General features: G+C 68.5%; 52 protein-coding genes, 2 tRNA genes and 1 pseudogene (1 of these 55 cut by a window edge). 23 read left to right on the top strand and 32 right to left on the bottom strand.

Annotated elements, in window-relative coordinates; genetic code table 11:
- Window positions 1-226, top strand: partial view of a pentapeptide repeat-containing protein gene (locus BM228_RS20155; RefSeq protein WP_092043421.1) — the end only. It extends 1,115 nt beyond the left edge of the window; only the last 226 of its 1,341 coding nucleotides appear in the window; its start codon lies beyond the left edge, outside the window; it ends in the stop codon at window positions 224-226.
- Between the two features lie 6 nt (window positions 227-232).
- Here BM228_RS20155 and BM228_RS20150 read toward each other — a convergent pair whose 3' ends face one another.
- A complete protein-coding gene (locus BM228_RS20150; RefSeq protein WP_092043419.1) occupies window positions 233-709 on the bottom strand; it encodes a MarR family winged helix-turn-helix transcriptional regulator in 477 nt (158 codons plus the stop codon).
- Between the two features lie 114 nt (window positions 710-823).
- Window positions 824-2,281, bottom strand: coding sequence for an L-seryl-tRNA(Sec) selenium transferase (gene selA, locus BM228_RS20145; protein WP_092043418.1), 1,458 nt, complete (start codon window positions 2,279-2,281; stop codon window positions 824-826).
- A gap of 158 nt (window positions 2,282-2,439) precedes the next feature.
- Between selA and BM228_RS20140 the strand changes: the two genes are divergently transcribed.
- The 3 genes from BM228_RS20140 (at window position 2,440) to BM228_RS20130 (ending at window position 5,926) form a co-directional block, all read left to right on the top strand.
- On the top strand, window positions 2,440-3,870 hold the full coding sequence (locus BM228_RS20140; protein WP_092043495.1) for a mannose-1-phosphate guanylyltransferase/mannose-6-phosphate isomerase: 1,431 nt from the start codon (window positions 2,440-2,442) through the stop codon (window positions 3,868-3,870).
- Window positions 3,871-4,006: 136 nt separating this feature from the next.
- The gene (locus BM228_RS20135) at window positions 4,007-5,020 is read left to right on the top strand and encodes an SDR family oxidoreductase (RefSeq protein ID WP_092043416.1); all 1,014 of its coding nucleotides are present in this window, start codon (window positions 4,007-4,009) and stop codon (window positions 5,018-5,020) included.
- On the top strand, window positions 5,021-5,926 hold the full coding sequence (locus tag BM228_RS20130; RefSeq protein WP_092043414.1) for an alpha/beta fold hydrolase: 906 nt from the start codon (window positions 5,021-5,023) through the stop codon (window positions 5,924-5,926).
- Here the strand turns inward: BM228_RS20130 and BM228_RS20125 are convergent.
- The 9 genes from BM228_RS20125 to BM228_RS20085 all read right to left on the bottom strand — a co-directional run bounded on the left by BM228_RS20125 (window position 5,923) and on the right by BM228_RS20085 (window position 14,748).
- Window positions 5,923-6,183, bottom strand: a complete 261-nt coding sequence (locus tag BM228_RS20125; RefSeq protein ID WP_092043413.1) for a hypothetical protein — start codon at window positions 6,181-6,183, stop codon at window positions 5,923-5,925. The two genes, BM228_RS20130 and BM228_RS20125, sit on opposite strands and share 4 nt — an antisense overlap.
- Window positions 6,176-7,063, bottom strand: a complete 888-nt coding sequence (locus BM228_RS20120; RefSeq protein WP_139234134.1) for an acyltransferase — start codon at window positions 7,061-7,063, stop codon at window positions 6,176-6,178. The genes BM228_RS20125 and BM228_RS20120 overlap by 8 nt, the downstream gene beginning before the upstream one ends.
- A gap of 259 nt (window positions 7,064-7,322) precedes the next feature.
- A tRNA-Val gene (locus BM228_RS20115) sits at window positions 7,323-7,398 on the bottom strand.
- 49 nt (window positions 7,399-7,447) lie between these two features.
- Window positions 7,448-8,170, bottom strand: a complete 723-nt coding sequence (locus BM228_RS20110; RefSeq protein ID WP_092043410.1) for an aspartate/glutamate racemase family protein — start codon at window positions 8,168-8,170, stop codon at window positions 7,448-7,450.
- A gap of 71 nt (window positions 8,171-8,241) precedes the next feature.
- Window positions 8,242-10,668, bottom strand: coding sequence for an endopeptidase La (gene lon / locus BM228_RS20105; protein WP_092043408.1), 2,427 nt, complete (start codon window positions 10,666-10,668; stop codon window positions 8,242-8,244).
- A gap of 248 nt (window positions 10,669-10,916) precedes the next feature.
- The gene (clpX, locus tag BM228_RS20100; protein ID WP_007567156.1) at window positions 10,917-12,188 is read right to left on the bottom strand and encodes an ATP-dependent Clp protease ATP-binding subunit ClpX; all 1,272 of its coding nucleotides are present in this window, start codon (window positions 12,186-12,188) and stop codon (window positions 10,917-10,919) included.
- A 184-nt stretch (window positions 12,189-12,372) separates the two neighbouring features.
- Complete coding sequence (locus BM228_RS20095) at window positions 12,373-12,999, bottom strand: ATP-dependent Clp protease proteolytic subunit (RefSeq protein ID WP_007567155.1); 627 nt, start codon at window positions 12,997-12,999, stop codon at window positions 12,373-12,375.
- A gap of 125 nt (window positions 13,000-13,124) precedes the next feature.
- Window positions 13,125-14,522, bottom strand: a complete 1,398-nt coding sequence (tig, locus tag BM228_RS20090; RefSeq protein ID WP_092043406.1) for a trigger factor — start codon at window positions 14,520-14,522, stop codon at window positions 13,125-13,127.
- Window positions 14,523-14,663: 141 nt separating this feature from the next.
- Window positions 14,664-14,748, bottom strand: a tRNA-Leu gene (locus BM228_RS20085).
- A gap of 160 nt (window positions 14,749-14,908) precedes the next feature.
- Here BM228_RS20085 and BM228_RS20080 point away from each other — a divergent pair.
- The gene (locus BM228_RS20080) at window positions 14,909-16,420 is read left to right on the top strand and encodes a multicopper oxidase family protein (RefSeq protein WP_092043405.1); all 1,512 of its coding nucleotides are present in this window, start codon (window positions 14,909-14,911) and stop codon (window positions 16,418-16,420) included.
- Here the strand turns inward: BM228_RS20080 and BM228_RS20075 are convergent.
- Window positions 16,413-17,918, bottom strand: a complete 1,506-nt coding sequence (locus BM228_RS20075; protein ID WP_208612065.1) for an NAD(P)H-hydrate dehydratase — start codon at window positions 17,916-17,918, stop codon at window positions 16,413-16,415. The genes BM228_RS20080 and BM228_RS20075 overlap by 8 nt on opposite strands.
- Before the next feature lie 194 nt (window positions 17,919-18,112).
- On the opposite strand from BM228_RS20075, the gene BM228_RS20070 reads away from it, so the two are divergent.
- Window positions 18,113-18,451, top strand: a complete 339-nt coding sequence (locus BM228_RS20070; RefSeq protein WP_003600526.1) for a P-II family nitrogen regulator — start codon at window positions 18,113-18,115, stop codon at window positions 18,449-18,451.
- A 35-nt stretch (window positions 18,452-18,486) separates the two neighbouring features.
- Here the strand turns inward: BM228_RS20070 and BM228_RS33925 are convergent, their stop codons facing one another.
- A complete protein-coding gene (locus BM228_RS33925) occupies window positions 18,487-18,669 on the bottom strand; it encodes a hypothetical protein (protein WP_139234133.1) in 183 nt (60 codons plus the stop codon).
- Between the two features lie 196 nt (window positions 18,670-18,865).
- On the opposite strand from BM228_RS33925, the gene BM228_RS20065 reads away from it, so the two are divergent.
- Entirely contained in the window at window positions 18,866-19,048 is a 183-nt protein-coding gene (locus BM228_RS20065) for a DUF2735 domain-containing protein (protein ID WP_244537232.1), read from the top strand.
- A gap of 72 nt (window positions 19,049-19,120) precedes the next feature.
- On the opposite strand, the gene BM228_RS20060 is transcribed toward BM228_RS20065, so the two are convergent.
- On the bottom strand, window positions 19,121-20,155 hold the full coding sequence (locus BM228_RS20060; RefSeq protein ID WP_092043403.1) for a glutamine synthetase beta-grasp domain-containing protein: 1,035 nt from the start codon (window positions 20,153-20,155) through the stop codon (window positions 19,121-19,123).
- Between the two features lie 339 nt (window positions 20,156-20,494).
- On the opposite strand from BM228_RS20060, the gene glnA reads away from it, so the two are divergent.
- The gene (gene glnA / locus BM228_RS20055; RefSeq protein ID WP_092043402.1) at window positions 20,495-21,904 is read left to right on the top strand and encodes a type I glutamate--ammonia ligase; all 1,410 of its coding nucleotides are present in this window, start codon (window positions 20,495-20,497) and stop codon (window positions 21,902-21,904) included.
- Between the two features lie 266 nt (window positions 21,905-22,170).
- Here the strand turns inward: glnA and BM228_RS20050 are convergent, their stop codons facing one another.
- Window positions 22,171-23,091, bottom strand: a complete 921-nt coding sequence (locus BM228_RS20050) for a class I SAM-dependent methyltransferase (protein ID WP_092043400.1) — start codon at window positions 23,089-23,091, stop codon at window positions 22,171-22,173.
- A gap of 307 nt (window positions 23,092-23,398) precedes the next feature.
- Here BM228_RS20050 and BM228_RS20045 point away from each other — a divergent pair, with 307 nt between their 5' ends.
- On the top strand, window positions 23,399-24,037 hold the full coding sequence (locus BM228_RS20045) for a VOC family protein (RefSeq protein WP_092043398.1): 639 nt from the start codon (window positions 23,399-23,401) through the stop codon (window positions 24,035-24,037).
- A 153-nt stretch (window positions 24,038-24,190) separates the two neighbouring features.
- Here BM228_RS20045 and BM228_RS20040 read toward each other — a convergent pair whose 3' ends face one another.
- Complete coding sequence (locus tag BM228_RS20040) at window positions 24,191-24,814, bottom strand: ribonuclease D (RefSeq protein ID WP_092043396.1); 624 nt, start codon at window positions 24,812-24,814, stop codon at window positions 24,191-24,193.
- 78 nt (window positions 24,815-24,892) lie between these two features.
- Here BM228_RS20040 and BM228_RS20035 point away from each other — a divergent pair, with 78 nt between their 5' ends.
- Window positions 24,893-25,321, top strand: a complete 429-nt coding sequence (locus BM228_RS20035) for a cupin domain-containing protein (RefSeq protein WP_092043395.1) — start codon at window positions 24,893-24,895, stop codon at window positions 25,319-25,321.
- Between the two features lie 18 nt (window positions 25,322-25,339).
- Here BM228_RS20035 and BM228_RS20030 read toward each other — a convergent pair whose 3' ends face one another.
- Window positions 25,340-26,305 (bottom strand): 2-hydroxyacid dehydrogenase, encoded by a 966-nt coding sequence (locus tag BM228_RS20030; RefSeq protein ID WP_244537231.1) that lies wholly within the window; start codon window positions 26,303-26,305, stop codon window positions 25,340-25,342.
- Between the two features lie 48 nt (window positions 26,306-26,353).
- On the bottom strand, window positions 26,354-27,268 hold the full coding sequence (yddG, locus tag BM228_RS20025; protein ID WP_092043391.1) for an aromatic amino acid exporter YddG: 915 nt from the start codon (window positions 27,266-27,268) through the stop codon (window positions 26,354-26,356).
- A gap of 97 nt (window positions 27,269-27,365) precedes the next feature.
- Here yddG and BM228_RS20020 point away from each other — a divergent pair, with 97 nt between their 5' ends.
- Window positions 27,366-28,592, top strand: a complete 1,227-nt coding sequence (locus BM228_RS20020) for a glycerophosphodiester phosphodiesterase family protein (RefSeq protein ID WP_092043390.1) — start codon at window positions 27,366-27,368, stop codon at window positions 28,590-28,592.
- A 205-nt stretch (window positions 28,593-28,797) separates the two neighbouring features.
- Here BM228_RS20020 and BM228_RS20015 read toward each other — a convergent pair whose 3' ends face one another.
- The 4 genes from BM228_RS20015 to BM228_RS20000 form a co-directional block, all read right to left on the bottom strand.
- Window positions 28,798-29,037, bottom strand: a complete 240-nt coding sequence (locus BM228_RS20015; protein ID WP_092043388.1) for a hypothetical protein — start codon at window positions 29,035-29,037, stop codon at window positions 28,798-28,800.
- Window positions 29,038-29,059: 22 nt separating this feature from the next.
- Window positions 29,060-29,509, bottom strand: coding sequence for a hypothetical protein (locus BM228_RS20010; RefSeq protein WP_092043386.1), 450 nt, complete (start codon window positions 29,507-29,509; stop codon window positions 29,060-29,062).
- Between the two features lie 409 nt (window positions 29,510-29,918).
- Entirely contained in the window at window positions 29,919-30,647 is a 729-nt protein-coding gene (gene phbB, locus BM228_RS20005) for an acetoacetyl-CoA reductase (protein ID WP_092043384.1), read from the bottom strand.
- A gap of 117 nt (window positions 30,648-30,764) precedes the next feature.
- Window positions 30,765-31,949, bottom strand: coding sequence for an acetyl-CoA C-acetyltransferase (locus tag BM228_RS20000; protein ID WP_092043382.1), 1,185 nt, complete (start codon window positions 31,947-31,949; stop codon window positions 30,765-30,767).
- A gap of 331 nt (window positions 31,950-32,280) precedes the next feature.
- Between BM228_RS20000 and phaR the strand changes: the two genes are divergently transcribed.
- Together phaR and BM228_RS35455 are read left to right on the top strand one after the other, a co-directional pair.
- Entirely contained in the window at window positions 32,281-32,880 is a 600-nt protein-coding gene (gene phaR / locus BM228_RS19995) for a polyhydroxyalkanoate synthesis repressor PhaR (protein ID WP_092043381.1), read from the top strand.
- A 289-nt stretch (window positions 32,881-33,169) separates the two neighbouring features.
- The gene (locus BM228_RS35455) at window positions 33,170-33,316 is read left to right on the top strand and encodes a hypothetical protein (protein ID WP_244537230.1); all 147 of its coding nucleotides are present in this window, start codon (window positions 33,170-33,172) and stop codon (window positions 33,314-33,316) included.
- Window positions 33,317-33,624: 308 nt separating this feature from the next.
- Here BM228_RS35455 and rpmF read toward each other — a convergent pair whose 3' ends face one another.
- Window positions 33,625-33,813, bottom strand: a complete 189-nt coding sequence (gene rpmF / locus BM228_RS19985) for a 50S ribosomal protein L32 (protein WP_003601373.1) — start codon at window positions 33,811-33,813, stop codon at window positions 33,625-33,627.
- A gap of 226 nt (window positions 33,814-34,039) precedes the next feature.
- On the opposite strand from rpmF, the gene BM228_RS19980 reads away from it, so the two are divergent.
- A complete protein-coding gene (locus tag BM228_RS19980; RefSeq protein WP_092043377.1) occupies window positions 34,040-34,399 on the top strand; it encodes a ComEA family DNA-binding protein in 360 nt (119 codons plus the stop codon).
- 293 nt (window positions 34,400-34,692) lie between these two features.
- Here BM228_RS19980 and BM228_RS34765 read toward each other — a convergent pair whose 3' ends face one another.
- Together BM228_RS34765 and BM228_RS19970 are read right to left on the bottom strand one after the other, a co-directional pair.
- Window positions 34,693-35,322 carry a hypothetical protein gene (locus BM228_RS34765; protein WP_092043376.1) on the bottom strand — a complete coding sequence of 210 codons (630 nt, stop codon included), beginning with the start codon at window positions 35,320-35,322 and terminating at the stop codon, window positions 34,693-34,695.
- Window positions 35,319-35,621, bottom strand: coding sequence for a hypothetical protein (locus BM228_RS19970; RefSeq protein WP_092043374.1), 303 nt, complete (start codon window positions 35,619-35,621; stop codon window positions 35,319-35,321). The genes BM228_RS34765 and BM228_RS19970 overlap by 4 nt, the downstream gene beginning before the upstream one ends.
- 107 nt (window positions 35,622-35,728) lie before the next feature.
- Here BM228_RS19970 and BM228_RS19965 point away from each other — a divergent pair, with 107 nt between their 5' ends.
- Complete coding sequence (locus BM228_RS19965) at window positions 35,729-38,605, top strand: phosphoenolpyruvate carboxylase (protein ID WP_092043373.1); 2,877 nt, start codon at window positions 35,729-35,731, stop codon at window positions 38,603-38,605.
- Window positions 38,606-39,105: 500 nt separating this feature from the next.
- Here BM228_RS19965 and BM228_RS19960 read toward each other — a convergent pair whose 3' ends face one another.
- The 6 genes from BM228_RS19960 to BM228_RS19935 form a co-directional block, all read right to left on the bottom strand.
- On the bottom strand, window positions 39,106-40,554 hold the full coding sequence (locus BM228_RS19960) for an FAD-binding oxidoreductase (RefSeq protein WP_244537229.1): 1,449 nt from the start codon (window positions 40,552-40,554) through the stop codon (window positions 39,106-39,108).
- 45 nt (window positions 40,555-40,599) lie between these two features.
- Complete coding sequence (locus BM228_RS19955) at window positions 40,600-41,082, bottom strand: nucleoside deaminase (RefSeq protein WP_092043371.1); 483 nt, start codon at window positions 41,080-41,082, stop codon at window positions 40,600-40,602.
- A gap of 520 nt (window positions 41,083-41,602) precedes the next feature.
- A complete protein-coding gene (locus BM228_RS19950) occupies window positions 41,603-42,052 on the bottom strand; it encodes an NfeD family protein (protein WP_092043370.1) in 450 nt (149 codons plus the stop codon).
- Window positions 42,053-42,055: 3 nt separating this feature from the next.
- Window positions 42,056-43,030, bottom strand: a complete 975-nt coding sequence (locus BM228_RS19945) for an SPFH domain-containing protein (RefSeq protein ID WP_092043368.1) — start codon at window positions 43,028-43,030, stop codon at window positions 42,056-42,058.
- Window positions 43,031-43,070: 40 nt separating this feature from the next.
- Window positions 43,071-43,811, bottom strand: a complete 741-nt coding sequence (locus BM228_RS19940; RefSeq protein WP_092043367.1) for a molybdopterin-dependent oxidoreductase — start codon at window positions 43,809-43,811, stop codon at window positions 43,071-43,073.
- Window positions 43,808-44,506 (bottom strand): cytochrome b/b6 domain-containing protein, encoded by a 699-nt coding sequence (locus BM228_RS19935; protein WP_092043365.1) that lies wholly within the window; start codon window positions 44,504-44,506, stop codon window positions 43,808-43,810. The genes BM228_RS19940 and BM228_RS19935 overlap by 4 nt, the downstream gene beginning before the upstream one ends.
- A gap of 185 nt (window positions 44,507-44,691) precedes the next feature.
- Here BM228_RS19935 and BM228_RS19930 point away from each other — a divergent pair, with 185 nt between their 5' ends.
- The 4 genes from BM228_RS19930 (at window position 44,692) to BM228_RS19915 (ending at window position 49,475) form a co-directional block, all read left to right on the top strand.
- The gene (locus tag BM228_RS19930; RefSeq protein ID WP_092043364.1) at window positions 44,692-45,786 is read left to right on the top strand and encodes a glycosyltransferase family 4 protein; all 1,095 of its coding nucleotides are present in this window, start codon (window positions 44,692-44,694) and stop codon (window positions 45,784-45,786) included.
- A 364-nt stretch (window positions 45,787-46,150) separates the two neighbouring features.
- Window positions 46,151-47,245, top strand: a complete 1,095-nt coding sequence (locus BM228_RS19925) for a glycosyltransferase family 2 protein (protein ID WP_092043362.1) — start codon at window positions 46,151-46,153, stop codon at window positions 47,243-47,245.
- Window positions 47,242-48,285, top strand: coding sequence for a glycosyltransferase (locus BM228_RS19920; protein ID WP_092043360.1), 1,044 nt, complete (start codon window positions 47,242-47,244; stop codon window positions 48,283-48,285). Before BM228_RS19925 ends, BM228_RS19920 begins: the two co-directional genes overlap by 4 nt.
- 257 nt (window positions 48,286-48,542) lie before the next feature.
- Window positions 48,543-49,475, top strand: coding sequence for a MerR family transcriptional regulator (locus BM228_RS19915; RefSeq protein ID WP_092043358.1), 933 nt, complete (start codon window positions 48,543-48,545; stop codon window positions 49,473-49,475).
- Window positions 49,476-49,558: 83 nt separating this feature from the next.
- Here the strand turns inward: BM228_RS19915 and BM228_RS19910 are convergent, their stop codons facing one another.
- Window positions 49,559-49,741, bottom strand: a complete 183-nt coding sequence (locus tag BM228_RS19910) for a hypothetical protein (protein ID WP_092043356.1) — start codon at window positions 49,739-49,741, stop codon at window positions 49,559-49,561.
- 178 nt (window positions 49,742-49,919) lie between these two features.
- On the opposite strand from BM228_RS19910, the gene BM228_RS19905 reads away from it, so the two are divergent.
- The 4 genes and pseudogenes from BM228_RS19905 to BM228_RS35450 all read left to right on the top strand — a co-directional run.
- Window positions 49,920-51,230 carry an efflux RND transporter periplasmic adaptor subunit gene (locus BM228_RS19905; RefSeq protein WP_092043354.1) on the top strand — a complete coding sequence of 437 codons (1,311 nt, stop codon included), beginning with the start codon at window positions 49,920-49,922 and terminating at the stop codon, window positions 51,228-51,230.
- Window positions 51,231-51,240: 10 nt separating this feature from the next.
- The gene (locus BM228_RS19900; RefSeq protein WP_092043353.1) at window positions 51,241-54,381 is read left to right on the top strand and encodes an efflux RND transporter permease subunit; all 3,141 of its coding nucleotides are present in this window, start codon (window positions 51,241-51,243) and stop codon (window positions 54,379-54,381) included.
- Between the two features lie 86 nt (window positions 54,382-54,467).
- The gene (locus BM228_RS19895) at window positions 54,468-55,025 is read left to right on the top strand and encodes a DUF4337 domain-containing protein (protein ID WP_092043351.1); all 558 of its coding nucleotides are present in this window, start codon (window positions 54,468-54,470) and stop codon (window positions 55,023-55,025) included.
- Window positions 55,026-55,274: 249 nt separating this feature from the next.
- Window positions 55,275-55,435: pseudogene (locus BM228_RS35450) on the top strand (IS110 family transposase); the annotation flags it as partial.

The following is a 55,435-nucleotide window of genomic DNA, read 5'->3' as shown; positions in this document are numbered from 1 at the left end:
CACCGGCGGCCTCTACGTGACGGAGGGCCCCGAGGCGGGCCCGACCTACAATCCCATCGACCTGATGAGCTACAGCGCGCTCAACATGATGACCGCCAACCCGCCGGAGATCGGCCTCAAGCCGACCGGGCGAGTGACCAACCTACTGGTCGGCCTGGAGGGCGCGGTCGGCATCATTCTGATGGGGCTCTACGGCTTCGTGCTGGGCAACCGGCTGCGCCGGTGAAATCCGTCAGTCGGTCCCGCTGCCGTTCAGCCGCTCGATCAGGATTCCGAGATCCTTGCGCAGGGCCTGGATCTCCGGCTCGCTGAGTTCCAGCTGGCACATCACGCTCTCGCGCACCGTGACGGCGTCCGCCCGCAGGGCCGCGCCCTGCGGCGTCAGCGCGATCTCGACCTCGCGCTCGTCCGACTGACGCCGGGTCCGGACCAGAAACCCCGCGCTCTCCAGCCGCTTCAGCACCGGCGTAAGCGTGCCGGAATCGAGCCGCAGTCGACGCCCGATCTCCGAGACCGTCACGCCGTCCTGCTCCCACAGCACCAGCAGAACCAGATATTGCGGATAGGTCAGGCCGAGCCGTTCCAGCAGCGGCCGGTAAGACTTCGTCATCCGGTGCGCGGCAGCGTAGAGCGCGTAGCACAGCTGGTTATCGAGCAGGAGCGGATCCGTCACCTGCTCCGTCTCGACCGTGTCTACTGAATACGACATGTTGCTCGCCCATCGCGGTCCGGGTGCCGCTCGTCTCGCACCGCGACCGCGGGTTGGTCATCCTAGCATAACACGCTCGATAGGCGTGCAAGCGCTTGCTCGACCCACGCTTTCTCAACAAGCGCGGCGCCCCGGCGCTCCGTCATTTGGCGATGACAAGTGCGATAGGCTGTCCAGGAAGCCAGCTTCGTCCTCCAGCGTACGCAAGTCGAGCACGATCGCGTCGTCGCTGATGCGGCCGATCACGGGCACCGGCAATCCGCGCAGGCGTTCGGCCAGGCGCTTGCAGCGGCCCCCGGCGCCGCGGCGCCCGCCCTCCCCATCCGGCGTCAGCACCACGGCGGCGCTGGGCAGGGTCTCCACCGGCAGCGCGCCGGAGCCGATCTGGCTGATGCACTCCGCCACCGAGACCGTGGCCCAGCCGGACAGATGCTCCGCGATTGCCGGGACGAGGGCGTGGGCCTGCGCGTCGATCGCCGCCTGCGGGCGGGTGAGCAGGCGCAGGGTCGGCAGTTCCTCGGCCAGCTGCTCGGGGTGGAGATAGAGCCGCAGCACCGCCTCCAGGGCCGCGTAGGTCATCTTGTCGACCCGCAGCGCCCGCTTCAGCGGGTTCTTGCGCACCCGGGCGATCAGGTCCTTGCGCCCGGCCACGATCCCGCACTGGACCGCGCCGAGCAACTTGTCGCCGCTGAAGGTCACGACATCCGCCCGCGCCAGGGCCGCCCGAACGGTGGGCTCGGGCGGCAGGCCGTAGGCGGCGAGGTCGACCAGGCTACCGCTGCCGAGATCCTCCGCCAGGGGGACGCCGTGCTCCTGGCAGAGGGCGTGGAGCGCCATCGGCTCCGCCTCGGCGGTGAAGCCGGTGATCGCGTAATTGCTCGGATGCACCTTCATGACGAGGCCGGTGCGGGGCCCGAGCGCCTCGGCGAAGTCGCGCAGATGGGTGCGGTTGGTGGTGCCGACCTCCCGCAGCCGGCAGCCGGCCCGGGCCATCACGTCGGGCACGCGGAACGAGCCGCCGATCTCCACAAGCTCGCCGCGCGAGACCACCACCTCCCTGCGCATGGCGAGCGCGTTCAGCACCAGCAGGACCGCGGCGGCGTTGTTGTTGACGACGACCGCAGCCTCGGCCCCGGTCAGGCGGCAGATCAGTCCTTCCACATGGTCGTCGCGCTCGCCCCGGGCGCCGGTGGCGAGATCGAATTCGAGGTTGCTCGCCTGGACCATCACGGCGGCCACGGCCTCGGCGGCCGAGCGCGGCAGGAGCGCGCGGCCGAGATTGGTGTGCAGAACCGTGCCGGTGAGGTTGAAGACCGGCTGAAGGGACGGACGCCGTTCCGCCGCGAGTTTTTTGGCCACCGCAGACCGGATCGCCGCCTCGTCCGGCACCGGGCCGCCCTGCACGCGGATCTCGGCGAGGATGGTGCGCACCGCCTCCGTGACGGCCGTGCGCCCATAGGTGGTGAGGACTTCTTCTGATGCCCCGCCGACGAGACGTTCCACCGAAGGAATCCGGCGTGGGGCCTGCGTGGCGTCGTCGAGAGTCGGGCGTGCGGGCGCTGAGTCTGTCATGTGCCGCTGAGAGATAACGATCGCCGCGCCCGGGACCAGCCCGGCGCGGCGCGCGCGATCCCCGCAGGATTGGCACCGGAGCGGCCTAAGTTTAAGGGCTCCCGGTGAATGAAGCGGCCGGCCCCGCATCCATCGCCGACCCGCGGGAGACGCCGCCCATGTCCCGATCCGACATCGTCATCCATCCCATGATCCTGTGCGGTGGCACGGGGACGCGTCTGTGGCCGGCGTCGCGGGAGAGCATGCCCAAGCAGTTCGCCCGGCTGGTGGACGCGAAAACCTCGACCTTCCAGGCCAGCCTGGAGCGCGTCGCCGACGCGTCCGTGTTCGCCAAGCCCACCGTGATCGCCTCGGCCGAGGCCCGGTTCATCGTCGCCGAGCAGTGCGGCCAGTGCGGGATCGCCGCCGACATCGTGCTCGAACCGCAAGGGCGCGACAGCGCCGCCGCGGTGGCGGTGGCGGCGCTGCACGCCGCCGCGATCGACCCGCAGGCCGTGGTGCTGATCATGGCCGCCGACCACGTCGTGCCGGACACGCAGGCCTTCGTCGACGCCGTCAAGGCCGCCGCCATCGGCGCGCGGGCCGGCTACACCATGACGCTCGGCATCGAGCCGACCCGCCCGGCCTCGGATTACGGCTACATCCGGCGCGGCGCCCCGATCCCCGAGGCGCAGGGCGCCGCGCGGGTGGAAAAGTTCGTGGAGAAGCCGGATCGGGCCGGCGCCGAGGCGCTGATCGCGGACGGGGCTTTGTGGAACTCGGGCTACTTCCTGTTCCGCGCCGACCTGATGCTGGCCGAGCTCGAAGCCTTCGTACCCGACGTCCTCGACGCCGCCCGCGCCGCCCTCGATGCGGCCGTGACGGACCTCGACTTCGTCCGGCTCGACGGCGAGGCCTTCGCCCGGGCGCCGAAGACATCGATCGACTACGCGGTGATGGAGCGGACGGCGCGGGCCGGGGTTCTGCCGGTGTCGTTCCCGTGGTCGGATGTCGGGACCTGGGACGCGGTCTGGCAGGTGCTGGACCACGATGCCGAGGGCAACGCGGTGCGGGGCCGGGTGTCGCTGATCGGCACGAAGAACAGCCTGGTGCACAGCCAGGGCGAGGGCCTGACCGCGGTGGTGGGTCTGGAGGATGTCGTCGTGGTCTCGACGCCGGACGCGGTGCTGGTGGCGTCGAAAGCGCGCTCGGGGGAGGTCAAGCAGCTGGTCAACGCCCTGCGGGCGTCCGGCGAGCCGGAGGCGGACGCGCATCTGCGGATGTACCGGCCGTGGGGGTGGTACCAGCGGATCGACATCGGCGAGCGCTTCCAGGTGAAGCGGATCCAGGTCGTGCCGGGGGGACGTCTGTCGCTGCAGAAGCACTACCACCGGGCGGAGCACTGGGTGGTGGTGCGCGGCACCGCGGAGGTGACGGTGGACGAGCGGGTGGTGCTCGTCCACGAGAACGAGGCGGTGTATCTGCCGATCGGGTCGATGCACCGGCTGAACAATCCCGGCAAGATCCCGCTGGAGCTGATCGAGGTCCAGGTCGGCTCGTACACCGGCGAGGACGACATCATCCGCGTCGAGGATATCTACGGGCGCTGAGATCCCCCGACGGCGCCTGCGACGTGATCGCCCCCCGCCGCTTCGGAACCATGCGGGCTGCCGGGCGACTAACCCTCTGAGCGTGAATGCGCCGGCCCCGTGGCCGGTCGCCCGATCGCGGATGTGGGGAAGACCGATGAAGCATAAGCCGCTCAGCGAGCAGGTCGTGGTGATCACCGGCGCATCGTCCGGGATCGGCCTCGCGACCGCCCGGATGGCGGCGGAGCGCGGCGCCCGGGTCGTGCTGGCCGCGCGCAGCGGCGATGCTCTGGCCAAGATCCAGGCCGAGATCGAAGGCGTCGGCGGCAAGGCGCTCCATGTGGTCGCCGATGTCGGCAACCGCGCCGACGTCCAGGCGGTTGCCGACCGGGCGATCGCCACGTTCGGTGGCTTCGACACCTGGGTCAATGTCGCGGGCGCCTCGATCTACGGCCGCCTGCGTGAAATCAGCGATGAAGACCATCAGCGCCTGATTCAGACCAATCTCTGGGGCACGATCTACGGGTCGCTCGTCGCCGTGGAACACCTGCACGAGCAGGGTGGCGCGCTGATCAATGTCGGCAGCATCGCCTCCGACCTCGCCTTCCCATTCCAGGGCATGTACGCGGCCTCGAAGCACGCGGTGAAAGGCTTCACCGAGGCCCTGCGCATGGAGCTGATGGTCGAGGATGCGCCGATCTCGGTGACGCTGGTCAAGCCGGCCTCGATCGACACGCCCCTGCCGCAGCGCGCCCGCAACTACATGGACCGGGAGCCGAGCCTGCCGCCGCCGATCTACCCCCCCGAGGAGGTCGCCAACGCGATCCTGCACGCTGCCGTGCATCCGCAGCGCGACATCTTCGTCGGTGGCGCCGGCAAGGCCTTCGTCGCCGGCAAGGAATTCGCCCCGGGCGCCTACGATCACATGGGCCCGGCGATCATCGCGATGCAGAAGCGCGGGATCCCGCCCCGCGACCCGGCGGGCGCCCTGCACGCGCCGGTCCCGGCCGGCGTCACCCGCGGCGACCCGCCCGTCTACGTGATGCGCACCAGCGCCTATACCCGGGCGAGCCTCCACCCGCTGGCGACGGCGGCCGGGCTCCTCGGGGTCGGCACAGTGGCGGCCCTGACCCTGATTGGGACCGCTCCGGCCCGCAGGAAGCGCCTGTAATTGGCCCTCGCTGCGCGCTCCCTCCCGGGGCCGGCCCATCCGACACCGGGTGAGCAGGCCGATCCCCGCATCGTTCCGCGCCGGTTCGTCCATCTGCCGGACGACCGGACCATCGCGTATGCCGAGACGGGCTCTGGCCCGGATCTCGTGGCGATCCACGGCACGCTGATGTGCCTGGAAGATCAATGGCTCGGGCCGGTGCCGGCCTTGGCCGAGCATTTCCGGGTGGTCGCCGTCGACCGCCCCGGCCATGGGTTCAGCCTGCGGCCGCGCGGGCGCGCCGCCGACATCTGGGATCAGGCCGCGTGTATCCGGGAAGCGATCCAACAGCTCGGCCTGGAGCGGCCGGTGATCCTCGGCCACTCGTTCGGCGGTGCGGTCGCGCTGGCCTACGGGATGCTCTACCCGGACGAGATCGCCGGGATCGTCTCCCTGGCACCGGTCTGCTTCCCGGAACTGCGCCTGGAGCATCTGCTGTTCGGGCCGCGGGCGCTGCCGCTGGGCGGCGATGTCCTGACCCGGATCTTGCACGCGTCGAGCGATCCGGCTCTGCTGCCGCTGCTCTGGAACGCGATGTTCCTGCCCCAGACGATGCCGCAGCGCTTCCGCCAGAACTTCCCGTTCGCCCTCGCGGGCCGTGCCGCGCAGATCACCGCCGAGGGCGAGGATGCCGGCTGGCTCTGGCCGGCGCTCACCCGCAGCGCAATGCGCTATTCCAGCCTCCGGGTCCCCACCCGCATCCTGTGCGGCGGCGCCGACATCGTAGTGAATTCCTACCTCCACGGGGCCGCGGCCGCCCGGATGATCCCGACGGCGACGCTGGAGATGCTGCCCGGGGCCGGCCACATGTTCCCCCATCTCCACACCGACGCGGTCGTAAGGGCGGCCCTGTCGATCGGGCGCTAGTCGTCTCCGCACGGATCCGGAGGCGGCCCGGGCAGCCAGCGCTCGTCGATATCGGTGGCGTTGCGATCGGCGAGCGGCTGCGTCTCGTCGCCCTCGGCGAAGATCACCACGTCCCCCGGCCCGACATCGCGGCTCGCGTAGAAATCCCAGCGCCGATGGATCACCCGCGGGCCGCCGAAAATGCGGACCGCGTTCCAGTAGCGGTCGTCCCGGAAGCCGACATAGTGAACCGACGGGGCGGAGGGGCGCTCACCCAAGCCACAGGACCTTGCGGGCTTCGGCAAGCAGGACCGCGTGCTGCACCGAGGCCGGTCCCTCATCGGGGATCGCGCTGCTCGCCTCACCGATCAACCGCCGGAATTTCTTGCGGTCCAAGCCGCGCCAGCTTTGACAGGCGAGGACCGCCGCCAGCACGGTCTGGACAGCCTCCGTCCGGTAGTTCGCCTCGGCCAGGGCGAGCCGACCCTCTGCCCCCCGGGCCGAGCCATCGGCCGGTCGCGGCCTCTCGCGTGACAGGACGGGATCGGACCCGTCATCGGGGAGCAGGTTGATGTCCCAGCTGACGTTCTCGCGCACGACCCGGGCGGGCGACCCGTAGGCCAGGGTGTTGCCCGGGATCACGCCGCTGACGATCGACTGGGCCCCGATGATCGCGCCGTCGCCGATATGCGCGCCCTTGAACACGCTGACATTGCGGCCGAGCCAGACCCGGTGGCCGACATGGATCGGCCGGGACGGGTTGATCCGCCGGCCGGAATCCAGATCGATGATCGAATGGGCGTCACTCACCCAGAAATTGACGCCCTCCGAGATCAGGCAATTGTGCCCAATCGTGATCGGCTTCGTCTCATGGACGTAGACCTGGCCCTCGTTGGCAAACGCGCTGTGATGCCCGATCAAGAGCTTGGAATGCGGGCAGACATAGATCTGCACGGAGGCCAAGCGCACGCCGTGCCCGATATGGACGGTAGAGCTCGGCCCGCAGGTGAGCGACATCCGCTCGAACGCGTTGGCCCCATCCCCGATCAGCACATGGCTGCCGTCACCGTTGATGGTGATCGTCCCATCGGACTTGTCCAAAAAATCCTGCGCGATCTGGATCTTGTTGTTGCCGTTGTTCAGCAGACGCACAGGCACACCATATCTCCGGGCACATCACGCAGACGTGGGTATGTAGTGTGAGGGCAGCGCGGATCGACCGCTGACATCTAGGCTAGGGCTGACGCGCGCGCCGCCTACCGGATCCAGATGCGCGCTTGCCGATGACCGGCTCGCCCTTCCGCGAACCGACGGGATTCTTTCCCACGATGCGCGACACCACCCGAGGCACGCGGGAAATATTGGCGGTGAGGGAACCGCCCGAACGTGAAGACCCGACCCAGACCTTGGTCAGTCCTGGTGGGCGGTGAGGGACTCGAACCCCCGACCCTCTCCGTGTAAAGGAGACGCTCTACCAACTGAGCTAACCGCCCGGCGGCCGACCGTTACGGCATGGGGTCGGTGTGAGGCAAGAGGGCTCCGTCAGGGCTCGGCCAGCCGGCGGGCGAGCGTGGGCGCGAGGCCGATGCTCTCCATGGGGTTCGGGCGCGCCGTCAGCTCTGGAGGAGCGGCCGCGGCGGCCAGGACTGCGCGGGTGCCGGCTTCAACCGAGCAGATCAGCGGGCACGGGACCTGCGGGGCGAGGCGCTGGGCGAGGCCTGCGAGGCCGGCACCGCCGAGGATTACCGTCGCCGCGCCGGCTTCGTGGCAGTCGCGGCAGGCCTGCGCCAGGGCGGCGAGGGCACGGTCCGGGTCTTCGGCGATGGCGCCGCCGCTCGGGGCGACCGTGGTGATCGCTGCGAGGCGATCGGATAGGCCGAGCGTGCCGACGAATTTCCGGAGCATCGGCTCCCAGGCCGCGCCGCCGGTCACGATGCCGAATCGGCCCGCGGTGGCGGCTTCATGGCAGGCCGCCTCGGCCATGCCGATCACTGGCACCGGGGACAGCTCCCGCAGGGCGAGCAGGCCGGGATCGCCGAAGCAGGCAAGATAGACCGCATCGCATCCGTTGCCGTGCTCGGCCAGGGCGTCGAGAGCGGCATGGCCGGCGATGGCCGAGGCCGCACGGCTCGCGATGTAGCGGGCGCCGAAACGGCCAGTCACAGCCAGCAGCTCCGCCCGATCACCGATCTGCCGACGCACATGCCCGGCGACGAGGTCGGTGACAGTCTGGCTCGTGTTGGGGTTGATCAGCAGGATGCGCATCGACGGACCTCCCACGAAAAAGCCCCCGGAGCCGGGCTCCGGGGGCTGTTGTCGTCACGTCACGGGGACGGTCAGTGGGCGATGAACGCCGCGCCGTCCTCTTCGGTCCGGGCGGGCTTGGCCACCGGCAGAGGCTCTTCCCACTCGATGGCGACCGGCGCACGCACCAGGGCCTTCTCCAGCACCTGATCCATCCGGGAGACCGGGATGATCTCCAGTCCGTTCTTCACGCTGTCGGGCACCTCGGCGATGTCCTTGGCGTTCTCCTCGGGGATCAGCACCGTCTTGATGCCACCGCGCAGAGCGGCGAGCAGCTTCTCCTTCAGGCCGCCGATCGGAAGGACCCGACCGCGGAGCGTCACCTCGCCAGTCATGGCAATGTCGCGGCGGACAGCGATGCCGGTCAGCGTCGAGACGATGGCGGTGGCCATGGCGATGCCGGCGGACGGGCCGTCCTTCGGGGTCGCCCCCTCCGGCACGTGGACGTGGATGTCGCGACGCTCGAACAGCGGCGGCTCGATCCCGAAATCGATCGCCCGCGAGCGCACATAGGATGCGGCCGCCGAGATCGACTCCTTCATCACATCCTTCAGGTTGCCCGTGACGGTCATCTTGCCCTTGCCGGGCATCATGACACCCTCGATCGTCAGCAACTCGCCGCCGACCTCGGTCCAGGCCAGACCCGTGACCACGCCGACCTGATCGTCCGCGTCGATCTCGCCGTAGCGGAACTTCGGCGGGCCGAGGAAGACCGGAAGGGTTTCCACATTCACTGCGACCGACTTGGTCTTGGTGATCAGGATCTCCTTCACCGCCTTGCGGATCAAGTTGGACAGCTCGCGCTCCAAGTTACGGACGCCGGCTTCCCGCGTGTAGCGGCGGACCAGCATCATCAACCCGTCGTCGTCGATCGACCACTCGTGGGTCCCGAGGCCATGCTTCTTCAAGGCATTCGGGATCAGGTGCTTGCGCGCGATCTCGACCTTCTCCTCCTCGGTGTATCCGGCGATGCGGATCACCTCCATCCGGTCCATGAGCGGGCCGGGGATGTTGAGGGTGTTAGCCGTGGTCACGAACATCACGTTCGAGAGGTCGTAGTCCACCTCCAGGTAGTGGTCGTTGAAGGTGCTGTTCTGCTCAGGGTCGAGCACCTCGAGGAGCGCCGCCGACGGATCGCCGCGGAAATCCATGCCCATCTTGTCGATCTCGTCGAGCAGGATGAGCGGGTTCGAGGTCTTGGCCTTGCGCATCGACTGGACGATCTTGCCCGGCATCGAGCCGATATAAGTCCGGCGGTGACCGCGGATCTCAGCCTCGTCACGCACGCCGCCGAGCGACATACGCACGAACTCGCGACCCGTCGCCTTGGCGATGGACTTGCCGAGCGAGGTCTTGCCGACGCCGGGAGGGCCAACGAGGCACAGGATCGGGCCGGTGAGCTTGTTCGCCCGCTGCTGCACGGCGAGGTACTCGACGATCCGCTCCTTGACCTTGTCCAGGCCGAAATGGTCGTTGTCCAGCAGGACCTGGGCGCCGAGCAGATCCTTCTTGATCTTCGAGCGCTTGCCCCACGGGATGCCGAGCATCCAGTCCAGGTAGTTGCGCACCACCGTCGCCTCGGCGGACATCGGCGACATCTGCCGGAGCTTCTTCAGCTCGGCAGTAGCCTTGTCGCGGGCCTCCTTGGTGAACTTGGTCTTCTCGATCTTCTCCTCGAGCTCGGCCAGCTCATCGCGGCCGTCCTCAGAGTCGCCCAGCTCCTTCTGGATCGCCTTCATCTGCTCGTTGAGGTAGTACTCGCGCTGGGTCTTCTCCATCTGCCGCTTGACGCGGGTCCGGATGCGCTTCTCCACCTGGAGCACGGAGATCTCGCTCTCCATCAGCGACAGCACGCGCTCGAGGCGCTGCGCCACCGTGGGCGTCTCCAGGATGCCCTGCTTGTCGGAGATCTTGACCAGCAGGTGCGAGCCGATCGTGTCGGCGAGCTTCGACGGCTCGTCGATCTGGGTCACGGCCGAGACGACCTCGGGGGAGATCTTCTTGTTGAGCTTGACGTAGTTCTCGAACTCCGAGAGCACCGAGCGCGCGAGCGCCTCCGCCTCGACGCGGTCGCCGAGCTCGTCGTGCAGGGCCTCGGCGGTGGCCTCATAATATTCGTCGGAGCGGGTGAAGCCCGTCACCTTGGCGCGGCCGATGCCCTCGACCAGCACCTTCACGGTGCCGTCGGGCAGCTTCAGAAGCTGCAGCACGGAAGCGAGCGTTCCGATCTTGTAGATCGCGTCGGTGGCCGGATCGTCGTCGCCCGCATTGATCTGGGTGGCGAGCAGGATGTGGCGATCGGTGCGCACGGCCTCTTCAAGGGCGCGGATCGACTTCTCGCGACCGACGAACAGGGGCACGATCATGTGCGGGAAAACGACGATGTCGCGCAGGGGGAGAACGGCGTAGGAACCCGTCGAGCCCGGGACGACCGGCTGGCGCGATTTCGATTGTGTCATGGTGACTTCCTCTCAGGGACGCCCAGCTTCGGTCCCCCAACGATGGGGCGAACCGACTGCCAGGGGCCGACCGGGCCGCGAGGGTCGGGATGGACGTGAACTTTGCGGCTGGCGACGCGGACCGTTCCTCGAAGGAGCGAGCGGCCACCGCGATGAGCCTGAGGTGGCTGCGGGGGGCAGCGTTTTCAAGATGTTCCCCGCGGCGCGCCCGGCCGGAGCCGGGCGCTTAACGCAACCCTACCAAGCGCTTACGCGCTTACGCTGGCGGGCGCTTCCTTGTTGCGGTCGCCGTGGATGTAGAGCGGGCGCGATTTGCCCTCGACCACCTCGGGACCGATCACAACCTGTTCCACGGATTCGAGACCCGGCAGATCGTACATCGTGTCGAGCAGGATCGTCTCCAGGATCGAGCGCAGGCCGCGGGCGCCGGTCTTCCGCTCGATCGCCTTGCGGGCGACCAGCGACAGCGCATCGTCCTGGAACGTCAGGTCGACATTCTCCATCTCGAACAGCCGCTGGTACTGCTTCACCAGGGCGTTCTTCGGCTCCTGAAGGATCTTCTTCAGCGCGGCTTCGTCGAGATCCTCAAGAGTCGCCAGGACCGGCAGGCGGCCGACGAACTCGGGGATGAGGCCGAACTTCAGCAGATCCTCGGGCTCCACCGAGCGGAAGATCTCGCCGGTGCGGCGGTCGTCCGGGGCCTGCACGCTGGCGCCGAAGCCGATCGAGGTGCCCTTGCCGCGCTGGGAAATGATCCGCTCCAGCCCCGCGAAGGCGCCGCCGCAGATGAACAGGATGTTGGTGGTGTCGACCTGCAGGAATTCCTGCTGCGGATGCTTGCGGCCGCCCTGCGGCGGCACGGAGGCGACCGTGCCCTCCATGATCTTCAGGAGCGCCTGCTGCACGCCCTCGCCGGACACGTCGCGGGTGATCGACGGGTTGTCGGACTTGCGGGAGATCTTGTCGATCTCATCGATGTAGACGATGCCGCGCTGCGCCCGCTCGACGTTGTAGTCCGAGGCCTGGAGCAGCTTGAGGATGATGTTTTCCACATCCTCGCCGACATAGCCGGCCTCGGTCAGGGTCGTGGCGTCCGCCATGGTGAACGGAACGTCGAGGATTCGGGCCAGGGTCTGCGCGAGCAGGGTCTTGCCCGAGCCGGTCGGCCCGATCAGCATGATGTTGGACTTGGCCAACTCGACGTCGTTGTGCTTCGTCGCGTGCGCGAGCCGCTTGTAGTGGTTGTGGACCGCGACCGAGAGGACCTTCTTGGCGAAGTCCTGGCCGATGACGTAATCGTCGAGGACCCGCCGGATCTCCTTCGGGGTCGGGACGCCATCGCGGCTCTTCACCAGCGAGGATTTCGACTCCTCGCGGATGATGTCCATGCACAGCTCGACGCACTCGTCGCAGATGAACACGGTCGGGCCGGCGATCAGCTTGCGGACCTCGTGCTGGCTCTTGCCGCAGAACGAGCAATACAGCGTGCTCTTGGAGTCGTTGCCGCCAGTCTTGCTCATATCGGTCTCCGATTCGTCGCGTACGCAGCCGGCTAAGGGCGCACGCGCATCGCTTCAACGTAAGGGGGCCCGTTTAAAGAAACAGTATGCTGCGCGCCTTTGACCGATGGGCCCTGTCATCGGATGCAAACACGCTGCCGCGGCGGGATCAAGGCCACGCCGCGGCGGTCAGGCGACGCAACCCTCAGGCGGCTGCGGGCTCGGGACGCTTCTGGATGACCTCGTCGATGAGGCCGAACTCCTTGGCCGCATCCGCTGTCATGAAATTGTCGCGCTCCAGCGCGTTCTCAATGGCTGCGTAGTCACGGCCGGTATGCTTCACGTAGATCTCGTTCAGGCGCCGCTTCAGCGCCTCGATCTCGCGGGCATGGATCAGGATGTCGGTGGCCTGGCCCTGGAAGCCGCCGGAGGGCTGGTGGACCATGATCCGGGCGTTCGGCAGGGCGAAACGGTGCCCGGGCTCACCGGCGGTGAGCAGAAGCGAGCCCATCGAGGCGGCCTGGCCGACGCACAGGGTCGTCACCGGGCAGCGGATGAACTGCATCGTGTCGTAGATCGACAGGCCCGAGGTCACAACGCCGCCGGGGGAATTGATATAGAAGGAAATTTCCTTCTTGGGGTTCTCGGCCTCGAGAAACAGCAGCTGCGCCACGATCAGCGACGCACCGTAATCCTCAACGGGACCGGTGAGGAAGATGATGCGCTCGCGCAGGAGGCGGGAGTAGATGTCGAAGGCGCGCTCGCCGCGGCTCGACTGCTCGACGACCATCGGCACGAGTGCGTTGTTGTAGACGTCGATCGGATCTCTCATCTCGTCCTGCCCAGAGTGAGGCCCGGGGCTGCCGCGAATCAGGGCAGCCCGGGCATGTCAGCGAACACCGGCGATGCTTAACCATCGCCTAACCCTATGCCCGCCGTCCTGGGACAGTGCGGGGCTCAGTCGGCCTTAACCTCGGCCTTGTCTGCCGGCTTTTCGCCGGTCGTGTCGTCGTCATCCTCATCGGCGAAAAGCGTCTCTTTCGAGACCGGCTCCTCGACGAGTTTGACTTGACCGAGGACGTGGTCAACCACCTTCTCCTCGAACAGCGGCGCCCGAAGCTCGGCGAGCGCCTGCGGGTTCTTACGGTAGAAGTCCCACACCTGCTGCTCCTGGCCCGGGAACTGCCGGACCCGAGCGATGAGGGCTTGGTTCACCTCCTCGTCGGAAACCTTGATATCGGCGCTCTCGCCGACCTGTGCAAGCACGAGTCCGAGCCGTACGCGCCGCTCGGCGATCTTCCGGTAGTCGGCCTGGGCCTTCTCTTCGGTGGTGTCCTCGTCCTCGAAGCTCTTGCCGCGGGCCTTGAGGTCCTGCTCCACCTGCGCCCAGACGCTGGCGAATTCCTGCGCGACGAGCGTCGGCGGCAGCTCGAAGGCGTACTTGCCGTCGAGCGCGTCCAGGAGGTCCTTCTTGAGCTTGCGACGCGAAGCCGCCTCGAAGTCGCCGCCGATCGCCTTGGCGATCGCCTCGCGCAGCTTCTCAAGGGAGTCCATGCCGAGCGACTTGGCGAACTCGTCGTCGATCTTGGCCTCGCCCGGGGCCTGGATCTTGGTGACGGTCACGTCGAACTCGGCGTCCTTGCCGGCGAGCTGCTCGGCGCCGTAGGCCTCCGGGAAGGTCGCCTTCACGACGCGCTTCTCGCCAACCTTGGCGCCGACGAGCTGCTCCTCGAAGCCCGGGATGAACGAGCCGGAGCCGAGCTCCAGGTCGATGCCCTCGCCCTTGCCGCCCTGGAATTCCTCGCCGTCGATGCGGCCGACGAAATCGATGGTGACGCGGTCGCCGTCCTGGGCTTCGGCGCCCTCTTCCCGCTCGGTGAACGGGCGGCTCTGGCCGGCCATGCGCTGCAGGGCCTCGTCGACCTCGGAGTCCTCGGGCTTGGCCACGAGCTTCTTGAGGCTGACGTCCGAGAGGTCCGCCAGCTCGAAGCTCGGCATCACCTCGAGGGCGACCTTGAAGGCCAGGTCGGCCTTGGCGTCGAGGGCCTTCTCGACCTCGGCCTGATCGGTCGGGAACTCGACCTGCGGCTCCAGGGCCAGCTTGAGGCCATTGTCGCTGACGATCTTGCGGTTCGCCTCGTTGACGGCGTTCTGCACCACCTCGGCCATGACCGAGCGGCCATAGACCTTGCGCAGATGCGCGACCGGGACCTTGCCGGGGCGGAAGCCCTTCAGCTGGACCTTGTCCTTCATGCCGGAGAGCTCGGTCGTCAGGCGCTCCTCGAGTTCCTGGGCGGCCAGCAGCACCTGAAACTCGCGCTTCAGACCCTGGGCGTTGATCTCGGTCACCTGCATCGTCGTCGTCGCTCTTCAAAAAACCTTGTGGTCGCCGGCCGGGCCGGCGTCGTGCGGCTTGGTCGCGCGGTCCGGGAAACGACGGTGTCGGATACGGGGATGAGGCGGCCCCGAGCGGGGCCGCGCCATCTCGAAGCGTCCTGGTGCGGGCGGAGGGGCTCGAACCCCCACGTCTTGCGACACTGGAACCTAAATCCAGCGCGTCTACCAGTTCCGCCACGCCCGCGCGTGCCGACACCCGGCGCGTCGCCGGCCGCCGGAAGCGCGCCCTATAGCATGGGCCGCACGGCTCGCAGCAAAAAACTTAACCTCCCGTGCCGGCGGTGGCGCGCGCCTGGGCACGCGGCTATCTACCGGGGCCTTTCGCGAGCCGCCATCGAGATCCCATGCCCCCATCCCGCCCCGTGTTGCCGACCGATCCGCGCGCCGGCACGCCGTCGCGCCGGACCCTGCTCGCCACGGCGGCCGCGTTCGGGTTGATGCCTGAGACGGGCTTGGCGCAGGGGTCGTCCTCCGAGAAGCCGCCGGCGGCTCCGAACCCGGCAGCACCGGACGCAGCCGTCTCGGCGCCCGCCCTACCGGCGGCCCCCGGAAAAGTCCGGCTGCGGCCCGAGCCCGCCGCCGAGACGCCAATCTGGTGCTTCGACGGCAAGACCCTGCCACCGCTGGTGCGGATCAAGCTCGGCCAGCCGGTCCGGCTCAAGATCGAGAATCGCACCGACAAGCCGCTCTCGCTGCACTGGCACGGGGTCCGCAACGTCAACGCGATGGACGGCGTCGGCGGCGTGACCCAGGCGTCAATCCAGCCGGGTGCCGACTTTCTCTATCAGTTCACGCCTCCGGATGCCGGGACCTACCTGATCCGCCCCCTCGTGGTCGGGGGGGCGAGCGAGCCGTCCGGCCGGGGGCTGGCCGGCATGCTGATCGTCGAGGAGGTGAACCCGCCGCTGGTCGATGCCGATGTCGGCCTGGTGATGCAGGATTGGCGGCTCGAAGACGATGCCAGCCTGATGCCGTTCGGCCAGCCGCTCTTCGCCGCGACCAACGGGCGCCTTGGTAACCTCGTGACGGTCAACGGCAAGCCGGTGCCGGACACGTTCGAGGCGCGTCCCGGCGCGCGGGTGCGTTTGCGCCTGGGCAATGCCTGCAACGCCCGAGGCACGCGGCTCCGGTTCGAGGGCGTGAAGGTCTATGTCGCCGCGGTGGACGGGCAGCCCACCGACACGTTCGAGCCCCTGCGCGCGACCCTGCCGTTCCCCCCGGGCACCCGTTACGACCTGATGGTCGACCTGCCCGAGCAGGAAGGTGCCACCTGCTCGATCATCGCGCTGGTCGGCCAGGGCCTGACGCTGGCCACCGTCACCACGAAGGGCGCCAAGATCACCGACACGCGGCTGCCCATCGGCCCGATCGGTGAGAACAAGCGCCTGCCCGCCGAGATCAAGCTCCAGAACGCCCTCCGGCGGGACGTGGTGATCACCGGCGGCGCCTTCGTACCGAAGGCCGCCAAGGATACCGGAAAGGACGCGCCAAAGGACAAGCCGGCGCCGGAGCCGGTCTACACGGGCGACCCCCAGAAAATCTGGTCGGTGAACGGCACCAGCGCGGGTACGGGCCTCCCGCCGATCTTCACGGTGAAACGCGGGCAGGTGGTGGTCCTGGCCCTGCGCAACGAGACCGCCTTCCCGCAGGCCCTGCACCTGCACGGCCACTGCTTCCGCCTGCTCCATCCCCTGGACGACGGCTGGGAGCCTTACTGGCTCGACACGTTCCAGCTGCTGGAGGGCCGGACCGCCCGCATCGGCTTCCTGGCCGACAATCCGGGGCGCTGGCTGATCAGCGCCACGGTGCTGGAGCGGTTCGATACCGGCCTCTGGACGCTATTCGAGGTCACATAAGCCCGGCTTCCACGAGATCCCCGAGGACGACGGGCATCAACTCCGGAATGTCCTCGGCGATCAGGCCCGGACCGTGGCGCAGGCCGGCATCACCGTGGAGCCAGACGCCGGCCGCAGCTGCCTCGAAGGGCGGCATGCCCTGCGCCAGCAGCCCGGCGATCAGGCCGCCGAGCACGTCGCCCGAGCCGGCGGTGCCGAGATAGGGGCTGCCGTGGTCGTTGATCGTCGCACGCCCGTCGGGGCTCGCGATCACGGTGTCGGAGCCCTTCAGGACCACGACGGCGCCGGTGAGCGCGGCGGCGGCGCGGGTGCGGGCGACCTTGTCGGCCCCCTCGGCGGTGGCCTCCGTCCCTTTGAACAATCGCGCGAACTCGCCCTCATGCGGCGTTAGCACCGCCTGCGCGTCGCCATCCGTCAGATGGGCGGCGAGCAGCGGCGCCTGGCCCGAGAAACTCGTCAGCGCATCGGCGTCGAGGACGAGACTGCGGCCGGCGGCGGCCGCCACCGCGACGCGCTCGCGGGTCGGCTCGCCGGTGCCGAGGCCCGGGCCGGCCAGCACGACGTTGAGGCGCTCGTCGGTGAGCAGGTCGTCGAGGTCGTCCGCCGTCTCGCAGGGGCGCAGCATGATCGCGGTGAGCTGGGCGGCGTTCTCAGCAAGCGCCGCCTGGGGCGAGGCCAGGGTGACGAGCCCGGCTCCGACCCGCAGGGCGCCCCGGGCGGCGAGCCGGGCCGCGCCGGTCTTGGTGGCCGGCCCCGACAGGACCAGCGCGTGGCCGCGGGTGTATTTGTGGCTCTCGCCGGTGAGCCGGGGAAAGGTTTTCGACCACAGTTCCGGCCCGTTCCGGTAGAGCGACGGTGTGGCCACGGCGAGGCCGACCTCCAGAGCCGCCTCGCCCGTCCCGATATCGGCCAGATGGCGATGGCCGCACAGGCTCCGGCCGGGCTGGAGCAGGTGCCCCGGCTTGAACGCCACGAAGGTCACGGTCTCCACCGCCTTGATGGCAACGCCGCGGACGGCGCCGGTATCGCCGTCGACGCCGCTCGGCACGTCGACGGCGAGCACCGGACGGCCTCCTGCATTCACGGATTCGACCAGGGCGCGAGCGGCGCCATCGAGATCGCGCGACAGGCCGGCGCCGAACAGGGCATCGATGACAAGGTCGCAGGGCGGAAGCGCGTCGGCCTCTGCCGGCTGCACCGGCCCGGTCCAGGCCTCGGCCGCCAGGGCGGCGTCGCCCGTGAGCGCTGCACGCTCGCCGAGCAGGCGGAGTTCGACCGTGTAGCCGCGCTCCGCCAGAAGCCGGGCGACCACGAACCCGTCGCCACCGTTGTTGCCGGGGCCGCACAGGACCAGAACCCGCCCGCCCTTGGGCAACCGGGCTTGGGCACGTTCGGCGACCTCGGTCCCCGCAGCCTCCATCAGGCGGATGCCCGGTATCCCGCCGTCGATGGCTGCCGCATCGACCCGCCGCATCGCCGCGACCGTCAGCACCCGCATGCTCATCTCCACGTCTGCCCGTGCACCGAACACCGCTGATTAAAAAAGCGCCACAAAATCATCGAAAGCCCGAAGGATGTGCGTAGCCTGCGCTTCGAATGGGCACTAACGTGGCGCCGGTCGCGAAAACGGCGTGGCGGAGTCTTACCGACGATGTTAGAAATATCCGGCAGCGTAGCGCAGGCCCGAGCGGCATGAAGAAGATCGAAGCGATCATCAAGCCTTTCAAGCTCGACGAGGTGAAGGAGGCGCTCCAGGAGGTCGGTCTCCAGGGCATCACCGTCATCGAGGCGAAGGGTTTCGGCCGTCAGAAGGGCCATACCGAGCTGTATCGGGGCGCCGAATACGTGGTCGACTTCCTCCCGAAGGTGAAGCTCGAGATCGTCTTGTCGGACGCGCTGGTCGAGGGCGCCGTGGAGGCGATCCGCAAGTCGGCGCAGACCGGCCGCATCGGCGACGGCAAGATCTTCGTCTCGACCATCGAGGAAGCGATCCGGATCCGCACCGGCGAGACCGGAACGGACGCGATCTGAGTTTTTTAGGGCTCGGACATCTCCGGGCCTCTCCGTCATTGCGAGCGCAGCGAAGCAACCCAGGGCATCGCGCGTTCCCTGAACGTGATGAAACTGCCTGTCGCTTCAATGCGCACAACGACGCGCCCGAAGCGAATGGAATTCGGCGCCACTTCATTTGATGGCATTCGCGCAATCAAGCTGGCTTCGACCCAGGATCCGCGCATCTCTGCGCCCATAGATCGTGGGACTTTATCCCGAGAACCACCAGCATTCTCGCGCCGAAAGCCGCGGCTTTTCCCGATCTGCCTAAGAATTCACGCTGCACGAATGTCTGGCATCTGCGTGTCGGGCCATGGAGTGCTGCGCCGGCAACACCACATCCTCGGGAACGGACGGCCGGATCGGCCGCTTGGACCCACGCAGGAGGACCTTATGATGGCCGGTACGGACGGGCGTGAGACCGCCAAGATCTACGAGTTGTCGGCGTTCCGGCGCACCCGGCTGACGCCGCGGGCGATCGAGACGATCAAGCCCGCGCCCGTGCCGAGCATCGGCGGCGGTGCCTGGTACCACGAGGCGGCGATCCGCGACGACGATCGCCCGCGCCGGACCTGAAACGCGAAGAAGCCGGGCACGCGGGCCCGGCTCCGGTGATCGATGGCGGGAGCCAAAGGCTCCCGATCCGCCTCAGGCGGCGACAGCGGCCTCGGTCGGCACCGAAGAGATCGTCTTCAGCACCTGCGAGGCGATCTGGTAGGGGTCGCCTTGCGAGTTCGGGCGGCGATCCTCCAGATACCCCTTGTAGCCGTTGTTGACGAAGGAGTGGGGCACGCGGATCGAGGCGCCGCGGTCGGCCACGCCGTACGAGAACTCGTGGATCGACGCGGTCTCGTGCTTGCCGGTCAGCCGCATGTGGTTGTCCGGGCCGTAGACGGCGATGTGGTCCTCGCGGGCGTTCTTGAACGCCTCCATGAGCCTCTCGAAATAATCCTTGCCGCCGTGCTCACGCAGGAACGCGGTCGAGAAGTTGCAGTGCATACCCGAGCCGTTCCAGTCGGTGTCGCCGAGCGGCTTGCAATGGTACTCGACGTCGATGCCGTAGGACTCGCATAGGCGCTGCAGCAGGTAGCGGGCCATCCACATCTCGTCGGCGGCCTTCTTGGAGCCCTTGCCGAAGATCTGGAATTCCCACTGGCCCTTGGCCACCTCGGCGTTGATGCCCTCGTGGTTGATGCCGGCGTCGAGGCAGAGGTCGAGATGCTCCTCGACGATCTTGCGGGCGACGTCGCCGACATTCGAATAGCCGACGCCGGTGTAGTACGGGCCCTGCGGGGCCGGGAAGCCGCTGGCCGGGAAGCCAAGCGGGCGGCCGTCCTTGTACAGGAAGTACTCCTGCTCGAAGCCGAACCAGGCGCCGGCATCGTCCAGGATGGTGGCGCGCTTGTTGGACTCGTGCGGGGTCTTGCCGTCCGGCATCATCACTTCGCACAGGACCAGGACGCCGTTCTTGCGGGCCGGGTCGGGGAAGTGGCGCACGGGCTTGAGCATGCAGTCGGAGCTGCCGCCCTCGGCCTGCTTCGTGGACGAGCCGTCGAAGCCCCACATCGGGAGCTGGTCGAGCGTCGGGAAGCTGTCGAATTCCTTGATCTGCGTTTTACCGCGCAGATTCGGGACCGGCGTATACCCGTCGAGCCATATATACTCGAGCTTATATTTCGTCATTCCGGTTCTCTCGTCCGTTGTCGATGCGCGACCTGGTCAATTCCCGGGCGACGCGAACGGCTTGCCGCCGTCTCGACGGCCGCTGCCGCCTTTGCATGGAGCATGCCAGAACTGTCTTCGCCCGCCGGCGACTGGGGGAGATTCTCGTTCTACGACGATCACGGAATCGAGAGCGACTGCCATTGTCGCCCAAACGTCCCGTAGCGCACGCGATTCCGCCGGTCCGCGGGTGGCAAGGCGGCCTCGCGGCGGATATCAAGCGGCGCGGCCGGTGCGGCCCGCCCCAAGGTGGACGCCCCGCGCGAGAATCCCCGACGAACTTCCTGGAGGATGCCCACGATGACGACTGCGGCCGACGTTCTGAAGAATATCCGGGACAACGACGTACGCTACGTGGACTTCCGGTTCACAGACCCGCGCGGCAAGTGGCAGCACGTGACGTTCGACGTGTCGCTCATCGACGACGAGATCTTCGCCGAGGGCACGATGTTCGACGGCTCCTCGATCGCCGGCTGGAAGGCGATCAACGAGTCCGACATGCTGCTGATGCCGGACCCCTCCACCGCCTGCCTCGACCCGTTCTTCTCCGCCGCGACCCTGTCGATCGTCTGCGACGTGCTCGAGCCGGCCACCGGCGAGCCCTATTCCCGCGATCCCCGCGGCACCGCCAAGCGCGCCGAGGCCTACCTGCAGCAGACCGGGATCGGCGACACGATCTATGTCGGCCCCGAGGCCGAGTTCTTCGTGTTCGACGACGTGAAGTTCGCCGCCGACCCCTACCGCACCGGCTTCGAGCTCGATTCGACCGAGTTGCCGACCAACGGCTTCACCGATTACGAGGGCGGCAACCTCGGCCACCGGGTCCAGACCAAGGGCGGCTACTTCCCGGTCCCGCCGCAGGATTCGGCCCAGGACATGCGCGGCGAGATGCTGGCCGCGATGCAGTCCATGGGCGTGAAGGTCGAGAAGCACCACCACGAGGTGGCTTCGGCCCAGCACGAGCTCGGCATGAAGTTCGACGTGCTGACCAAGCTCGCCGACCACATGCAGATCTATAAGTACTGCATCCACAACGTCGCCCAGAGCTACGGCAAGTCGGCAACCTTCATGCCCAAGCCCGTCTACGGCGATAACGGCTCGGGCATGCACGTCCACCAGTCGATCTGGAAGGACGGCAAGCCGGTCTTCGCCGGCGACAAGTATGCCGGCCTCAGCCAGGAATGCCTCTGGTACATCGGCGGCATCATCCGGCACGCCAAGGCGCTCAACGCCTTCACCAACCCGTCGACCAATTCCTACAAGCGCTTGGTGCCGGGCTACGAGGCGCCGGTGCTGCTCGCCTACTCGGCGCGCAACCGCTCGGCCTCCTGCCGGATCCCGTGGACCAAGAGCCCGAACGCCAAGCGCGTCGAGGTCCGCTTCCCCGACCCGATGGCCAACCCGTACCTGGCCTTCTCGGCCCTGCTGATGGCCGGCCTCGACGGCATCCGCAACAAGATCGATCCGGGTCCGGCCATGGACAAGGACCTCTACGAGCTGCCGCCCCGGGAGCTGAAGAAGATCCCGACCGTGTGCGGTTCGCTTCGCGAGGCGCTCACCAGCCTCGACAAGGACCGGACCTTCCTCAAGGAAGGCGGCGTGTTCACGGACGACCAGATCGACTCGTTCATCGAGCTGAAGATGACCGAAGTGCTGCGCTACGAGATGACCCCGCACCCGATCGAGTTCGTGCAGTACTACTCGCTGTGATGTGAGAGGGGCCCGGGCGTGGAGCCCGGCCCCCTCGAAAATTTAGAGACGCCGAAGCCTTGAAAAGGCTTCGGCGAACCGGGATTTGCTCCGCTTGAGTTGGAGACCCGAAGAAATCCTATGCGGTGGTCAGGAGCAGTTGCCCCTGCGGCTTTTGATGGAGCGAGCTCCGCATATCGTTTCAGAAAAGCGCAGAAGACCAGCCGGTCCACCGAGAGGGCCCGGGCTCAACGCAGTCAGAGCACCGCGGTCCCTGTTTAAGAGTTTTAGATTTTCTGAACGATTACTACGTCTTGGTAATTTGCGAAACTCATTTCTTTATATCCCAGAATTCTACAGTCAGACCTAGACTCAATTCTGTTGATTACCCAGGACGGCGCCGTAAACGATCCGCCATAGCTCTGACCATACATTGCCGTCCACATCGGGCATGCGTAGTATCCAAATCCGCGGCGCATAAGGTGCTTGTTTAATGCTACGCTTGGGTCAATATTTGTTTTATATTTGATCCTAAAAAGCATCTGCTTTAGCCTATCAACCATGCGGCGTTTAGCAAACAAATCGATGATTCGACTGTGCTGGGCCAAAGCATGACTGGCGCAGTTTCGACCGTGGAGCGTCAATATTGCAAGTCCGCCAGGATTCAATGCCTCCACGAAATAATGTAGCGCTCGGTCAAACATCGGCAAGTCGAAATGGGTCAGTAGAGAGCCGGAGAACAAAAGATCGACCTTAAGCTCAGACCTGCCAAGGTAATCTTTATGGAAGGGAAACGGCTCGGCATTGAATTGATTAACAGCAAATATTTCCTTATTTTTATCAATATCTGCGACAAACAGTTTGCTCTCAGGGAAGAAGGCCCGCAGATGCCTCGTGACCCGCCCACCTCCACATGGGAGATCAAGCACCGAATCGAACTCACATCGACCGGCCAACAACATGGCTTCGGTGACGATTTTCACCGCCGAGACGCCAACCCTAAGATATTCCTCGAGCGTGCCATCAGATTCATGTCGCATATCGTCGTGTTCAGAAATGCCGCGATCAATATCCTGAGATGAATATAATTTCCATCGCTCATATACCCCTGAAATCAATCCGTTTATGTCTGCAAATGCAGGTACAGTGAGATCAGACCAGATCTTCAGCGGCAACCGATTCGATTGAACCGAAACACCAATCGACATTTTACGTCGTTCCAAGATGCTAGATCAGGAATGCACCCTACATTCCATGCTAAATGCTTCTGCCGAGCTGTGATCATACACAGACGCAACCTTTTGCACCAGACACGCTCGATCCTTGGCACAGTGCACACTTCTGCATGAGAGATGCGCTCAACGGACGCCCGGCTCGACGCGCTCAGCGGACTGACGATGAATGCAATGCTGCACTTCGATATGACCCCGGACCTGATCGAACTCGTGCAATACGACTCCCCGCGCAGAATTGAGGTCGGACACACAGCCCTCAAGCAGCTTTGGGGAAATCCTTATGCTCACCCTCGACCACCTCGTCGTCGTGGCCCCCGATCTCGCGGAGGGCGTGGCCCATGTCCGGGCCTGCCTCGGCCTCGACATGCCGGAGGGCGGCCGCCATCCGGAGATGGGCACCCGCAACCACCTGCTCCGCCTCGGCGCGTCCACGTTCCTCGAAGTGATCGCCGTCGATCCCGAGGCAGCGCCGCCGGCGCGCCCTCGCTGGTTCGGCCTCGGCGATGCGGCGCGGGTGCGGACGGATTGGGAGGCCGGCCGGCGGCTGCGCGGCTTCGTCGCCCGCACCGACGATCTCGACACCCTGCTCGCCGCCCATCCCGACCTGCTCGGCGCGGCGGTGACGATGACCCGGGGCGCGCTGTCGTGGCGCTTCGGCCTGCGCCCGGACGGGGCCTGGCCGGCGGACGGCGCGGCGCCCTACGTGATGGATTGGGGCGACCGCCCGCACCCGGCCGGGACGATGCCGGATTTCGGGGCGCGGCTCGATGATTTCTGGCTGACCCATCCCGAGCCGGAAGCGGTGGCCGCGCTCTACGCCGGCCTCGGCCTGACCGACCCGCCGCAGGTCGAGCCCGGCCCGGCCCCGCGCCACACCGCCCGGATCGCGACGCCCTCCGGCCCACGCATTCTGACCTGAGGACGGGCCCTCCTTGCCGGCCTGATCGGGTGGGTGACCGGCGAGGAGGGCCTGGCCGGGACTCGCGAGCCTCGGCGGTCGCAACCTAGCAGGGGTCCATCGCCCCGCGGTTGCCGAAACGTCTCACCCTGCACAGGAATCCCGCGCCATCGCTCACGTATGCGCGAAGATGTCGGTCTCGGGCCAGCCGTCGAGGTCAAGCCGGGCGCGGGTGGGCAGGAAGGCGAAGCAGGCGGCGGCGAGATCGGTGCGGCCCTCCCGGGCCAGCATGGCATCGAGCCGCTCCCGGGCGACGTGGAGATAGAGCACGTCGGAGGCCGCGTAATCCTGCTGCGCCTGCGTCAGGGTGTCGGCGCCCCAGTCGGAGGATTGCTGCTGCTTCGACAGATCGACGCCGACGAGCTCACGGACCACGTCCTTGAGCCCGTGACGGTCGGTGTAGGTGCGGGCGAGCTTCGAGGCGATCTTGGTGCAGTAAACCGGTCCCGGCATCACCCTGAACGCCTTGAACAGCACCGCCACATCGAACCGGGCGAAGTGGAAGATTTTGAGCACGTCGGGATCGGCCAGAACGCGCTTCAGCACGACCGGCTCCGGGCCGTCCTGGGGGATCTGGACCACGTCGGCCGTGCCGTCGCCGGTGGAGATCTGCACCACGCAGAGCCGGTCCCGGTGCGGGTTGAGGCCGAGCGTCTCGGTGTCGATGGCCACCGCCCGGCCCGCATCGTAATCGGCGGGCAGGTCGCCGCGGTGGAGGCGTACAATCGGGCTCGGCATTTTTTTGGGACCTTCGAACGATTTGGCCGGTACCATCGACGCCGAGTGGCGGCAAGCGAACGACGGAGAAGCGAGACCATGACGGCAGCCGAGGTGATCGCGACCCTGGGGCTAAAGCCCCATCCGGAGGGCGGGCATTACCGCGAGACGTTCCGCGATCCCCGCACCGTCGACGGCCGCTCGGTCGGCACCGCGATCTATTTTCTGCTCGACATCGGCGAGGCCTCGGCCTGGCACCGGGTCGACGCCACCGAAATCTGGCACTGGCATGCCGGCGCGCCGCTGGTGATCACCACCAGCCCGAACGGGCACGACGCCACCGCCCAGCATCTCGGGCCGGACCTCGCCGCCGGCCAGCGTCCGCAATGCGTGGTCCCGGCCGGCCATTGGCAGACCGCCACCAGCCTCGGCGCCTGGACGCTGGTCGGCTGCACGGTCTCGCCGGGCTTCGAGTTTTCCGGATTTGAGATGGCACCGCCCGACTGGCGACCGATGCCGCGGGGGTAATGCCCGCCGTCCGCTCGATCAGGTCGGCGCGGGAATCGGCGACAGGACGGGCTTGCCGGCGAAGAAGGCGGTGAGATTGCCGAGGACCTGCTCGATCGCCGCGGCCATCGCTTCCGGCGAGCGCCCGGCAATGTGCGGCGTGAGCACGACATTCGGGAGCTCCCGCAACGCGGCGGGCACGTCGGGCTCACCCTCGATCACGTCGAGGGCGGCGCCCGCGAGCCCGCCGGTGCTCAGGGCATCCACCAGGGCTGCGGTATCCACGACGGTTCCGCGCCCGACATTGACGAGGAAACCCTCCGGCCCGAGCGCCGCGAGGGCCGCGCGGCCGACGCTGTGGCGGGTCGCGGCGCCGCCGGGCAGGGCCACGAACAAAAAATCCGCCCAGGCGCAGAGTTCTTCGACGCTCGGCATGTAGGCCCACGCCATGTCCGGCACCGCCCGGCGATTGTGATAGCGGATCTCCATATCGAACCCGGCGCACCGTTTGGCGATGCGGCGGCCGATCCCGCCGAGCCCTAGGATCCCGACGCGCTTGCCATAGGCGCTCGGCCGCGCGGTCCCGCCTTCGCGCCACTGTCCGGCCCGCACGGCCGCATCGAAGCGCGGCACGTCGCGCAGCGCCGCCAGGAGCAGGGCGAGGGCGTGGTCCGCCACGCAATCGGCATTCACCCCGGGGCCATGGGTGATGACGATCCCGCGCGCACGCGCCGCCTCGCAATCGACGCCCTCGTAGCCCGCGCCCTGGGCGCAGATGATCCCGAGATTCGGCAGCGCTGCGATCAAGGAAGCCGGGATTGCCGTGGTGCCGTTCGTCACGATGGCCCGGATGCGGCCACCGATCCGCTCGGCCAGCGCGACGCGCGCCTCCGGCGTAACGGCCTGATGGAGTGTGCAAAGCGCACCGAGCTGATCGAGCGCGGACGGCGCGAGATCGACCGCGAGCAGCAGGTCCGGCCGCTCCGACCGTGACGGATCATCCATCGGCATACCTTTTTCCACGATGAGCTTGGGTCGATCCCCAATGCCATATCAAACCGGCTTCGGAGCCGCCCGTGAGGCTCGTACTGCGGTCAGCGCGCCGGCAACGATCAGCAGGCAGGCCAGCGCGAGCGCCGGACCGGGGCTGGCATAGCCGGTCGCCACCAAGATCAGTGTCGATAGCACCGGCGCCGCATAGGCGGTGACGCCGAGCAGGCGGACATCGCCGCGCTTGCAGCCGATATCCCAGAGATAAAAGGCGCCCCCGACCGGCCCGATCCCGAGGAGCAGCACCGCGCCCCATTGCATGGCATCGGCGGGCCAGATCGTCGTCTCGAAGGCCAAGTGACAGGCCAGGCTCAGCACCGCCGTGACCAGGCAGAACCCCGCGACCGCGTCGGTCGGGACCTGGCCGACCCGGGCCGAGAGCACCGAATAGCCGGCCCACACGAAGGCCGCCGCCAGGGAAGCCGCGTAGCCGGGGAGCGCGCCTGCGGTGAAGCCGAGCTCGCCCCGGCCGACGAACAGGGCGGCGACGCCGGCGAGCCCCAGAGCCGCCCCGGTGAGATGGCCGGCGCGCAACCCGCCCGAGCCCGGCAGCCGGGCGGAGAACAGGACGATCAACAGCGGCCAGAGATAGCTGATCAGCCCGGCCTCGGCCGGCGGCGCCAATCGCAGGGCGCTGAAATACAGGGCGTGATAGCCGAACAGACCGCCGACTCCGAGCAGCCAGACCGGCCAGGGCTGGAGCAGCGCCCGGGCGCGAGCCGGCCGGGCGATCCAGGTGGCGCAGCCGCACAGGCCACCGATCCCGAACGTCATGGCGGCGAGCTGGAACGGCGGCACCGTCCCGGAGGCGGCGGTGAACAGGGCGAGCAGCGACCACAGCAGGATCGCCCCGAACCCCGCCAGGGTGGCGGCCGAGCGCGCCGTGTCGCGGCCCGCAGATGACGCTGATTGGCTCATGGATCGCAGCTATCATGCACGCCGTGAGTCGGCGAGGCGGGTTCACGGCCCTGTCACGGTCGCGCTCTAGGGGCGCTGCGAACCGGGAGACCTGTCGATGCGCGCGATCCTGACCGTTCTTGGGCTGATGCTGGCGGGAGGGTCGGCGCTCGCCGGCGAGGGCGTGCAGCTCGGGCCGCGGCCATTCTACCTGGTCGATCAGCTGAAACCCGGGCCGTTGAAGGAGCACCTGGCCGCCTGCGGGATCGACCGGCCCTACACGCCCAGAACCTTCTCGATCTCGCACCGGGGCGCGCCGCTGATGTTCCCGGAACATACAAAGGAGGGGCTGCTCGCCGCCTACCGGATGGGCGCCGGGATCATCGAGTGCGATGTCGCCTTCACCAAAGACCGTCAGCTGGTCTGCCGGCACAGCCAGTGCGACCTGCACACCACCACCGACATCCTGGCCCGGCCGAGCCTCGCGGCCAAGTGCACCAAGGGGTTCGAGCCGGCCGACCCGGCCACCGGCCGCAAGGCCTCGGCCAAATGTTGCACCAGCGACCTGACCTTGGCCGAGTTCAAGTCGCTGAACGGCAAGATGGATGCGGCCGACCCGGATGCCACCAATGTCGCCGCCTACATGAACGCGACGCCGCACTGGCGCACCGACCTCTACGCCACCACCGGCACGCTGATGTCCCACAAGGAGTACATCGCCCTGGTGAAGGCGATGGGGCGGAAATTCACCCCGGAGCTGAAGGCGCCCCAGGTCCCGATGCCGTTCGAGGGCAGCTACACCCAGGACCAATACGCCCAACAGCTGATCGACGAGTACAAACAGGCCGGGATCCCGGCCTCAGACGTCTATCCGCAGAGCTTCCAGCTCCGGGACATCCTGTACTGGCTGGAGAAGGACCCGGATTTCGGCCGCCAGGCGATCTTCCTCGACGACCGGGACGAGACCACGAAGGGCTTCGATCCGGAGAAGCCCGAGACCTGGAAGCCCGGCATGGCCGAGCTCGCCGCCAAGGGCGTGAAGATCCTGGCGCCGCCCCTGTGGATGCTGGTCCGCCCCGGTCCCGACGGCGCCATCGAGCCCTCGACCTATGCCAGGGAGGCCAAGACGGCCGGGCTCGGCCTGATCGCCTGGTCGCTGGAGCGCTCGGGGCCGCTGAAGGACGGCGGCGGATACTACTACCAGTCGATCAAACCAGTGGTGAGCGGGGATGGCGACATCCTCCGGCTGCTCGACGTGCTGCACGGGCAGGTCGGCGTGCTCGGCGTGTTCTCGGACTGGCCGGCGACCACGACCTTTTACGCCAATTGCGTCGGCGCGCCGTAGCTCAGTCGGCCCAGAGGGCGACCAGCGAGAACAGGCCGGCCATCAAAAAGTTGACCAAGAGGATGCAGGCGATGATCAGGGCGAGCGTCATGGCGGCCTCGGAGGCGTAGAAACTGCGACGGGTGCGGGGAATGGGTCCGGCCAGACTTCGAAGAAATGCGACGGGCTTGTCCGTTTGCCTTCGCGCAGACTTCGAAGCGGCTTTTCAGTGCGGCGACAGCAGCCGCAGTAATTCGAAGAGATCGTCGACCTTCAGGGGCGCCCAACCGAACCGGCGCCGGACCAGCGCGTAGCTCGCGCACAACAGGGTCGCGCAGCCGAGAACGGCCAGGCAGAACAACCCGAAGTTGCCGGTCGCGAATCCGGTCGCGGCGCCGACCAGGGCGGTGGTGACGAAGATGAGCCGGCTCGGATTCTGCGGGCCGCGAGTGATGACATCGGACATCGGGGCTTCCTCTCGATCCGGATCAGCGGGCGCGGCAGTTGGGGCCGAACCAGGTCATGGTCCGGCGGTCCATGCCGCCGTCAGAGGAGGCGCCGCAGACGGGGAAGCGGGGGTCGCCACTGCGCTGCAGGCTGATCTGCTTGAAGAGGTCCTGCTGGGCCTCGCGCCGGCGGGCCTGCTCGGCGTAGTGCGACTGCCAGTAGAGATCCCGGTTGGCCTGGGTGAGCGCGCGCTGCTGATGGAGGTCCATCATGCATTGCGCGAAGGCGTCGGTGCCAGGCTCGAAGCCGAACGCGTAGCACTGGTTCCCATCCATGGCGTGCCGCTCCTGCGGGGTGACGCAGGCGGCGAGGCCCAGGGCGCAGGACGCGGCGAGACCGAGCTTGGCGAGCATCGAGAAACCACGCGCCTTGGCGGTCCGGTCGGTGGCAAGAGTTTCACCGGTCCGGCGCGTGGTGAATGTATTGTTCATCTTATTGGGGCCCTCGTTTGTGCGGGCGTGATCAACCACGTCCGGCTGAAACGAGAGCTATCCCGGTCCGCTCAAATTGTTCGTGTGTCGGAACACCTGTGCGATTTCGCGCGCCCGCACCCGCAATGCACAGATCCCCATGCGGGCTCAATGAATCGGCGGCGTGGGAAAGGATTCGTCAGGATTGCCCGGCGCGCGAAGTCTTCGCCGATCGAAACCATTGATGGGCCGGACGGCGTGCAGAAGTTTTGCACGCATCGGGGAGCGGTCTGGGATCGCGCGCTGCCCTGGGTTGCTTCGCCGCGCTCGCAATGACGGCGCGCGACATCCAAAAAGAAACGCCGCGCGGCCCGGCAGGGCGGCGCGGCGTCGGAGGTGAGCCGGGCGCTTCTCACACCCGAAAAAAGAATCAGACGAAGTGCTGGCCGCCGTTCACGGTCAGCGTCGAGCCGTTGATGAAGCCCGCCTCGTCGCTCGCCAGGTACTCCACCGCGTGCGCGATCTCCTCCGACTTGCCGAGGCGGCCGGTGGGGATCGTGGCGATGATCTTGTTGCGGATGTCCTCCGCCACCGCCATCACCATGTCGGTGGCGATGTAGCCCGGCGCGATCACGTTGACCGTGATGCCCTTGGACGCGCTCTCCTGAGCCAGCGCCTTGGCGAAGCCGATCACGCCGGCCTTGGCGGCCGAGTAGTTGGTCTGGCCGGCCTGGCCCTTCTGGCCGTTGATCGACGAGATGATGATGATCCGGCCGAAGCCGCGGCTGCGCATGCCCTCGATCACCGGCCGGGTGCAGGTGAACACCGAGTCGAGGTTGGTCTTGATGACCGCCTGCCACTTGGCGAAGTCCATCTTGTGGAAAGCGCCGTCGCGGGTGATGCCGGCATTGTTGACCAGCACCTCGACCGGGCCGAGTTCGGCCTCGACCGCCGCGATGCCGGCCTGGCAGCTCTCGTAATCACCCACGTCGAATTTGAAGACCGGGATGCCGGTCTCGGCCTTGAAGGCCTGGGCCGCCTCGTCGTTGCCGCCGTAATTGGCCGCAACCCGGTAGCCCTTGGCCTGCAAGCCCTTCGAGATCGCGGCGCCGATACCGCGCGTGCCGCCCGTGACGAGTGCGACGCGTCCTTGAGCCATTGTTGTTTCCTCCTGTTTCGCATCACCTGATGCCGCGTGCGGATGGCGTCCGCACGCGATTTTTTCTGAGTTACGCCTCAAGTCTATATTGGTGGAGAACCCGGCGTTACAAAACGATCACGGCCGCTCGACACACATCGCGACGCCCATGCCGCCGCCGATGCACAGGGTGGCGAGGCCCTTCTTGGCATCGCGCCGCTTCATCTCGTGCAGCAGGGTGACGAGGACGCGAGCGCCGGAGGCGCCGATCGGGTGGCCGATGGCGATGGCGCCGCCGTTGACGTTCACCTTCGCGTCGTCCCAGCCCATGTCCTTGTTCACCGCCAGCGCCTGAGCCGCGAAAGCCTCGTTGGCCTCGATCAGGTCGAGGTCGCCGGGCTTCCAGCCGGCCTTCTCCAGGGCCTTGCGGGAGGCCGGGATCGGGCCGGTGCCCATCACCTTCGGGTCGACGCCCGCCGTCGCCCAGGACTTGATCGTGGCGAGCGGCGTGAGCCCGCGCTTCTCGGCCTCGGAGGCCGACATCAGCACGAGGGCGGCGGCGCCGTCGTTGAGGCCCGACGCGTTGGCGGCGGTGACGGTGCCCTCCTTGGAGAAGGCCGGCTTCAGCTTGGCCATCGCCTCCATGGTGGCGCCGTCGCGGATGTACTCGTCGGTGTCGACGACCGTGTCGCCCTTCTTGCCGGGGATCGTGACGGGCACGATCTCGTCCTTGAAGCGGCCTTCCTTGCGGGCGGCCTCGGCCTTGTTCTGCGAGCGGGTGGCGAACTGGTCCTGCTGCTCGCGGGTGAGCTGGAAGGCCTGGGCGACGTTCTCGGCGGTCTGGCCCATGTGGTAGCCGTTGAAGGCGTCCCAGAGCCCGTCCTTGATCATGGTGTCGACGAGCTTGATGTCGCCCATCTTCTGGCCGCCGCGTAGGTACTGGGCATGGGGCGAGAGCGACATCGATTCCTGGCCGCCGGCCACGATCACCTTGGCGTCGCCGTTGGCGATCTGCTGCATGCCGATGGCCACGGTGCGCAGGCCCGAACCGCAGACCTGGTTGAGGCCCCAGGCGGTGGCCTTCTCGGGGATGCCGGCCTTGATCGCGGCCTGGCGGGCGGGGTTCTGTCCGGCGCCCGCGGTGAGCACCTGGCCGAAGATCACCTCGTCCACGTCATCGGGGGACACGTGGGCGCGCTCCAGGGCGGCCTTGATCGCGGTGGCGCCGAGCTCGTGGGCCGGCACCGCCCCGAAGGCGCCGCCGAACGAGCCGACCGCCGTGCGCGCGGCCCCGACGATGACGATCTCTTCGCTGCCTGCCATGTGAACGTTCTCCTCTCACGAGCCGGCGCGCCTCCTCGGTCCGGGCGCGCTCTAAAAGCCGGTGCTGGGATGAAGGGCCTGAAGTCGGCGAAGTCAAGGATCGACCTTGAAGGCTGAAATTGCCCCGATGACGCGACCGAGAGACTGAAATGGGTTGTGCGCGGGCGGGCACCCGGCATTATTCTGCGTTGAAGACGTGCAGTTTGCTGTTTTCTGCGCCCCTGGAAGGCTTTAAGGATCGTGCTGCGGGCGCGAAGACGATCCCCGCCGGGCCGCGTCGCGCGTGCCCGCAACGCCCCCTTGAGTCCCGAGTCCAGAAAGGCCGTTCCCGATGGCGGATACCGTCAAGGCCACCCAGACCGTCATCAAGAAATACGCCAACCGGCGCCTGTATCACACGGGCACCTCGACCTACGTGACGCTGGAGGACCTCGCCACGATGGTCCAGAACGGCGAGGATTTCGTCGTCTACGACGCCCGCGCGGGGGACGACATCACCCGCTCGGTGCTGACGCAGATCATCTTCGAGCAGGAGAACAAGGCCGGCGCCGAGAACCTGCTGCCGGTGGCGTTCCTGCGCCAGCTGATCCGCTTCTACGGCGACAGCATGCGCACCATGGTGCCGAGTTTCCTGGAATTCTCGATGGCGAACTTCGCCAAGGACCAGGACGGCCTGCGCGAAAAGTTCGCCCACAGCTTCGGGCCGGCCGCGTTCCAGAATGCGATCGAGCAGTCGGTGCGGACCAACATGAACTTCTTCGGCGACGCCATGAAGATGTTCACCGGTTTCGCGCCCCCCTCGGCCGCCGGCGCGCAGCCCCCGGCCCCGCCGCCCGCCGCCCCGGCCTCGTATTCCGGCGGCGAGCTCGACGACCTCAAGCGGCAGATGCTGGAGATGCAGCAGCGGCTCGAGGACCTCGCCAAAAAGTGACATTGGCTGTGCCAAAACCAATCATCGCCGGCGGATCTACGCGTTTTCGATAAGTTGACGAACCCTTAACGGCGGTCCCACGTTTGCAACACGGGCACGGCAACGTGCGGAGGGTGTCGCAATGGCGCGGATCGGGACAGTCGGCCGGACCGGTGCAACCTGGAGCAGGCCCGCGCGACCGGCGGGGGCCGCTGCGGGTCCGGTCGGGTCCGTCGAGGAGATCCCCCCGGTCCGGGCGCTTGTCGTGCTGGATGGGGGACGGCGTGAGCCGCGCGCGACGATCGTGTCCGTGGATCGATTCGACGGGGGCCGGGCCTGCTCGGGCTTCGTGGCCCATCTGCTGGTCGCCACAGACCCGACCCTCAGGCCGTCGCGGCTGGAGCGCACCCGGGCCGCCGCAGCGCGCTATGCGGAGACCGCGCGCCGATTGGCATGATATTTTTTAAACTGCCCGCGCCGTCATTGCGAGCGCAGCGAAGCAACCCAGTGAACCGCCACGTCCGCCACGCGCGCGCTGCCCTAGGTTGCTTCGCTGCGCTCGCAATGACGGTGTGAAAAGGGCGCGCGTCCGCTGCGCTTCCCAACCCCTCCCCTCATCCTGCGGTGACCGCGTCAGCGGGCCTCGAAGGAGGGGTCCAGGGATCTCTGCGGCTTCTGGAAGGATCTTTCGAGGCGCCCGCTTCACGCGCACCTCAGGATGAGATCGAGACCGGGATGTCCCAGGTCCCGAACCAATCCCGAAGCTTACGCCTCGGCGGACTTCACCTTCAGCACCTGACGGCCGCGATACATGCCGGTCTTCAGGTCGATGTGGTGGGGACGGCGCAGCTCGCCCGAATCCTTGTCCTCGACATAGGTCGGCGCCTTGAGGGCGTCGGCCGAGCGGCGCATGCCGCGGCGGGAGGGGGAGGTTTTGCGCTTCGGAACGGCCATGACAGAAATCCTTCGTGATGCCGCGGGCAAAGCGGCGCGCGGGCGGCTCCTCGATCGAGGATCGCCTCGCACACCGCGGGATACGGATGAGGGCGCGCTTATAGCGTCGGCGCCCGCCGCTGGCTAGAGGCGCCGCACCACAACCGTTAAGCCCGGGTTCAAGTCGACGGAACCACATCTGGTGAGACGGCACCGCGGAGCGGGCCGGCCCCTCGGGAGACACGCCATGGCTTCCTCCAAAACGACCTTTGCCGTCCTCGCCCTGCTCTCGAGCCTGATGGCGGCGCCCGCCTGGGCGCAGGCGCCCCAGACCTCGAGCCCCGCGACGCCAACCGCCCCCGCCAAGCCGGCGGCCCCGAGCGCGCCGGTCGCCGGGCCTCCGAACGCCGCCAAGGGCGCCCTGATTGACCTCAACAGCGCCAGCGCCGCCGAGCTCGACGCCCTGCCGGGCATCGGCGCCGCCCGCTCCGCCGCGATCATCAAGGGCCGCCCCTACCGCGGCAAGGACGACCTCGTCTCCAAGAAGATCATCCCGCAGAGCGTCTATGACGGGATCAAGGACAAGGTCATCGCCAAGCAGAAGTGATTTTTATCGGCGGCGGCGGGCCGCAACGACCCCCTCCCCCGAGCGGACGACGACGTTCACACAGCGTCACCTCTGAAGCGCGACGCGCTCTCCTCCCCCTTGTGGGGAGGAGTTGGAGGTGGGGGTGGTTCAGAAGGCACCGTTTCGCTTGATCCTGCACCACCCCCACCCCTGGCCCCTCCCCACAAGGGGGAGGGGAAAAGCGCGATGCCTCAAGCGCTTGCTGCCGAACACAGTCTAACCCCCTCGCCCGCTCGAAAGAGCGAATGCGTCGCGGCAAGCGCCCGCCCCGCCTACTCGGCAATCGCGCCCTGGGGCATGGAGAAGCCTGGGGGCGCCTTCTCGGCGGCCTTCGGGGCCGGGCGCTTGGCCGGGGCCTTCTTCTTGGCCTGGGGTTTTGGCGCCGCCTTGACCGCCGGGGGATCCTCGCAGGCGCGGAACGTGAGCTGCGCCAGGGTCGCCCCCTCCTCGGTGACGATGGCGATCGGGTCCGCCAGGGTCGGCAGGGCCGACTCCCAACGGATCGGCCCGCCGAGCATCGCCTCGATCGCCGCCGGGGCCGTGCCGCGCCGCAGCGTGGTGAAGTCGGGCCCGTAGGCGGTGGCGACCTTGCCGGCGATCACCACCTGCAGCACCTCGTTCACCTCCGGCGTCAGCGGCCGGAGCGGGTTCGTGGTCTTCACCTGCCCGGCCCGGGTGATCACCATGTTGAACCCCTTGCCGCTCTCGTAGCGGGCCGCCCGGGCGCCGCAGGGCTGCACCAGGGTCGGCGCGGCGGCGGGCGCAGGATCCGGCGCCGGGGGTGGTGACGGATCGGGTGCCTGGGCCGGAGGCTGCTGCTGCGCCGGTGCGGCCGCGGCGGCCGTCTGGCAGGCCAGGAGGGTGAGGATCAGCCGGGCCGCGCCGGGACCGAAACGCCTCATCGCGCGGAATCCGGGGTTCCGGGCCGCGGCGGCTCGATCCGCTGCGTGCGCTCGGGGGCTTCGATCGGTTTCAGCTCGAACGACTCCACATCCAGAAGGCGCGGGTCGAGCACCTCGGCCTGCCGGTCGATCGGGCTCCGCTGCGGGCCAAGGGTGCCGATCAGGAGGTGCTCGTCCTCGACGTCGAGTTCGGAGCCCATGCGCAGCGGCTCGCGCCGGCCGCGGGCGGCCATGGCGATGACCGTGACCCCGGCCACGACACAGATCAGCACGGCCAGGATGATCAGCAGGCGCTCCATGAGGCGGCCAGCTCTAGCCGCCTGCGGCGGCGGCGTCACCCCGTCATGCGTGGAACACGCCTTGCCTATAGCAGTAGAGGCGAGAAGACCGGAGCCGGGACGGATCCATGCAGCACGAGCCGAGCCGCGAGCCCGAGGAACTGGAGAGCCATCTCCTCGGCCTGATCGAGAGTGCCCGGGAGCAGGCTCGGGAGGACCCGTTCCGCAATCCCGTTCTGGCCGTGACGCTGGCGATCACCCGCCGGTTCGACCGGAACGAGATTTCCGCCGGCGACCTCGACGGCCTGTTCGCGCGGCTGCGCGCCGCGGCGCTCGCCGCCCGGGCCGAACGGCTGCGCAGCTATGTCGGGCTGGAGGCCGGGCCGGCCGACCCGCAAGCCGCGATCCCCGCCCGCCTCGTGGCCGCGGCCAAGGACGGAGCGGAGGGCCTCTCGGCCTTCGCGGCCTTCATCCACCGCACCGCCTTCGCGGTGGTGTTCACCGCGCACCCGACCTTCGGCATGCCGAAAGCCGTGGCAGCGCTGCTCGCCCAGGCCGCGAGCCTGCCCGATGCGGCGGCCCGCGCCGAGCTGATCGCCCGCGCCGCCGCGCTCTCCACCCGGCCGGACGCGCCGATCACCCTCGATGCCGAGTTCGAGCAGGCCTGCGCGGCGGCCAATAACGGCCGCCTCGCCCTCGACGCGTTCAACGGCGCCCTGCTCGACGCCGCCCGCGCCCGCTGGCCCGACCGTTGGACCGAGCTGACGCCCCGCCCCTTCGCCATCGCCAGCTGGGTCGGCTGCGACACGGACGGGCGCACCGATATCGGCTGGTGGGACACCCTGCGCTACCGGCTGATCTCCAAGCGCATGCAGTTCGACCGGGTGATGCGCGACCTGCCCGACAGCTCCGCCTGCCGGGAAGTCCGCGGCCTCGCCGAGGGGGCGCTGGCCGCGGTCAACCGCCAGCTCGCGGTCGCCCCCCGGCTCGGCGACAAGCCGTCGCTCGAATCGGTCCACCGCTTCGCCCTGGCGCTGATCATCGAGCGCGAGCGCGCCCAGACCGATGCCGGCGCCCTGGTGGCCGGCCTCACCGCGGCGCTGGAAGCCGCCGACGAGGTCGACAGGCGGGCGATCGCGATCCTGCGCTCGGGGGTCGCCACCCACGGCCTGTCGAACGCCCTGCCGCATTTCCGGCTGAACGCCAGCCAGATCCACAACGCCGTGCGCCGGGTGATCGACCTGGAGGGCGAGCCGACCGATTCGGCCCAGCGCCGCTCGCACCTCGCCACCATTCACACGCTCCTGAACGACGTCCGCCCGGTGGCGGTGGATTTCGGCGCGCTCGCCGCCGAGCGGGCCTCCGCCGCCCGGCTGATGATGACCATCGCCCAGATCCTGAAGCACGTGGACGGCACCCACCCGGTGCGCTTCCTGATCGCCGAGACCGAGACCGGTTACACCCTGCTCGCCGCCCTCTGGCTGGCGCGGCATTACGGCATTGCCGACAAGCTCGAAATCACGCCCCTGTTCGAGACCGCGAGCGCCCTGGAGCAGGGCATCCGGGTGCTCGACGATGCGCTGCGCAACCCGCACTGGCGCCAGTACCTGAAGCGCATCGGCCGGCTGACCGTGCAGTTCGGCTACTCGGATTCGGGACGCTATGTCGGCCAGCTCGCCGCGACCTTCTGGATCGAGCGGCTGCGCCTGCGCATCACCGAGATGCTAGTCCAGAACGGCCTGGCCGATGTCGAGCTCGCGATCTTCGACACCCACGGCGAATCGATCGGCCGGGGCGCCCACCCGACCTCGCTCCGCGACCGCCTCGCCTATCTCGCCCCGGAGGATGCCCGCGACCGCGCCCGCAAGGCCGGCCTGAAGGTGCGGCTCGAATCGAGCTTCCAGGGCACCGACGGCTACCTGCTCTACGGCACCGAGGCGCTGGCTCAGGCCAGCGTCGCCCGCATCGCCGAGCACGTCTACGCCCTCGACATCGCCGAGGAGGACAGCTTTTCGGATTACGCCCTGAACGACGATGCGACGGGCGGCGACCCCAAGGACGACCCGATCTATTCGGAGCCCGACTTCGCCCTCGAATTCTTCACCGCCGCCCGCCAGGACATGGAGGCCCTGGTCGACGATGCCGGCTACGCCGCCCTGCTCGGCACCTTCGGCCCGAGCCTGATCGACCGCACCGGCTCGCGCCCGGTGGCGCGCCAGAGCGACACGGGCGGGCCGGCGCGGATCACCCATCCCCGCCAGATGCGCGCGATCCCCAACAACGCGATCCTGCACCAGCTCGGATTCCTGGCGAATTCCCTCCACGGGATCGGCCGCGCCGCCCAGCGCGGCCCCGACCTGTTCCGCGACATGCGCCGGGATTCGGTGCGCTTCTCCCGGGCGTTCCGGCTGGTCCAGCACGCCGCGGCGGTGGGCGATCTCGACGTGCTGCGCGCCTATATCGACACCCTCGACCCGGCCGTGTGGCTGGAGCGGGCCCGGCGCACCCAGAAGGATTTTCGGCGCGAGGAGCTGGTGGTGATCGCCGGCGCCCTGGAGCGTCTCGACCTCGCCGCGGCGCTGCGCGGCCTGTTCGGCCGCCTGACCCGCGACTGGCTGGCCCTCACCACCGCCGCCCCCGACCTGCCCGGCATGTCGGCCCGGCTGACCCTGCTGCACGCCCTGCGGCTGGCGCTGATCCACCGGATCTGGTTCCTGGCGGTGCACATCCCGGGCTTCCGCCCGCAGGCCGGCATCTCCCGCGAACAGCTTTTAGAGCGCTTCCTGCGCCTCGACATCGACGGCTGCCTGAAGCTCCTCGACGAGATCTTTCCGGTCACCCCGGACCCGACGCTCGGCCTCAATTTTGGCGAGCCCGCCGGCCCCCGGGATGTCGGCACCTACGAGGCCGAGCACGCCAACCTGTTCCAGCCGATCCGCCGCCTGTTCGACCAGGTGCGCGAGATCTCGGGGATGATCCAGCACGAGGTCGGGGCGTTCGGGTAGGGGCAGGAGGCTGTAGCCAATCCACACATCACATATCGGCAGTGCGTGCTGGAAACACCGTGCGTTTTCAACTTCCCAAATGGGCTACGCGTTACACAGGTTGCAGGTTTCATCTTTCCCAGGCGCGGAAGGCTCAGGCTTGTTCTTCAAATGGAGGCCTGACCGATGCCTCCACGCGCCGTCATCCCGGGGCCGCGCAGCGGAGCCCGGGATCCAGAGCCGCCGACGTCTTGAACCTTAGCCCCGCCTGCGTTTCTGGATTCCGGGCTCGCCTGCGGCGCCCCGGAATGACGGCGCGGATTATCAGGTCTGGGGTATCAAATCCTCAGGCGATGACGCTTCCAACCCGTGTAGCCCGTAGCCACAAGGGGGGAGGAGAGAGCGTCGCGGCTCCCAAAAAACGTCTTAACCTCAGAAGGAGAGGGTTTGGCTTGGAAGAACGCCGATCAGCACCACGCAAACCGTGGTCGTGTCTCGTGGCGTTGCAATTGAGCCCGTATTCAGCGGACCGTCTCGGATTTCCCTGAGAACCCCTCGGAATAATCGAAGAAGACGCCTTCCGGGTCATAGTGCGCGCGCAAGCGGCGGAGTTTGTCCCAGTTCTCCGGCGCGAAAGACTGGGCCACGAGGTCCGGATTTTCGACCGTGTTGGACTCGCCGATGTAATACCCGATGTTGTACGGGCGCAGGGCCGTGATCACCTGCTGGTGCCACGCGGCATTGGCCGGATCGGCCTCGGCCTCGCGCCACATCGTCCAGGGGCCGCCGTAGATCTTCGAGGTGATCGAGCGGGCCATGGTCTTGCGCGGCGCCGGCACGTCGGGTCCGCAGAAGATCGTCAGGAGGAACACCGAGGTCGCCGACGGCGCTTTCGGCCACAGGGGCAGAATGACGTCCATCACGTCGCCGGGGCTGTGATTGGAATAGGTCGCCTCGACCCGGGATCGGACCCCTTCCGGGAAGAGCGCCCCGGAGGCGTCGAAAAGCTGCTCGAAATCGAGCGGGGTCGCGACCGAGCGCGCCAGGGCCTCGATCGGCGATCGATCCAGCGGTTGCAGGGCGGCCCGTGCCGCCTCCGGCGTGTCTTCGAACGCCGTCGCGGTCACCATGCAGACCCAACCGTTCTGCCCGGCCGCGCCTGCTTGCAGCGCCGGCGGCGCCTGAACGAGGAACAGGGTCAGCTCAATGCTGGGCGAGAGATCCGGTGCGATATCCCCGAGCCACCGTCCGATGGCGGGCGCATCCGCGAGCCGATAGAAAATTTCCTGGCCGTGAATGGCCTTCGGCAGCGGATGAAGCTTGAGAACGTATTTCGTGACGATGCCGAAGAAGCCCGGCCCCGCGCCGCGGGCGGCCCAGAAATAATCCGCGTTCTCGGTCTCGCTGGCGGTTATCAGCTCGCCTTGGGCGGTGACCAATTCGATCGCCTCGAGGCTCTCGGCGCCGAAACCCCAGACCGTGGGATTCCAGGCCATGCCGCCCCCGAGGAAATAGCCGCTCGCCTTCACCTGCGGGCAATGGCCGGTGGGGAAGGCCAGCCCCAGGGGATTAAGGGTCTTCTGGATGTCGCGGTTGCTGATGATCGGCTGGATGATCGCCCTGCGGCTTTCGACATCCACCGAGAGGAACCTGTTGAGATTCTCCAGGTCGATCAGAAGGCCGCCGTTGCGCAGGGTCGGCTGGCACCAATTGTGACCGCCACCGCGGACCACGACCTTCAGGCCGTTCGCGCGGGCGAACGTCACCGCGGCGATGACGTCGTCGTCGTCCGCGGCCTTCACGAGAACATCCGGCGCCCGGTCGGGGATCAGCCGGTTCCAGAGATTGCCGTGCAGGGCCTCGCGAAAACCGGGATCACCCGCGGCGATGACCGGGCCCCGGCACGCGCTCCTCAGATGCTCGACATCCATGTTCGCCACCGAAGAAACGAGGGCCCGGCTCAGATCCATGGAATCCGAGCCGGCGCAGACCATGTCCGATCGCGTTCCGGCCCCTTAATAGGGAACGCGGTCCTTCTTCTGGGCATATTTCTTCCAGACCTCGACGGCCTCTTCACGCATGATCTGCTGGGTCGGGATCGAGCGGTCTTTCACGTCCTTCTTGAGCTCGGCATAGATCATGCTGTCATCGAAGCCGCCGTATTCGAGGGCGTCCTCGACCTGCGCCGCGTAGAAGACGTTCTTGATACCGGCCCAATACGCGGCCGCCATACACATCGGGCAAGGCTCCGCGCTGGTATACAGTGTCGCGTTGCGAAGCTTGAAGCTGCCCTGCGATTTGCAGGCCTTGCGGATGGCCTCGATCTCCCCGTGCCAGGTCGGATCGTTCTCGGCCACGACGCGGTTGGCGCCCTCGGCGATAATCTCGCCATCCTGGACGATGACGCAGCCGAATACGCCGCCCGCGCTGTCGACCAGAGAGGTCTTCTCCGACAGGGCGATCGCCCGGGACATGAAGGTTTCGTGCTTGTCAGTCATCAGGGTTCTCTTTCTCCAGTCGCTTGACCACAAGCATCTGTTGAAGGGTTGCCGATTTCGAATTGCATGCGACGACGCGCAATCAGAACGCGCGCGATCATCAGATCTGACGCGCGCGTTTCAGATGACCTCGCCAAAAAACGGGGTTCGATGTAAGCGCATCAGTGTGGGCTGGCGCCTTCCGGACACAGCGTGCTGACCGGTCGAATAGACAGCGGCGGCGGAGGTACGTCAATGCCGGTACGCAATCGCCGCGAAGATGATTGTAAATACCTGCGTTACGACTGAAATAGACCGAAAGCTGGGCTGAAATTTTTCAAGACACACGTTGGCCCTAAGCATCGCGCGATGCTGGCGGTCCGAGCAGGGCGAGAACAGCATCCAATACCGATCTGCCTGAGACGCGACGACAAGAAAAAAAATATCTCCGTCGCAGGATCCCGGAGAGACTTCGACGGCCGTCGCTTCGGTCTGCCGTGCGCCCCACCCCGTATGGGCCGAAGCTGCGAGCCCCCTCCCCTCACGCCGCCTCGACCGTCAGCACCGTCCCGGACAATCCGACCACCCGCACCCGCCCGCCGGCCGGCAGGTCCGGCCCCTCGATCCGCCACAGGGTGTCGTCGAAGCGGATGCGGCCGGTGCCCTGGACGATCGGCTCGGCGAGCACGCCCTCACGGCCGATCAGGCCGCGGTCGGCGCGGTTGAGAATGGCGTCGTGGCGTCCGGCCCGGCGGTGCAGGCGGGTGGCGAGGCCGACCAGGACGAGGGCGAGGCCGGCGAACAGCAGGGTCTGACCCTGCCAGGGCATCGGGATCAGCGCGGCGGCGAGGCCGGTCGCCAGGGCCGCCAGGCCGAACCAGATCAGGAACACCCCCGGCGCCACGATCTCGGCGCCGGCCAGGACGAGGCCGGCGATCACCCAGCTCCAAGCCGGCCCCAGGGCCGCGAGGAGCGCCAGCGCATCGGCCATGGGTCAGGTCCGCGGCGCGACGTTGGGCGGCGTGCCCGCGCGCCGGGGCGGGCTCGCCTCGCCGAAGACCGCGCGGGTGAGCTCGCCGATGCCGCCGAGCGTGCCGGCCAGCGCCGCCGCCTCGATCGGCACCACCACGACGCGCTGGTTCGGCGCGGTGGCGAGCGCCCGCACCGCATCGACGTATTTCTCCGCCACCAGGAAGTTCGCCGCCGCGATGTCGCCCTCGGCGATCGCCCGGCTGACCATCCCGGTCGCCGCCGCCTCGGCCTCGGCGGAGCGCTCGCGGGCCTCGGCATCGCGGAACGCGGCTTCGCGGCGGCCCTCCGCCTCCAGGATCGCCGATTGCTTGCGCCCCTCCGCCCGCAGGATCTCGGCGGCGCGCTGGCCCTCCGCCTCCAGGATCGAGGCGCGCTTCTCGCGCTCGGCCTTCATCTGCCGGGCCATGGCGCCGGCGAGGTCGGCCGGGGGCACGATGTCCTTGATCTCGATGCGGTTGATCTTCACGCCCCAGGGCGAGGCCGCCGCGTCGAGCACCCGCAGCAGCCGCTCGTTGATCTCGTCCCGGTGGGCGAGGAGCTGATCGAGGTCCATCGAGCCGACCACGGTGCGGATGTTGGTCATGGTCAGGGTCGTCATGGCGAGGTCGAGGTTCGAGACCTCGTAGGAGGCCCGCGCCGCGTCGAGCACGAGGTAGAACACCACCGCGTCGATGGTGACGCCGGCATTGTCGCGGGTGAAGGCCTGCTGGCTCGGGACGTCGACCACCTGCTCCATCACGTTCACCCGCCGGCCGACGCGCTCGACGAACGGGATGATCAGGCCGAGGCCGGATTCGAGGGTGCGGTTGTAGCGGCCAAACCGCTCCACCGTGTAGACGTAGCCCTGCGGGATCATCTTCACGCCGGCCGCCAGCGTGATCACCGCCAGCGCCGCGGCGCCGACCGCGAACGTGCTCAGCCCGATCGTGACATCCATGAGGCCCCCCTCCCCGGCCGCACGGAGTCCCGCGGGCGGCTCAGATGCCAGCGTACCAGCTGAACCCGAGGCCCGCGACCATGCTGCCGCGGCCGTGGCCGATGCCGTCGACCCGGTCCACGGCCTCGATGCTCGCGAGGTATTTCAAGGACTTGTAGCCGAGCTGGCGCTCCACCCGCAGGCGGACCGGAGCGCCGTGGGCCACCGGCAGGTCGGCGCCATTCATGCCGTAGGCCAGGATGGTCTGCGGGTGCAGGGCGTCGAACAGGTCATACGTGTCCCACCAGCCATCGACGCTGCGAATCACCACGTAGCGCGCCTCCGGGCGCATCCCGGCGGCGGCGAGCACCTGAGACAGCGGGACGCCTGTCCACTGGCCGATCGCCGACCAGCCCTGCTCGCAGGAATGGAGCGTGATCTGCGTGCGCGCCGGCATCGCCTTCAGCTCCGCCAGGGAGAATGCCCCCGGCCGCTCGACGAGGCCCGTGACCGGCAGGCGCCAGTCGGAAAAACCCGCCGCCTTCGAGCGGCGATAGGCCGGGTCGTCCGGGTCGGTGGTGTTGATCGTCGGGAACACCGCCGAGATCGCCTCGGGGCCGAATTCCCGGGCGAGCGGCTGGCGCGCCAGCAGCAGGCGCTGGCCGGCGAAGGTGAGCCAGTCGCTCAGGCCGTAGGGGTTGGGGCGCAGAAGCGGCGCGCCGGGATCGCAGCCGCCGACGAGGCCGGCCGCGCCGAATCCGGCGGTCCCGAGGATCAGCCGGCGACGGGTCAGCGCGCTCATCGGGTCTCCTCCGCGTTGCCGGCCCGCCCGAGGATCATGCCGCGCATCAGCGCCACCGGCCGGTTGGCCAGCACCTGCCAGATGTGGATGGCGAGGAACGCCACCATCGCGAAGGCTGCCAGGAAGTGGATCGTCCGGGCCGATTGCCGGCCGCCGAATAGGGTGAACAGCTCCGGCCAGGCGGCGGTGACCCCGGGCGACATCGTGAGGCCGGTGAGCAGCATCAGCGGCGCCAGCACCAGCAGGACCACGAGATAGGCGATCTTCTGCAGCGCGTTGTAGCGGCCGGAGGGCGGCGCCCCGCCCCGCAGGCGCAGATGCGCCCGGATCTCGCCCGCGAGCGCCCGGGGCCGGATCTCGGCCGGTTCCGGCAGCAGGCGCCGCCGCAGATGCCCGCGCAGCAAGGCGAGGCCCAGATAGGCGGCGCCGTTCAGGACGAAAATCCAGGCGGCCAGGAAATGAAGGTTGCGCGCCCAGCCGGTCTGCTCCAGATCCACCGGCAGCGGCAAAGTCATCCAGGCCGGCGCGTTATTTGCTCCGGTCTCCCCCCAGAACAGTTTCGGCAGAGCCAGCAGGATCGCGGTGCCGCTGACCATCAGCGCCAGGGTCGCGGCCGCGCCGGTCCAGTGGGTCAGGCGCACCCAGGCCGGATGGCGCACCCGGCTGAATGGTCGACCTCTCGTTTCGATCATCATCGGTTCAGACCGCGGCCCTTATGGATCAGGGAACGCGCTGCGTCCGTGGTCGCTCCCGGCGTCGATGACGCAACGCTTGGTGAAGAAAAGATCGGCATGATACCCGCCACGCTCGCTGCGGACAGAAATCCTCTCGCTTCGCTGCGGCCGGCAAAGATCCCCACACAACCGGATTCGGTGCGCGCGTGAAGATTGCTGTCCTCGCACATCTGAAATACCCGATCGGCCAGCCTTATGCCGGCGGTCTGGAGATGCACACGCATCTCCTCACCGTCGCCCTGAAGCGGCACGGGCACGATGTGACGCTGTTCGCCAGCCGGGGCTCGGACCCGGCGCTGGATCCGGTGATGCTCTGCGACCCGACCGGGGACGCCGTGGCCGATCCGGAGCGCGAGGAAGCGATCGACCGGGCCGAGTACGAGGCCTACCGGCGGATGATGGAGATGGTCGCGGCCGGCGGCTTCGACCTGGTGCACAACAATTCGCTGCACGCCCTGCCCCTGCAGCAAAGCGCCCGGCTCGGCCTGCCCTGGGTCACGGTGCTGCACACGCCGCCCTTCGAGGCTCTGGTCTCGGGCGTCGTGAAGGCCGATCCCGACATGGCCTTCCTGGCGGTCTCGCCCTCGCTCGCGCAGGAATGGGAATCCCTCGTGCCGGGCGCGCAGGTGGTCGATAACGGTGTCGACCTGTCGACCTTCGCGTATTCCGACACGCCCGACGATCCGCCCTTCGCGTTCTGGTCCGGCCGGATCGTGCCCGAGAAAGGGCTGCACCTCGCCATCGACGCCGCCCGCGCGGCCGGCCTGCCGCTGCAATTCGCCGGGCCGAAGCTCAATCCGGGCTACTGGGCGGCCGAGATCGCTCCGCGGCTCGGGCCGGACCTGACCCATCTCGGGCACCTCTCGCACCGGGACCTCGCCCACCATCTCGGCCGGGCCCGGGTGGCGATCGTCTCGCCGCGCTGGGAGGAGCCCTTCGGCCTCGTGGTCGCCGAGGCCCTGGCTTGCGGAACCCCGGTGGCCGCCTTCCGCCGGGGCGCCCTGCCCAACATCCTCGACGCGCAATGCGGCCGCCTCGCCCGGCCGGACGATTCGCAGGACCTCTCGGTGGCGATCCGCGAGGCGGCCAACCTGTCGCGCCGCGCCTGCCGCGACCGCGCCGAGGCGCTCTACGACGCCGCCGCCATGACCGAGCGCTACCTCGAAACCTACGATGCGGTGATGACGCGCTGCGCCGAGCGGGCCCGGCCGACGCTGCGGGTGGCCGGGGGCCGGGCGTAAGGAGATCGGCGCGAAGCCTTGTTGGGGCTACGCTGTTCACCCATCGGCATTTGAAAGGCGGAACGCGCTCTCCTCCCCCTTGTGGGGAGGAGTTGGAGGTGGGGGTGGTTCAGGAGGCACCGCTGAGCGTCATCCGGCACCACCCCCACCCCTGACCCCTCCCCACAAGGGGGAGGGGAAAAATGCGGTGCTTCAAGCGCTTGCTGCCGAACGCAATGTGTGAATCCGCTATCCCGCACGGGAGAGGGGACCTGCGCCTCGACCCGCGAACGTGTGCCCCTCGTACCCGCGTGGCCCGCACTCTCGCGAAGGCGGGGAAAGCGCCGCGTCCTGCGTTCGGAACGATGAGGTGAAAAAAGCCGCTATGACTCTCGCAACCGCCGCCCCGATCGCCCGGCCCTGCGTCGTCTGCATCCCCGCGCGCAACGAGGAGGAGCGGCTGCCGCTGCTGCTCGCCTCCCTGGCCCGGCAGGACGGCTTTTCGGCCGAGGCGCCGCTGCGGGTGGTGGTGCTGGCCAACAACTGCACCGACGACACGGTGGCGGCGATCCGCGCCCTGGAAGACTCGGGCGCGCTCGCGAGCCTGAGGCTGCGGGTGATCGAGGCGGCGCTGACGGGTGCCGAGGCCCATGTCGGCACCGCTCGGCGCATGGCGCTCGATGCCGGTGCCGACTGGCTCGACGCCGAGGCCGGCCCGGACGGGATCCTGCTGACCACCGACGCCGATGCCCGCCTGCCGGCGGATTGGGTCGCGGCGAACCTGCGGGCGCTGCGGGCGGCCGACGTGGTCGGTGGTCGCCTCGTGATCGACGCGGACGGCGCCGCCGATCCGCGCCTCGCCGAGCTGCACGCGCGGATCGAGCGTTACTGGGCCGGCGTGCGCCGCCTGGAGGACATCCTGGACCCGCCACCGCACGACCCGGCCCCGCGCCACGGCGACCACACGGGCGCGAGCCTCGCCGTTCCGGTGGCGCTCTACCGCGCGGTCGGCGGGCTGCCGCCCCTGCCCTGCGGCGAGGACAATGCCCTCGTGAGCCTGCTCCGGGAGAGCGGCGCCCGCCTGCGCCACTGTCCGGACGTGCGCGTGATGGTCTCGGCCCGGCACCAGGGCCGGGTCTCGGGCGGCATGGCCACCGAGATGGCGCGCCGCGCCCGCGTGCTCGACGGCGAGCCCTACCTGCTGCCCGAGGCGGCCCATTGGCAGGCGCTGATCCTGCGGCGGGCTGCCCTGCGCCGGGCGTTCCACCTCGCCGGATCGGCCCGGGCCGAGGCCTGCGCCCGGCTCGGGCTCGACGCTGCCGCATGCGCCGCCCTCGAAGCCTGCCCCAACGACATCGCCTTCGTGGAGCGGGCCGACCGCATCCTCGAATCACGCAGCCCACCGGCGCGGGAATGCCCCCTCGACCGGGCGCTCGCCGACCTCGACGCCCTCGCTTTGTCGCTGCGGGAGGCCGCGTGACCCGCGGGATCGGCTGGTACGTCCACCACCAGGGCGCGGGCCATCTGCAGCGCGCCCGTGCGGTCGCCGCCGCCCTGCCCCGGCCCTGCACGCTGATCGGCACCCTGGCCGCGTTCGACACGAGCGGCCTGGACGTGCTCGATCTGCCGGACGACCGCCCGCTTGGTGGGTCGGAGTTCGACGGACGGGACGGCGAGGCCGAGCGGCCGGAGGCGCTGCACTACGCGCCCCTGAACCATCCCGGTGTGCGTGCCCGGATGGCGCGCATCGCTGAATGGGTCGGGCGGACCGACCCGGCGCTGATCGTGGTCGACGTCTCGGTGGAGATCGCGCTGCTGGCCCGGCTCCTGTCGGTCCCGACCCTGGTGGTGCGCCTCGCCGGAACCCGGACGGACCGACCGCATTGCGAAGCCTTCCGCAGCGCCACGCGCCTGCTCGCCCCCTTCCCCGAAGCCCTCGACGGCGCCGGCGTGCCGGATTGGGTCCGCGCCAAGACGCATTATGCCGGCTTTCTCGGCGCGCCGGCTCAGGCAGCTGCGGAGGCGAGCGACGCCATCGTGGTGGTGTTCGGCCGCGGCGGCGCGGGGGGCGATGTGGCCGATCTGGCCGCCGCAGCCCGCGCCGTGCCCGACCGGCCCTGGCACGTGCTCGGCCCCGTATCGGGCTCCGGCCAGATCCCAAAAAACCTGCACCTGCACGGCTGGGTCGATGATGTCGAAGCCCGGATCGCCCGGGCGGCCCTGCTGGTCGGCGGTGGCGGCGACGGCCTCGTGGCGCTGGCGGCCGGACAGGGCAAGCGCTTCCTATGCCTGCCGGAGGCGCGCGCCTACGGCGAGCAGACCGAAAAGGCCGAAGCCCTGCACCGGCTCGGCGCCGCCATCGCCCACCCGGGCTGGCCCACCGCCGAGGCCTGGCCCGGCCTGGTCCGCGCCGGCCTGGCCCTCGACCCATCGGTGATCGCCGGCCTGCACCGGCCGAGCGCGATCCCGGATTGCGCGGCCATGATCGAGGGATTGGTCCGGCAGCTCGGACGCGCCTGAGATGCGCCGTCAGCGGTGCGACGTTTCCATCGCGATCACTCGGTCGAACAGTCCACACCGTCATCGCGAGCGCAGCGAAGCGACCCAGTGCAGCGGGCGATCGCCGAACGTGGCGTATCCCTAGGTTGCTTCGCTGCGCTCGCAATGACGGTGTGGACGCCCAAGGGCCATCACAATCTTCGAGTGGCGCACCCCGGTCCCGGGCAGCACGCACCGGCCTTGACCCTCCACGTGGTGGAACCCGTAATCGAGTCGCCATGGGAGCGAAGACGTACACGATCGGTGATCTGGCGCGCCTCTCCGGGCAACCGGTGCGACGGATCCGGTTCTACTCGGACAGGGGTCTGCTGCCGCCGGCCCTGCGATCCGCGTCGAACTACCGGGTCTACACGGACGCGGATGTCGCCAAGCTCGATCTCATCCACGCGCTGCGCGAGGCCGGGGTCGGGCTCGACACGATCGGGCGGTTGCTGGCCCGTCGCCTGTCGCTGCACGACGTGCTGCGGACCCGCCTGGAGATCCTCGAAGCCGAGATCGCGGCCAAACACCGGGTAGCCACGGTCCTTCGTGCCACGCTTCGCATCCCAAACCCTGCCGATGGTGATCTGAGGAGGATTTGGACCATGAGCAACTTGAGCAATCAGCAGATGAAGGCCCTGGCGGAGCAGTTCGTCGACGCTATCGCGGCGGGCACGGCGCTCGACGGGTCGTGGCGGCGGCAGGTCCTCGACATGACCGTGCCGGAACTGCCGGCGGATCCCACGCCGGACCAGATCGCAGCCTGGGACGAGCTCTCGCGGCTGCTGGCGGATCCGACCTTCGTCCGCGAGGTGCAGGAGGGAACCAAGGCGTTCTGGACGGACGCGCTGGATCCCGAAGCCTACCAGACAGCCTCGCGCAGGGCCTATGAGAACGCCGCCGACGCGGCCGCGCGGAATCTGTCGCCGGGGAGTCCCGAGGCCCAGGCCATCGCGCGCACCTGGCTCGCGGACTCGGCCCGCGCCCTCGGACGAACACCCGACTCCGCATTCCAGGATTGGCACGTCGCGCAATACGAGCGGAATGCCGGGCGCCTCGGTCGATACCGCGAACTCCTGGGCGTCCTGGGCAAGGACTTTCCCATCGCCGTCGATCGAACGGTTTGGCGCTGGTTGAACGACGCTCTCAAGAGCCTTCAGCCAGCGCATTGATCCTCGCCGACCGCGCACGAAAAAGGCGCCCGTCTCTGCAAAGACGGACGCCGACAGGACGCTGGGGGTGACGGCGGACCGGACTAGGAAATCAGGTCCAGCTTGGCCGCCTCGAGACCATGGGCGCGGATCGTGTCCGGCAGGGCCGAGAAGTCGCGATAGCCGGCCTCGCGGGCCATGGCGTCGAAGGCCGTCTTCTCGTCGTCGGCCGCGCCGGTCCAGAGGACGGCGCCGCTCTTCACCTGCTTGATCTGAAAGATGCTCATTGACCGCTCCCCGGTGGCACGAAGACCATCACCCTAATAACGGCCTGTTAAGCAGTCGGTTGCAGGTCAAAAGCGGTAAACGGGGGCTGTTTTCATCTGAGCCCGACCTGCGGCCCGAGGTCCGGCGACGGACCTGCACGAAGCCGCTATGCTGGCACAACCGTTGGATGCCTGCGCCATGAAAACGCCGATCTACCCAGCGACGGAGACCAAAGACCCGTACAAAGCCGCCAGCGAGGCTTCCGTTTTGCCGATTTTTTCCGGGCGCGCGTTTCGCCGCTCTGCCTTGTGCGGGCTCGTGCTCCTGGCCGCCGCGCCGGCCCGCGCCGTGGAGACGGCCGCCGTCCCCGATGCCGCCGCCATCGCGCCGGCCGTTACCGTGGTCCCGGCCGAGCGCCGGGAGATCGTGGAACGGGCGGTGGTCACCGGCACGCTGGTTCCGCGCGACGAGATCCTGGTCGCCCCGGAGATCGAGGGGCTGCGCATCACCGACCTGCTGGTCGAGGAGGGTGATCGGGTCACCAAGGGCCAGGTGCTGGCGAAGCTCTCGCAGGAGATGATCGTCACCCAGGAGGCCTCGAACGTCGCTTCCATCGCCCGGGCCGAGGCGGCGATCGTCCAGGCCCGGAGCCAGATCGTCCAGGCCGAGGCCGCAAATATCGAGGCCAAGCAGTCGCTGGAACGCGCCCAGTCCTTGGCCAAGACCGGCAACGCCACCGCGGCCGTGCTAGAGCAGCGCGTCTCGGCGGCCCAGGGGGCCGAGGGGCGCTTGGCCGCGGCCAAGGGCGGCCTGCAATCGGCCCAGGCCGACCTCGCCACCGCGCGGGCGGCCGCCGCCGAGATCGCCCTGCGGCGCGCCCGCACCGATATCCGCGCGCCGGAAGCCGGCATTGTCAACCGGCGCACCGCCCGGGTCGGCGCCTCGGTCACGGCGGCGGGGGAACCCCTGTTCCGGCTGATCGCCCGCGGGGAGATCGAGCTGGAGGGCGAGGTCCCGGAGACCTCGCTCGCCCGCATCCAGGTCGGCGATCCGGCGAGCCTCGCTCTCGATGACGGCCGCACGCTGCGGGGCAAGGTCCGCCGGGTCTACCCGGAGGTCGACCGGGCGACCCGGCTCGGCAAGGTCCGCATCCGCCTCACCGATGATCCGGCCCTGCGCATCGGCGCCTTCGCCCGCGGCACCGTCGAGGTGGCGCGCCGCGAGGGCATCGCGGTCCCGGTCTCCAGCCTGCTCTACGCCGCCGACGGCCGGGCCAGCGTCCTGGTGGCGAAGGACGGGCGCGTCGAGGCGCGCGCCGTCACCTCGGGGCTGTCATCCGAGGGCTATACCGAGATCCGCTCGGGCGTCGCGGCCGGCGAGAGCGTCGTGGCCCGGGCCGGCAGCTTCCTGCGCGACGGCGATCGCGTGCGAGCCGTTTCCCGGCCGGCCGGCACCACACCCATGAGCGCTCCCGCGAGCCCGCCCATGGCTGACGCGGCCCCGCGGTAGGACACGAGTCATGCGCCTCAACGTCTCCGCCTGGGCGATCCGGAAGCCGCTGCCCTCGGTGGTGCTGTTCCTGGTCCTGATGATCCTCGGGCTGGTGAGCTTCCGCGCCCTGCCGATCACCCGGTTCCCGAATATCGACATCCCGATCGTCTCGGTGACGATCACCCAGTCGGGCGCGGCGCCGGCCGAGTTGCAGACCCAGGTGACCAAGTGGGTCGAGGATTCGGTCGCCGGGGTGAAGGGCGTCAAGCACATCCTGTCGACCATCACCGAGGGCATCTCGACCACCACGATCGAGTTCCGCCTGGAGGTGAACCAGGATCGGGCGACCAACGACGTCAAGGATGCCCTGGCCAAGATCCGCCAGAACCTGCCGCGCACCATCGACGAGCCGATCGTCTCCCGGGTCGAGATCGCCGGCCTGCCGATCATGATCTACGGCGCCTCCGCGCCCGCCATGACGCCCGAGGACCTGTCGTGGTTCGTGGACGACGTGGTCGCCCGGGGCCTGCAGAGCGTGAAGGGCGTCGGCGGCGTCGAGCGCCTGGGCGGCGTCGCCCGGGAGATCCGGGTCACGCTCAAGCCCGACCGGCTGCTGGCGCTCGGCATCACCGCGGCGGACGTGAACCGGCAGCTGCGCCTCACCTCCGCCGACATGGCCGGCGGCCGCGGCGAGGTCGGCGGCCAGGAGCAGTCGATCCGCGCGCTCGCCGCCTCGGCGAGCCTCGACACCCTCGCCCAGACCTCAATTGTGGTGCCGGGCAACCGCAAGGTCCGGCTCGATGAATTGGCGACCCTGTCGGACACCGCCGAGGAGCCGCGCACCTTCGCGCGCTTCAACGGCGAGCCGGTGGTGGCCTTCGCGGTCTCCCGGGCGAGCGGCGCCAGCGACGCCGACGTCTCGGTGGGGGTCGCCAAGAAGATCGCGGCGCTCCACGCGGCCAACCCGGACGTGCGCTTCGACCTGATCGACACCAGCGTCGTCAACACGATCGGCAATTACCACTCGGCCATGATGGGCCTGATCGAGGGCGCGGCGCTCGCGGTGGTCGTGGTGCTGCTGTTCCTGCGCGACTGGCGCGCGACGCTGATCGCCGCGGTGGCGCTGCCGCTCTCGGTGCTGCCGACCTTCTGGGTGATGAGCGCGCTCGGCTTCTCGCTCAACGCCGTGAGCCTGCTGGCGATCACGCTGGTCACCGGCATCCTGGTGGACGACGCGATCGTCGAGATCGAGAACATCGTCCGGCACATGCGGATGGGGAAATCGCCCTACCGCGCCTCACTGGAGGCCGCCGACGAGATCGGGCTCGCGGTCATCGCCATCACGGCGACGATCATCGCGATCTTCTCGCCGGTCTCGTTCATGGGCGGCATCGCCGGCCAGTATTTCAAGCAGTTCGGCCTGACCATCGCGGCGGCCGTGTTCATGTCGCTGCTGGTGGCGCGGCTGATCACGCCTCTGCTCGCCGCCTATTTCCTGCGCGACCACGGCCCCGACCACACGACGGACGGGATCGTGATGCGCGGCTACACGCGGCTCGTCGCGTGGTCGGTCCGGCACAAGTTCATCACGCTGATCCTCGGCATCGCCTGCTTTGCCGCCTCCATCGCCTCCACGGGCCTGCTGCCCGCGGGGTTCCTGCCGGCCGAGGACCAGGCCCGCACCCTGTTCGTGCTGGAATTGCCGCCGGGCGCCCGGCTGCCGGACACGGTGAAGCTCAGCGATGCGATCGTGGAGAAGATCCGGGCGCTGCCCGAGGTGAAGAGCGTGTTCGTGGATGGCGGCCGGCAATTGCCCGGCAAGAAGGAGGTGCGGCTCGCGACGCTGACCATCAACCTGACGCCGAAGAACACCCGCGCGCGCACCCAGAAGCAGGTCGACGCCGAAGTCGCCGAGATCCTGCGCGAGCAGCCCGATATCCGCTTCTGGGCCCTGCGCGAGAGCGGCCAGCGCGACATGGCGCTGATCATCGCCGGCCCCGACAAGGCCGTGGTGGCCGATGTCGCCGCCAGGCTCCAGCGCGAGGCCGCCCAGATCCCGCACCTCGTCAACGTCATGTCGACGGCGCCCCTCGACCGGACCGAGATCCGCATCCGGCCGAAAGCCGGGGTGGCGGCCGATCTCGGCGTCTCCACCGACACGATCGCCGAGACCGTGCGGGTCGGGACGATCGGCGACATCGGCATGAACCTCGCCAAGTTCAACGCCACCGACCGGCAGGTGCCGATCCGGGTGCAGCTGCCCGAGAGCCTGCGCGGCCGGCTGTCCGAGCTCGAGACCCTGAAGGTCCCGGTGAAGGGCGGCGCCGCGGTGCCGCTGGCGACGGTGGCCGATGTCAGCCTCGGCCAGGGCCCCACCGGCATCGACCGCTACGACCGCGCCGTGCGCGTCGCCATCGAGGGCGACATGCAGGGCAGCGACGCGCTCGGCGAGCTGATCAAGCAGGTCCTCAATCTGCCCACCGCCAAGAACCTGCCGCCCGGGGTCACGATCAGCCAGACCGGCGACGCCGAGGTGATGGGTGAGGTGTTCGAGGGCTTCGCGCTGGCCATGGGCGCCGGCCTGATGATGGTGTTCGGCGTGCTGATCCTGCTGTTCGGCAATTTCCTCCAGCCGCTCACCATCCTGTTCTCGCTGCCGCTCTCCATCGGCGGCGCGATCCTGGCCCTCTTGATCTGCCACATGCCGATTTCGATGCCCGTGGTGATCGGCATCCTGATGCTGATGGGCGTGGTGACCAAGAACGCGATCATGCTGGTCGACTTCGCCGTCGAGCAGATCCATGCCGGCGTCGACCGCACCACCGCCATCGTGGATGCCGGCCGCAAGCGGGCGCGGCCGATCGTGATGACCACCATCGCCATGGCGGCCGGCATGGTGCCCTCGGCGCTGGCCTACGGCATCGGCGGCGAGTTCCGCGCGCCCATGGCGGTGGCGGTGATCGGCGGCCTGATCGTCTCGACCGTGCTGTCCCTGGTCTTCGTGCCGGCGATCTTCGTCCTGATGGACGATCTCTCGCGCCTGCTCGGGCGGCTGTTCGGCCGGTTCGTGGGCGAGCGGGACGACCCGGAGGACGAGCCGGGCTACGGCGAGCCGGCCCATCCCGCCAATGACGGCCGCTCGACGCCGCCCCGGATCGCGGCGGAATAAGCGCGAGACGGGTAGGACCGCATTGCGCGCCGAGCCCGGATGGGCTGTGAGTCGCGCCCGACGAATCAACAGGGAATCGGGAAACGATGTCGGGTGGTCACGGGGCGATCGAGGGTTCGAACAAGCGCGTTGCGCTGCTGATCTCGATCCTGGCTTTGTTCCTCGCCTTCAGCGAGACCCTGGGCAAGGCGGCCCAGACGGATTCCATCGGCTCCAACGTCGAGGCCGCCAACCAGTGGGCGTATTTCCAGGCGCGCACGATCCGTTCGACGGTGCTCAAGACCGCCGACGAGGCCCTAGCCCTGGTCCCGCCCGGCCCGAACCAGGACGCGATCGCGGCCAAGCGCGCGGAATGGGCCAAGACCCTGGCGCGCTGGGAATCCGAGCCCGCCACCGGCGAGGGCCGTAAGGAGCTGAGCGCGAAGGCCCGGGCCTCCGAGGAGCGCCGCGACCTGTCGCTGCTGCGCTACCACCATTACGAGCTGGCCTCGGCGGCCTTCCAGATCGGCATCGTGCTGGCCTCCGCCGAGGTCATCACCGGCATCGCCATCCTGGTCTTCGCCGGCGGCTTTTTGGGACTGGCCGGCGCGGCCTTGCTCGGCTTCGGCTACTTGGCGCCGCACGCTCTGCCGTTCTTCCATTGAAACTCTGTTTGACCACGCGCTCGCGGCCGCCTGACGGTTCCGATCGACGGCGATCCCAATCCCTCCCCTCATCCTTGTAAGTCAGTCGGCGTCCGATCTGGTAAGGTCGGATCCGCGGCGACGGGCAGGACCCCGGCTCATCCTGGGGCTTTGAAGCCCGCACCTCAGCTTGGGAGCCTGTCCGTCCCTTCCACGACCCCGGACAGTCGCTCGGGCCGCAAGAGCCCGGTTGCGCAAGGGTGGGGCGGGATGGGACCGGTGTGTGTCGGGATCGACGTGTGCAAGGCGCGGCTGGACGTGCATGTCCTGCCGCAGGGTCAGGCGTTCGCGGTCGCCCGCGACGGCGCCGGCCTGAGCGATCTGGTGGCGCGCCTGCAGGCGCTGGGGCCGGATCTGGTGGCGATCGAGGC

It is taken from the genome of Methylobacterium pseudosasicola, from assembly GCF_900114535.1.
GTDB lineage: Bacteria > Pseudomonadota > Alphaproteobacteria > Rhizobiales > Beijerinckiaceae > Methylobacterium > Methylobacterium pseudosasicola.
Note: the sequence above shows the minus strand (reverse complement) of the source record. Positions and strands in the feature narration are given on the sequence as shown.

What these genes read in the sequence shown, in the direction of transcription:
- BM228_RS20060 (WP_092043403.1), bottom strand. Translation starts at nt 20,155, where the DNA reads ATGACGAAATATAAGCTCGAGTATATATGGCTCGACGGGTATACGCCG.
- BM228_RS19955 (WP_092043371.1), bottom strand. Translation starts at nt 41,082, where the DNA reads ATGACTGACAAGCACGAAACCTTCATGTCCCGGGCGATCGCCCTGTCG.
- BM228_RS34765 (WP_092043376.1), bottom strand. Translation starts at nt 35,322, where the DNA reads ATGAGGCGTTTCGGTCCCGGCGCGGCCCGGCTGATCCTCACCCTCCTG.
- BM228_RS20110 (WP_092043410.1), bottom strand. Translation starts at nt 8,170, where the DNA reads ATGCGCATCCTGCTGATCAACCCCAACACGAGCCAGACTGTCACCGAC.
- rpmF (WP_003601373.1), bottom strand. Translation starts at nt 33,813, where the DNA reads ATGGCCGTTCCGAAGCGCAAAACCTCCCCCTCCCGCCGCGGCATGCGC.
- BM228_RS33925 (WP_139234133.1), bottom strand. Translation starts at nt 18,669, where the DNA reads ATGGGCGCAGAGATGCGCGGATCCTGGGTCGAAGCCAGCTTGATTGCG.
- BM228_RS19965 (WP_092043373.1), top strand. Translation starts at nt 35,729, where the DNA reads ATGCAGCACGAGCCGAGCCGCGAGCCCGAGGAACTGGAGAGCCATCTC.
- BM228_RS19895 (WP_092043351.1), top strand. Translation starts at nt 54,468, where the DNA reads ATGTCGGGTGGTCACGGGGCGATCGAGGGTTCGAACAAGCGCGTTGCG.
- BM228_RS19970 (WP_092043374.1), bottom strand. Translation starts at nt 35,621, where the DNA reads ATGGAGCGCCTGCTGATCATCCTGGCCGTGCTGATCTGTGTCGTGGCC.
- yddG (WP_092043391.1), bottom strand. Translation starts at nt 27,268, where the DNA reads ATGAGCCAATCAGCGTCATCTGCGGGCCGCGACACGGCGCGCTCGGCC.
- tig (WP_092043406.1), bottom strand. Translation starts at nt 14,522, where the DNA reads ATGCAGGTGACCGAGATCAACGCCCAGGGTCTGAAGCGCGAGTTTCAG.
- BM228_RS20135 (WP_092043416.1), top strand. Translation starts at nt 4,007, where the DNA reads ATGAAGCATAAGCCGCTCAGCGAGCAGGTCGTGGTGATCACCGGCGCA.
- BM228_RS20150 (WP_092043419.1), bottom strand. Translation starts at nt 709, where the DNA reads ATGTCGTATTCAGTAGACACGGTCGAGACGGAGCAGGTGACGGATCCG.
- BM228_RS20030 (WP_244537231.1), bottom strand. Translation starts at nt 26,305, where the DNA reads ATGGATGATCCGTCACGGTCGGAGCGGCCGGACCTGCTGCTCGCGGTC.
- BM228_RS19980 (WP_092043377.1), top strand. Translation starts at nt 34,040, where the DNA reads ATGGCTTCCTCCAAAACGACCTTTGCCGTCCTCGCCCTGCTCTCGAGC.
- BM228_RS19945 (WP_092043368.1), bottom strand. Translation starts at nt 43,030, where the DNA reads ATGGATGTCACGATCGGGCTGAGCACGTTCGCGGTCGGCGCCGCGGCG.
- BM228_RS19935 (WP_092043365.1), bottom strand. Translation starts at nt 44,506, where the DNA reads ATGATGATCGAAACGAGAGGTCGACCATTCAGCCGGGTGCGCCATCCG.
- BM228_RS20045 (WP_092043398.1), top strand. Translation starts at nt 23,399, where the DNA reads ATGCTCACCCTCGACCACCTCGTCGTCGTGGCCCCCGATCTCGCGGAG.
- glnA (WP_092043402.1), top strand. Translation starts at nt 20,495, where the DNA reads ATGACGACTGCGGCCGACGTTCTGAAGAATATCCGGGACAACGACGTA.
- BM228_RS20080 (WP_092043405.1), top strand. Translation starts at nt 14,909, where the DNA reads ATGCCCCCATCCCGCCCCGTGTTGCCGACCGATCCGCGCGCCGGCACG.
- BM228_RS20065 (WP_244537232.1), top strand. Translation starts at nt 18,866, where the DNA reads ATGATGGCCGGTACGGACGGGCGTGAGACCGCCAAGATCTACGAGTTG.
- BM228_RS19950 (WP_092043370.1), bottom strand. Translation starts at nt 42,052, where the DNA reads ATGGCCGATGCGCTGGCGCTCCTCGCGGCCCTGGGGCCGGCTTGGAGC.
- BM228_RS20070 (WP_003600526.1), top strand. Translation starts at nt 18,113, where the DNA reads ATGAAGAAGATCGAAGCGATCATCAAGCCTTTCAAGCTCGACGAGGTG.
- selA (WP_092043418.1), bottom strand. Translation starts at nt 2,281, where the DNA reads ATGACAGACTCAGCGCCCGCACGCCCGACTCTCGACGACGCCACGCAG.
- BM228_RS19900 (WP_092043353.1), top strand. Translation starts at nt 51,241, where the DNA reads ATGCGCCTCAACGTCTCCGCCTGGGCGATCCGGAAGCCGCTGCCCTCG.
- BM228_RS20040 (WP_092043396.1), bottom strand. Translation starts at nt 24,814, where the DNA reads ATGCCGAGCCCGATTGTACGCCTCCACCGCGGCGACCTGCCCGCCGAT.
- BM228_RS19910 (WP_092043356.1), bottom strand. Translation starts at nt 49,741, where the DNA reads ATGAGCATCTTTCAGATCAAGCAGGTGAAGAGCGGCGCCGTCCTCTGG.
- BM228_RS19915 (WP_092043358.1), top strand. Translation starts at nt 48,543, where the DNA reads ATGGGAGCGAAGACGTACACGATCGGTGATCTGGCGCGCCTCTCCGGG.
- BM228_RS20000 (WP_092043382.1), bottom strand. Translation starts at nt 31,949, where the DNA reads ATGGCAGGCAGCGAAGAGATCGTCATCGTCGGGGCCGCGCGCACGGCG.
- BM228_RS20095 (WP_007567155.1), bottom strand. Translation starts at nt 12,999, where the DNA reads ATGAGAGATCCGATCGACGTCTACAACAACGCACTCGTGCCGATGGTC.
- BM228_RS20050 (WP_092043400.1), bottom strand. Translation starts at nt 23,091, where the DNA reads ATGTCGATTGGTGTTTCGGTTCAATCGAATCGGTTGCCGCTGAAGATC.
- BM228_RS20010 (WP_092043386.1), bottom strand. Translation starts at nt 29,509, where the DNA reads ATGAACAATACATTCACCACGCGCCGGACCGGTGAAACTCTTGCCACC.
- clpX (WP_007567156.1), bottom strand. Translation starts at nt 12,188, where the DNA reads ATGAGCAAGACTGGCGGCAACGACTCCAAGAGCACGCTGTATTGCTCG.
- BM228_RS19960 (WP_244537229.1), bottom strand. Translation starts at nt 40,554, where the DNA reads ATGGATCTGAGCCGGGCCCTCGTTTCTTCGGTGGCGAACATGGATGTC.
- phaR (WP_092043381.1), top strand. Translation starts at nt 32,281, where the DNA reads ATGGCGGATACCGTCAAGGCCACCCAGACCGTCATCAAGAAATACGCC.
- BM228_RS20075 (WP_208612065.1), bottom strand. Translation starts at nt 17,918, where the DNA reads ATGCGGGTGCTGACGGTCGCGGCGATGCGGCGGGTCGATGCGGCAGCC.
- BM228_RS19905 (WP_092043354.1), top strand. Translation starts at nt 49,920, where the DNA reads ATGAAAACGCCGATCTACCCAGCGACGGAGACCAAAGACCCGTACAAA.
- BM228_RS20035 (WP_092043395.1), top strand. Translation starts at nt 24,893, where the DNA reads ATGACGGCAGCCGAGGTGATCGCGACCCTGGGGCTAAAGCCCCATCCG.
- BM228_RS19925 (WP_092043362.1), top strand. Translation starts at nt 46,151, where the DNA reads ATGACTCTCGCAACCGCCGCCCCGATCGCCCGGCCCTGCGTCGTCTGC.
- phbB (WP_092043384.1), bottom strand. Translation starts at nt 30,647, where the DNA reads ATGGCTCAAGGACGCGTCGCACTCGTCACGGGCGGCACGCGCGGTATC.
- BM228_RS19940 (WP_092043367.1), bottom strand. Translation starts at nt 43,811, where the DNA reads ATGAGCGCGCTGACCCGTCGCCGGCTGATCCTCGGGACCGCCGGATTC.
- BM228_RS20140 (WP_092043495.1), top strand. Translation starts at nt 2,440, where the DNA reads ATGTCCCGATCCGACATCGTCATCCATCCCATGATCCTGTGCGGTGGC.
- BM228_RS20020 (WP_092043390.1), top strand. Translation starts at nt 27,366, where the DNA reads ATGCGCGCGATCCTGACCGTTCTTGGGCTGATGCTGGCGGGAGGGTCG.
- BM228_RS20015 (WP_092043388.1), bottom strand. Translation starts at nt 29,037, where the DNA reads ATGTCCGATGTCATCACTCGCGGCCCGCAGAATCCGAGCCGGCTCATC.
- lon (WP_092043408.1), bottom strand. Translation starts at nt 10,668, where the DNA reads ATGACACAATCGAAATCGCGCCAGCCGGTCGTCCCGGGCTCGACGGGT.